Origin of the sequence: Spectribacter acetivorans (assembly GCF_031846305.1) — a bacterium.
Taxonomy (GTDB): Bacteria; Pseudomonadota; Gammaproteobacteria; order Nevskiales; family Salinisphaeraceae; genus Spectribacter; species Spectribacter acetivorans.
Genome location: NZ_JAVRHY010000012.1, coordinates 1 through 56,067, shown reverse-complemented (window position 1 = coordinate 56,067; position 56,067 = coordinate 1). Strand labels below are relative to the sequence as shown.

At 66.5% G+C, this 56,067-nt stretch carries 59 protein-coding genes (1 of these 59 only partly in view); 15 read left to right on the top strand and 44 right to left on the bottom strand.

What is annotated here, in order from left to right:
• The 5 genes from RM531_RS12380 to bioB all read right to left on the bottom strand — a co-directional run.
• Nucleotides 1-279: the 5' portion of a DUF2244 domain-containing protein gene (locus RM531_RS12380; protein WP_311659649.1), read on the bottom strand. Its footprint begins 204 nt before the window's first position; 279 of the gene's 483 nt are visible here — the first part of the coding sequence; its start codon is at nt 277-279; its stop codon lies beyond the left edge, outside the window.
• A 115-nt stretch (nt 280-394) separates the two neighbouring features.
• Nucleotides 395-1,066: a dethiobiotin synthase gene (gene bioD / locus RM531_RS12375; protein ID WP_311659648.1), complete on the bottom strand. Its 672-nt coding sequence runs from the start codon at nt 1,064-1,066 to the stop codon at nt 395-397.
• A complete protein-coding gene (locus RM531_RS12370) occupies nt 1,063-1,821 on the bottom strand; it encodes an alpha/beta fold hydrolase (RefSeq protein ID WP_311659646.1) in 759 nt (252 codons plus the stop codon). Before RM531_RS12370 ends, bioD begins: the two co-directional genes overlap by 4 nt.
• Nucleotides 1,818-3,068: an 8-amino-7-oxononanoate synthase gene (bioF, locus tag RM531_RS12365; protein ID WP_311659645.1), complete on the bottom strand. Its 1,251-nt coding sequence runs from the start codon at nt 3,066-3,068 to the stop codon at nt 1,818-1,820. Before bioF ends, RM531_RS12370 begins: the two co-directional genes overlap by 4 nt.
• Nucleotides 3,065-4,105, bottom strand: a complete 1,041-nt coding sequence (gene bioB / locus RM531_RS12360; RefSeq protein WP_311659644.1) for a biotin synthase BioB — start codon at nt 4,103-4,105, stop codon at nt 3,065-3,067. Before bioB ends, bioF begins: the two co-directional genes overlap by 4 nt.
• A gap of 75 nt (nt 4,106-4,180) precedes the next feature.
• Between bioB and RM531_RS12355 the strand changes: the two genes are divergently transcribed.
• Nucleotides 4,181-4,900: a ComF family protein gene (locus tag RM531_RS12355; protein ID WP_311659643.1), complete on the top strand. Its 720-nt coding sequence runs from the start codon at nt 4,181-4,183 to the stop codon at nt 4,898-4,900.
• Nucleotides 4,901-4,960: 60 nt separating this feature from the next.
• The gene (gene corA / locus RM531_RS12350) at nt 4,961-6,037 is read left to right on the top strand and encodes a magnesium/cobalt transporter CorA (protein ID WP_311659642.1); all 1,077 of its coding nucleotides are present in this window, start codon (nt 4,961-4,963) and stop codon (nt 6,035-6,037) included.
• 7 nt (nt 6,038-6,044) lie between these two features.
• Here corA and recG read toward each other — a convergent pair whose 3' ends face one another.
• The 12 genes from recG to gorA all read right to left on the bottom strand — a co-directional run bounded on the left by recG (nt 6,045) and on the right by gorA (nt 18,455).
• Entirely contained in the window at nt 6,045-8,120 is a 2,076-nt protein-coding gene (gene recG / locus RM531_RS12345) for an ATP-dependent DNA helicase RecG (RefSeq protein ID WP_311659640.1), read from the bottom strand.
• Between the two features lies 1 nt (nt 8,121).
• The gene (locus RM531_RS12340; protein ID WP_311659639.1) at nt 8,122-8,508 is read right to left on the bottom strand and encodes a Rid family detoxifying hydrolase; all 387 of its coding nucleotides are present in this window, start codon (nt 8,506-8,508) and stop codon (nt 8,122-8,124) included.
• A complete protein-coding gene (locus RM531_RS12335; protein ID WP_432280513.1) occupies nt 8,505-9,407 on the bottom strand; it encodes a M28 family peptidase in 903 nt (300 codons plus the stop codon). The genes RM531_RS12340 and RM531_RS12335 overlap by 4 nt, the downstream gene beginning before the upstream one ends.
• A 32-nt stretch (nt 9,408-9,439) precedes the next feature.
• Nucleotides 9,440-11,611, bottom strand: coding sequence for a RelA/SpoT family protein (locus tag RM531_RS12330; RefSeq protein ID WP_349255443.1), 2,172 nt, complete (start codon nt 11,609-11,611; stop codon nt 9,440-9,442).
• Between the two features lie 161 nt (nt 11,612-11,772).
• On the bottom strand, nt 11,773-12,099 hold the full coding sequence (gene rpoZ, locus RM531_RS16095; protein WP_349255442.1) for a DNA-directed RNA polymerase subunit omega: 327 nt from the start codon (nt 12,097-12,099) through the stop codon (nt 11,773-11,775).
• Nucleotides 12,100-12,133: 34 nt separating this feature from the next.
• On the bottom strand, nt 12,134-12,742 hold the full coding sequence (gmk, locus tag RM531_RS12320) for a guanylate kinase (RefSeq protein WP_311659636.1): 609 nt from the start codon (nt 12,740-12,742) through the stop codon (nt 12,134-12,136).
• The gene (locus tag RM531_RS12315; RefSeq protein ID WP_311659635.1) at nt 12,743-13,618 is read right to left on the bottom strand and encodes a YicC/YloC family endoribonuclease; all 876 of its coding nucleotides are present in this window, start codon (nt 13,616-13,618) and stop codon (nt 12,743-12,745) included.
• Nucleotides 13,619-13,643: 25 nt separating this feature from the next.
• Nucleotides 13,644-14,399, bottom strand: a complete 756-nt coding sequence (gene gpmA, locus RM531_RS12310) for a 2,3-diphosphoglycerate-dependent phosphoglycerate mutase (RefSeq protein WP_311659634.1) — start codon at nt 14,397-14,399, stop codon at nt 13,644-13,646.
• Nucleotides 14,400-14,491: 92 nt separating this feature from the next.
• The gene (locus RM531_RS12305; RefSeq protein WP_311659633.1) at nt 14,492-15,460 is read right to left on the bottom strand and encodes a PA2778 family cysteine peptidase; all 969 of its coding nucleotides are present in this window, start codon (nt 15,458-15,460) and stop codon (nt 14,492-14,494) included.
• 23 nt (nt 15,461-15,483) lie between these two features.
• Entirely contained in the window at nt 15,484-15,870 is a 387-nt protein-coding gene (locus tag RM531_RS12300) for a PA2779 family protein (RefSeq protein WP_311659632.1), read from the bottom strand.
• A 61-nt stretch (nt 15,871-15,931) separates the two neighbouring features.
• Nucleotides 15,932-16,831, bottom strand: a complete 900-nt coding sequence (locus RM531_RS12295; RefSeq protein ID WP_311659630.1) for an alpha/beta hydrolase — start codon at nt 16,829-16,831, stop codon at nt 15,932-15,934.
• 283 nt (nt 16,832-17,114) lie between these two features.
• Nucleotides 17,115-18,455: a glutathione-disulfide reductase gene (gorA, locus tag RM531_RS12290; RefSeq protein WP_311659628.1), complete on the bottom strand. Its 1,341-nt coding sequence runs from the start codon at nt 18,453-18,455 to the stop codon at nt 17,115-17,117.
• 82 nt (nt 18,456-18,537) lie between these two features.
• On the opposite strand from gorA, the gene RM531_RS12285 reads away from it, so the two are divergent.
• The 5 genes from RM531_RS12285 (at nt 18,538) to xth (ending at nt 23,443) form a co-directional block, all read left to right on the top strand.
• Nucleotides 18,538-19,116, top strand: a complete 579-nt coding sequence (locus RM531_RS12285) for a LemA family protein (protein WP_311659626.1) — start codon at nt 18,538-18,540, stop codon at nt 19,114-19,116.
• A gap of 1 nt (nt 19,117) precedes the next feature.
• Complete coding sequence (locus RM531_RS12280) at nt 19,118-20,020, top strand: GIDE domain-containing protein (protein ID WP_311659625.1); 903 nt, start codon at nt 19,118-19,120, stop codon at nt 20,018-20,020.
• 92 nt (nt 20,021-20,112) lie between these two features.
• Nucleotides 20,113-22,176, top strand: coding sequence for a M3 family metallopeptidase (locus tag RM531_RS12275; RefSeq protein WP_311659624.1), 2,064 nt, complete (start codon nt 20,113-20,115; stop codon nt 22,174-22,176).
• A 64-nt stretch (nt 22,177-22,240) separates the two neighbouring features.
• Complete coding sequence (locus RM531_RS12270) at nt 22,241-22,591, top strand: endonuclease domain-containing protein (protein WP_311659623.1); 351 nt, start codon at nt 22,241-22,243, stop codon at nt 22,589-22,591.
• Nucleotides 22,592-22,672: 81 nt separating this feature from the next.
• Nucleotides 22,673-23,443 carry an exodeoxyribonuclease III gene (gene xth / locus RM531_RS12265; RefSeq protein WP_311659621.1) on the top strand — a complete coding sequence of 257 codons (771 nt, stop codon included), beginning with the start codon at nt 22,673-22,675 and terminating at the stop codon, nt 23,441-23,443.
• On the opposite strand, the gene RM531_RS12260 is transcribed toward xth, so the two are convergent.
• On the bottom strand, nt 23,440-24,384 hold the full coding sequence (locus tag RM531_RS12260) for a Gfo/Idh/MocA family protein (protein ID WP_311659619.1): 945 nt from the start codon (nt 24,382-24,384) through the stop codon (nt 23,440-23,442). The genes xth and RM531_RS12260 overlap by 4 nt on opposite strands.
• 276 nt (nt 24,385-24,660) lie before the next feature.
• Here RM531_RS12260 and RM531_RS12255 point away from each other — a divergent pair, with 276 nt between their 5' ends.
• Complete coding sequence (locus RM531_RS12255) at nt 24,661-24,927, top strand: DUF4212 domain-containing protein (protein ID WP_311654203.1); 267 nt, start codon at nt 24,661-24,663, stop codon at nt 24,925-24,927.
• Between the two features lie 7 nt (nt 24,928-24,934).
• Complete coding sequence (locus RM531_RS12250; protein WP_311659617.1) at nt 24,935-26,722, top strand: sodium:solute symporter family protein; 1,788 nt, start codon at nt 24,935-24,937, stop codon at nt 26,720-26,722.
• A gap of 63 nt (nt 26,723-26,785) precedes the next feature.
• Here the strand turns inward: RM531_RS12250 and RM531_RS12245 are convergent, their stop codons facing one another.
• The 17 genes from RM531_RS12245 to RM531_RS12165 form a co-directional block, all read right to left on the bottom strand.
• Nucleotides 26,786-26,995 (bottom strand): hypothetical protein, encoded by a 210-nt coding sequence (locus RM531_RS12245; protein WP_311659615.1) that lies wholly within the window; start codon nt 26,993-26,995, stop codon nt 26,786-26,788.
• Nucleotides 26,996-27,073: 78 nt separating this feature from the next.
• The gene (glmS, locus tag RM531_RS12240) at nt 27,074-28,909 is read right to left on the bottom strand and encodes a glutamine--fructose-6-phosphate transaminase (isomerizing) (protein WP_311659613.1); all 1,836 of its coding nucleotides are present in this window, start codon (nt 28,907-28,909) and stop codon (nt 27,074-27,076) included.
• Nucleotides 28,910-28,988: 79 nt separating this feature from the next.
• On the bottom strand, nt 28,989-30,350 hold the full coding sequence (gene glmU, locus RM531_RS12235) for a bifunctional UDP-N-acetylglucosamine diphosphorylase/glucosamine-1-phosphate N-acetyltransferase GlmU (RefSeq protein ID WP_311659612.1): 1,362 nt from the start codon (nt 30,348-30,350) through the stop codon (nt 28,989-28,991).
• Between the two features lie 102 nt (nt 30,351-30,452).
• Nucleotides 30,453-30,884, bottom strand: coding sequence for a F0F1 ATP synthase subunit epsilon (locus tag RM531_RS12230; protein WP_311659611.1), 432 nt, complete (start codon nt 30,882-30,884; stop codon nt 30,453-30,455).
• Nucleotides 30,885-30,945: 61 nt separating this feature from the next.
• Nucleotides 30,946-32,349, bottom strand: coding sequence for a F0F1 ATP synthase subunit beta (atpD, locus tag RM531_RS12225; protein WP_311659610.1), 1,404 nt, complete (start codon nt 32,347-32,349; stop codon nt 30,946-30,948).
• 61 nt (nt 32,350-32,410) lie between these two features.
• Complete coding sequence (gene atpG / locus RM531_RS12220) at nt 32,411-33,271, bottom strand: F0F1 ATP synthase subunit gamma (RefSeq protein ID WP_311659609.1); 861 nt, start codon at nt 33,269-33,271, stop codon at nt 32,411-32,413.
• Nucleotides 33,272-33,300: 29 nt separating this feature from the next.
• Nucleotides 33,301-34,842 (bottom strand): F0F1 ATP synthase subunit alpha, encoded by a 1,542-nt coding sequence (gene atpA, locus RM531_RS12215; protein ID WP_311659608.1) that lies wholly within the window; start codon nt 34,840-34,842, stop codon nt 33,301-33,303.
• Between the two features lie 64 nt (nt 34,843-34,906).
• Nucleotides 34,907-35,443, bottom strand: coding sequence for a F0F1 ATP synthase subunit delta (locus tag RM531_RS12210; protein ID WP_311659607.1), 537 nt, complete (start codon nt 35,441-35,443; stop codon nt 34,907-34,909).
• Entirely contained in the window at nt 35,443-35,916 is a 474-nt protein-coding gene (locus RM531_RS12205; RefSeq protein WP_311659606.1) for a F0F1 ATP synthase subunit B, read from the bottom strand. The genes RM531_RS12210 and RM531_RS12205 overlap by 1 nt, the downstream gene beginning before the upstream one ends.
• 68 nt (nt 35,917-35,984) lie before the next feature.
• Complete coding sequence (gene atpE / locus RM531_RS12200) at nt 35,985-36,239, bottom strand: F0F1 ATP synthase subunit C (protein WP_311659605.1); 255 nt, start codon at nt 36,237-36,239, stop codon at nt 35,985-35,987.
• 76 nt (nt 36,240-36,315) lie between these two features.
• Entirely contained in the window at nt 36,316-37,161 is an 846-nt protein-coding gene (atpB, locus tag RM531_RS12195) for a F0F1 ATP synthase subunit A (RefSeq protein ID WP_311659604.1), read from the bottom strand.
• 57 nt (nt 37,162-37,218) lie between these two features.
• On the bottom strand, nt 37,219-37,593 hold the full coding sequence (locus RM531_RS12190) for an ATP synthase subunit I (RefSeq protein ID WP_311659603.1): 375 nt from the start codon (nt 37,591-37,593) through the stop codon (nt 37,219-37,221).
• Nucleotides 37,594-37,734: 141 nt separating this feature from the next.
• On the bottom strand, nt 37,735-38,592 hold the full coding sequence (locus tag RM531_RS12185; protein ID WP_311659602.1) for a ParB/RepB/Spo0J family partition protein: 858 nt from the start codon (nt 38,590-38,592) through the stop codon (nt 37,735-37,737).
• Nucleotides 38,593-38,666: 74 nt separating this feature from the next.
• Complete coding sequence (locus RM531_RS12180) at nt 38,667-39,446, bottom strand: ParA family protein (RefSeq protein ID WP_311659601.1); 780 nt, start codon at nt 39,444-39,446, stop codon at nt 38,667-38,669.
• Nucleotides 39,447-39,517: 71 nt separating this feature from the next.
• The gene (gene rsmG / locus RM531_RS12175; protein WP_311659600.1) at nt 39,518-40,186 is read right to left on the bottom strand and encodes a 16S rRNA (guanine(527)-N(7))-methyltransferase RsmG; all 669 of its coding nucleotides are present in this window, start codon (nt 40,184-40,186) and stop codon (nt 39,518-39,520) included.
• A complete protein-coding gene (locus tag RM531_RS12170) occupies nt 40,183-41,424 on the bottom strand; it encodes a YncE family protein (protein ID WP_311659599.1) in 1,242 nt (413 codons plus the stop codon). Before RM531_RS12170 ends, rsmG begins: the two co-directional genes overlap by 4 nt.
• 34 nt (nt 41,425-41,458) lie before the next feature.
• Nucleotides 41,459-43,156 carry a glutamine--tRNA ligase/YqeY domain fusion protein gene (locus RM531_RS12165; RefSeq protein WP_311659598.1) on the bottom strand — a complete coding sequence of 566 codons (1,698 nt, stop codon included), beginning with the start codon at nt 43,154-43,156 and terminating at the stop codon, nt 41,459-41,461.
• 206 nt (nt 43,157-43,362) lie between these two features.
• Here RM531_RS12165 and RM531_RS12160 point away from each other — a divergent pair, with 206 nt between their 5' ends.
• Nucleotides 43,363-44,007, top strand: coding sequence for a hypothetical protein (locus tag RM531_RS12160; RefSeq protein ID WP_311659597.1), 645 nt, complete (start codon nt 43,363-43,365; stop codon nt 44,005-44,007).
• Between the two features lie 95 nt (nt 44,008-44,102).
• On the opposite strand, the gene RM531_RS12155 is transcribed toward RM531_RS12160, so the two are convergent.
• Together RM531_RS12155 and RM531_RS12150 are read right to left on the bottom strand one after the other, a co-directional pair.
• The gene (locus tag RM531_RS12155) at nt 44,103-45,593 is read right to left on the bottom strand and encodes a flavin-containing monooxygenase (RefSeq protein ID WP_311659596.1); all 1,491 of its coding nucleotides are present in this window, start codon (nt 45,591-45,593) and stop codon (nt 44,103-44,105) included.
• A gap of 129 nt (nt 45,594-45,722) precedes the next feature.
• Nucleotides 45,723-45,935, bottom strand: coding sequence for a hypothetical protein (locus tag RM531_RS12150; RefSeq protein WP_311659595.1), 213 nt, complete (start codon nt 45,933-45,935; stop codon nt 45,723-45,725).
• A gap of 83 nt (nt 45,936-46,018) precedes the next feature.
• On the opposite strand from RM531_RS12150, the gene RM531_RS12145 reads away from it, so the two are divergent.
• On the top strand, nt 46,019-46,246 hold the full coding sequence (locus RM531_RS12145; protein WP_311659594.1) for a hypothetical protein: 228 nt from the start codon (nt 46,019-46,021) through the stop codon (nt 46,244-46,246).
• Nucleotides 46,247-46,261: 15 nt separating this feature from the next.
• Here RM531_RS12145 and RM531_RS12140 read toward each other — a convergent pair whose 3' ends face one another.
• The 4 genes from RM531_RS12140 to RM531_RS12125 all read right to left on the bottom strand — a co-directional run bounded on the left by RM531_RS12140 (nt 46,262) and on the right by RM531_RS12125 (nt 50,215).
• Nucleotides 46,262-46,552 carry a hypothetical protein gene (locus tag RM531_RS12140; RefSeq protein ID WP_311659593.1) on the bottom strand — a complete coding sequence of 97 codons (291 nt, stop codon included), beginning with the start codon at nt 46,550-46,552 and terminating at the stop codon, nt 46,262-46,264.
• Nucleotides 46,553-46,554: 2 nt separating this feature from the next.
• The gene (locus tag RM531_RS12135; RefSeq protein ID WP_311659592.1) at nt 46,555-49,284 is read right to left on the bottom strand and encodes a DNA methyltransferase; all 2,730 of its coding nucleotides are present in this window, start codon (nt 49,282-49,284) and stop codon (nt 46,555-46,557) included.
• A 233-nt stretch (nt 49,285-49,517) separates the two neighbouring features.
• Nucleotides 49,518-49,919, bottom strand: a complete 402-nt coding sequence (locus RM531_RS12130) for a type II toxin-antitoxin system VapC family toxin (protein ID WP_311659591.1) — start codon at nt 49,917-49,919, stop codon at nt 49,518-49,520.
• On the bottom strand, nt 49,919-50,215 hold the full coding sequence (locus RM531_RS12125) for a hypothetical protein (RefSeq protein ID WP_311659590.1): 297 nt from the start codon (nt 50,213-50,215) through the stop codon (nt 49,919-49,921). Before RM531_RS12125 ends, RM531_RS12130 begins: the two co-directional genes overlap by 1 nt.
• A gap of 165 nt (nt 50,216-50,380) precedes the next feature.
• Between RM531_RS12125 and RM531_RS12120 the strand changes: the two genes are divergently transcribed.
• On the top strand, nt 50,381-51,934 hold the full coding sequence (locus tag RM531_RS12120; RefSeq protein WP_311659589.1) for an MmgE/PrpD family protein: 1,554 nt from the start codon (nt 50,381-50,383) through the stop codon (nt 51,932-51,934).
• A 165-nt stretch (nt 51,935-52,099) separates the two neighbouring features.
• Here RM531_RS12120 and RM531_RS12115 read toward each other — a convergent pair whose 3' ends face one another.
• From RM531_RS12115 to RM531_RS12105, 3 genes are all read right to left on the bottom strand, one after another.
• The gene (locus tag RM531_RS12115; RefSeq protein WP_311659588.1) at nt 52,100-52,543 is read right to left on the bottom strand and encodes a hypothetical protein; all 444 of its coding nucleotides are present in this window, start codon (nt 52,541-52,543) and stop codon (nt 52,100-52,102) included.
• A 65-nt stretch (nt 52,544-52,608) separates the two neighbouring features.
• Complete coding sequence (locus tag RM531_RS12110) at nt 52,609-53,028, bottom strand: HIT domain-containing protein (RefSeq protein ID WP_311659586.1); 420 nt, start codon at nt 53,026-53,028, stop codon at nt 52,609-52,611.
• On the bottom strand, nt 53,021-54,007 hold the full coding sequence (locus RM531_RS12105) for a YhdH/YhfP family quinone oxidoreductase (protein WP_311659585.1): 987 nt from the start codon (nt 54,005-54,007) through the stop codon (nt 53,021-53,023). The genes RM531_RS12110 and RM531_RS12105 overlap by 8 nt, the downstream gene beginning before the upstream one ends.
• Before the next feature lie 156 nt (nt 54,008-54,163).
• Between RM531_RS12105 and RM531_RS12100 the strand changes: the two genes are divergently transcribed.
• The 3 genes from RM531_RS12100 to RM531_RS12090 all read left to right on the top strand — a co-directional run bounded on the left by RM531_RS12100 (nt 54,164) and on the right by RM531_RS12090 (nt 56,050).
• A complete protein-coding gene (locus RM531_RS12100; protein ID WP_311659584.1) occupies nt 54,164-54,379 on the top strand; it encodes a dodecin in 216 nt (71 codons plus the stop codon).
• On the top strand, nt 54,376-55,026 hold the full coding sequence (gene pdxH, locus RM531_RS12095; protein WP_311659583.1) for a pyridoxamine 5'-phosphate oxidase: 651 nt from the start codon (nt 54,376-54,378) through the stop codon (nt 55,024-55,026). The genes RM531_RS12100 and pdxH overlap by 4 nt, the downstream gene beginning before the upstream one ends.
• 94 nt (nt 55,027-55,120) lie before the next feature.
• On the top strand, nt 55,121-56,050 hold the full coding sequence (locus RM531_RS12090; protein ID WP_311659582.1) for a L,D-transpeptidase family protein: 930 nt from the start codon (nt 55,121-55,123) through the stop codon (nt 56,048-56,050).
• The last annotated feature ends 17 nt before the right edge of the window (nt 56,051-56,067 follow it).

Genomic DNA, 56,067 nt, shown 5'->3' with positions numbered 1-56,067 from the left:
AAACTCCCAACGCCGTTCCGGCTGATGACGGCCGGCTTCCACCCGGATCACGTCATCTGCCACTGAAATCACTTCCCGGTATGCATTGTCCCGCATACCCCACCAGAGCCCTGCCGCCAGCGCCGCCATTTCCAGGCCGGCGAACGGCAGCACCATCCAGAAGCCCTGCCACGCCAGAATGCCGGCGATGCCGAACGACACCATGCACATCCCTGCGAAGAACACGTACGCGTGCTCGACGCTAAGCGAGGCATTGGGACGGATGACCAGGCGCGACATGGCGATGATTGCTTATGGCGAGCAGGCTGCCCCGATAGTGGAACCAACCGGATTCTAGCCAGCCCGCCGGGGACTGGCAAACCCGGGACTCACTACGGGTTCGTTTCGGTTACTGTCAGCTACGCCAGATCATGGTCAGCGGTTGCACGGCGGCGTCCGGATCGGCGCCGGGCCGAATCAACGCATGGACCGCGCTTTCGGGCATTCGCGCGCACAGACTGGCCACATTGTCCTGCCAGCGTGGCTGTGCCGGCGGCAGGACGTTGGCCACCCAGCCGACCAGTTGGGTGCGTCGCGCGATGGCCTCGGCCGACAGCAGCGCATGATTCAGGCAGCCCAGCCGCATCCCCACCACCAGCAGCACCGGCCAGCCGTGACCGGCCACCCAGTCCGCGGTATCCAGCGCGGGGGTCAGCGGCACCCGCCAGCCGCCGGCCCCCTCGACCACCACCAGATCCGCGCTGGCGGCCAGGCGGGCATGAGCAGCGTCCAGCACCGCTGGATCAATCATCAGCCCGCTATCCGCCGCCGCCAGATGCGGCGCTACCGGCTCGGCCAGGGCCACCGGATTGACGTCGTCATACTCGAAGCCGCCGCCCGCCGCTTCCATCAGCGCCAGGGCATCCTCGTTTCGCAGACCCTCGGCGGTGCGCTCGCAGCCTGCCGATACCGGCTTGAACGGCGCCACCCGCAGGCCGGCGGCCCGTAGCGCCCGGATCAGCGCGGCAGCCACGTAGGTCTTGCCGATCTCTGTATCGGTGCCGGTCACGAACAGGCTCGGCGTCATGTAGCGCCCTCGGTCGCCGGTGCCAGATCCGCCACGAACGACGCCACGCGGTCGGCGAACTCCCGCTCGTGCGACAGGAACGGCGCATGGGCGGCCCGGGCGACCCGCCAGAGCTGGGCCCGCGGCAGCTGGTCGACCATCCAGGCCATGGCATCGGGATGCGCCATGCGATCGCGTTCGCCGGCCACTGCCAGCACCGGCAAGTCCAGACCGGCCAGCGCCGGCCGCAGATCCGCCTCGTGCAGCAGATCCAGGCCCGCCTCCAGTCCCGGCAGGCCCGGCGGACGCGCCAGCAATTCGTTGCGCAACTGTCGCACCAGGTGGCGGGCGCCGGGCTCGGCCAGCACCTGCAGCATCAGGAATTCCTGCAGCGTACTCGCGAAGTCCGCGGCCAGGCCGCGCCGCGTCTCGGCCAGCGCCGACGGCTTCATGCCCCAGGACCAGTCGCCACCACGCACGAACCGCGGCAGACAACCGACCAGGATCAGGCCTCGTACCCGATCGGGATGACGGCGCGCCGCGTTCAGACAGACCAGACCGCCCAGCGACCAGCCCAGCAGGACCCCGGGCCCGGTCATCCGCTCGACCAGATCATCGGTCCAGTTGTTCAGCCCCACCACCCGCGCTTCGCGGCCGCCGTGACCTGGCAGATCCAGCGCCTGCACGTCCAGGCGCCCGGCCAGACGGGACTGCAGCGGGTCCCAGACGCGGGCGGACACACCCCAGCCCGGCAGGCAGGTCAACCCGGGCGTCACGCCACCGGTTCCGGCGGGCGCACACAATCCGCCAGGGCCGCCAGCAGGCCGTCCACCTGTTGAGCGTCGTGGGCCGCAGTGAGCGTCACACGCAGCCGCGCGGTGCCTTCCGGGACCGTGGGCGGGCGAATCGCCGACACCAGATACCCCCGTTCCAGCAACGCACGGCTGGCCGCCAGGGCATCGGCATCGCTGCCCAGCACCAGCGGCTGAATGGGTGTAAGCGGGGTTTCGAGTGGCGAGTTTCGAGTTGCGGGCGAGGCACCGGCAGCGTCACGGATGCCACCGTCGACCACGATGCCGAGCTGCTCGCAGCCACGGCGGAAACGGGCGATCAGTTCGAACAGGTGCGCGCGGCGCCAGTCATCCTCGCGCAGGCGCCGCAGACCCGCAGAAGCGGCCGCCGCCACCGCCGGCGGCGGCGCGGTGGAAAAGACCAGCGTGCGCGCCCGCTGGATCAGGTACTCGATCAGCGCCTCGTCGCCGGCCACGAACGCCCCGGCCGCGCCCACTGACTTGCCGAGTGTGGCGACGTATACGTCGGGACTCGGGACTCGGGACTCGGGAACCGGGTACGGCGGCGCGCAGGCCCCGCGCCCGCCGCCGAGCACGCCGAAGCCGTGGGCGTCGTCCACCATGGTCCAGGCGTCATGCCGGGCGGCGGCGGTCATCAACGCCGGCAGCGGCGCCAGGTCGCCGTCCATGGAGAAGACACTATCGGTGACCAGCAGCCGGTGGCCGGACCCGGCTGCACCTAGCTGCTCATCGGCGGCCCCGGGGTCGGCGTGGGCATAAACTCGCTTGGTGGCGCCGGACAGGCGGGCCCCGTCGATCAGCGAAGCATGGTTGAGTGCATCCGCCACAATGGTGTCGCCCCGCCCCACCAGCGCGTCGATAATGCCGACATTGGCCGCAAACCCGGTGGCGAACAGCAGCGCGCGGGGCCGGCCCAGGTAATCGGCCAGCTGTTCCTCCAGTTCGGCGTGGGCCCGGTTGTGGCCGCTGATCAGCTGCGACGCCCCGCTGCCGCTGCCGGTCTGCCGGGCAGCAGCGGCCATCGCCTCAGCCACGCCGGGATCGGCGGCCAGACCCAGATAGTCATTGCTGCAGAAATTTAGGCAACGGCGGCCGTCGACTTCGATGCGCACGCCATGGGAACCCGCCACCACGCGCCGATGGCGATAACGCTGGCGGTCTTCCAGCGCCGCCAGCTCACGCGCCAGATGCGCGCCCAGCGAGGGGGTCACTGCCCGGCGGCGGCCTGCGGGGCGGCGTCGGCGCAGGGCCTGGCGGCGTCCTCCGGCAATTCCGTGTAACGCGGCTGCGGCTCCGGATACATGCCGAGCTTGTCCAGCAGCGCCAGGTCCTTGCGGTGCTGCGGATTGGCGGTGGTCAGCAGCTGATCGCCATAGAAGATGGAATTGGCGCCAGCCAGGAAACACAGCGCCTGGGTGGATTCGCTCATGGCCTCGCGCCCGGCGGACAGGCGCACATAGGAGGCCGGCATCAGGATGCGCGCCACCGCAATGGTGCGCACGAAATCCAGTTCGTCGATCGGCTCCACGCCGTACAGCGGTGTACCGGGCACCTGCACCAGATTGTTGATGGGTACGCTCTGCGGGTGTTCCGGCAGATTGGCCAGTGTCTTCAGGAACTCCACCCGGTCCTCGGGTTCCTCGCCCATGCCCACGATGCCGCCGCAGCAGACCTTTACTCCGGCGTCACGCACGGCTTCGAGCGTTTCGAAGCGGGTCTCGTAGCTGCGCGTGGTGATCACTTCCTCGTAATAGCGTTTGGAGGAATCGATGTTGTGGTTGTAGTAGTCCAGCCCGGCATCGGCCAGCCGCTCGGCCTGCTGCGCCTTGAGCATGCCAGCGGTGACGCAGGTTTCCATACCTTCGGCCTTGACCGCCTGCACCATCTCGATCACCCGGTCCAGGTCCTTGTCCTTGGGCCGGCGCCAGGCCGCGCCCATGCAGAAGCGCGTGGCGCCGGCGGCCTTCGCGCGCCGGGCGGCGTCCACCACCTGTTCCAGCGGCATCAGTTCCTCGCGCTCGAGGCCGGTCTGGTAGCGGATGCTCTGCGGACAGTAGGCGCAGTCCTCCGGACAGGCGCCGGTCTTCACCGACAGCAGCGTGGACAGCTGCACGGCATTGGCATCGAACTGGGTGCGGTGCACACTCTGAGCGCGATGCAGCAACTCGCTGAACGGCAGCTCGAACAAGGCGGCGATTTCCGCCGACGTCCAGTCGTGACGCGGCGTGTGGGTAATCGAATCGGTCATGCGGGCAATCGCGGGTTGGCGTGATAACGACGCGACGATTGCCGATCGCCGGATAACTGTCAACCTGGGGCGCCCATGTGGGTAAACAGCTGGTTACAATGCGCACAGTCCCTGGCCTATCCGACCCACTGCCTGTTGTGTGGCGCACCGGGCCAGCCGGCGCGCGATCTCTGCCCGGGCTGCGACCGCGATCTGCCCCGTCTCGGCGACCTGTGCACCACCTGCGCCCTACCGTTGCCCGGAGCTACCGCCACCCGCTGCGCCCGATGCCTGCAGGCGCCGCCGCCCCAGGCCGCCGCGGTGGCGGCGCTGGACTATATCGCGCCGGTTGACTGGTTGGTGACGCGGCTCAAGTTCAACCGGCAGCTCAGCCACGGACAGCTGCTGGCGGCCCTGCTCGCCGAACGCCTCGCAGCAACGGGCACTGGGGTGGACATGCTGGTGCCGGTGCCGCTGCATCCGCGGCGACGGCGCGAGCGCGGCTTCAATCAGGCGGCCGAAATCGCCGCCGGCCTGCGGCGTCGTCTCCGGTTACCGGTGCGGCCCGATCTGGCCATGCGCCGCCGGGATACCGGCCACCAGGCCGACCTGCCCGCCCGCGAGCGGGCCGCCAACATGCGCGGGGCATTCCGGGTCCCGGCCGCGGCAGCCGGCTGCCGTGTGGCGATCATCGATGATGTCATCACCACCGGTCATACCGTGGCCGAGCTGGCCGGTACCCTGGTCGCGGCTGGTGCCGAACGGGTGGAAGTCTGGGCGCCGGCCCGGGCACCGGCACCACGGGGCCGGCAGTAGCCGACCGCCCCGCACGGCGCTAGGCTGGCGGCTGTTTTCAGGACCTTCGCCGGAGTCGCCATGCTGCGCTATCTGCTGCCCGAGAATCTGCTCCCCGGTTCCCGCCCCGGGGCCCTGGCCCGCGACACCGAGGTCATTCGCCAGCATCCGTTGGTGATCCGGCATTTGTCGTACGATCCGGCGGGCGCGACCGAGGCGGACTACCAGAACTTCGACCAGTGTCCGGACATCACCACCTCGACGCGGCTGGACTGGCTGCATTTCCAGGGCGACGTCCCGCCCTCGGTGCTGGCCCGCCTGCGGGATTCCTTCGGCCTGCATCCGCTGGCGGTCGAGGACGTGCAGAACGTCGGCCAGCGGCCCAAGCTGGAGATATTCGACGACTGCCTGTTCGTCACCATGGCCCTGCCGCGCCGGGACGACAACGGGCTGCACTTCGAGCAGATCAGCGTGTTTGCTTCACCGCAACTGGTGCTGAGTTTTCACGCCGGCGGCGAGGATCTCACCGCGCCCATCCGTCAACGCATTCAGGCCGGCAAGGGTCGCATCCGTCACGCCGGTGCCGACTACCTGATGTATGCCCTGATCGACCTGGTCGTGGATTTCGACTTCCCGCTGCTGGAAACCTATGCCGACGAACTCGATGCGCTGGAGGAGGACATCTTCAACCGGCCGCGACAGAATCCGGTCAGCAGCATTCATCGCATCAAGAGCGATCTGATCGGCCTGCGCAAGGTGCTCTGGCACCAGTCGGTGATGCTCGCGGATATCGTGCGCGCCGAACACCCGCTGCTGGCGGCGGACAACCTGCCCTACTACCGCGACGCCGAAGACCACGCGCGCCGTGTCAACGACCTGCTGGACGGCTACCGGGATGCCTGCGGCAGCCTGCTGGACACGCATCTGTCGCTGTCGTCGGCCCGGCTCAACGACACCATGAAGGTGCTCACGGTGATCTCCACCATCTTCATCCCGCTGTCGTTCGTGGCCGGCCTCTACGGGATGAACTTCGACACCGATCTGCCGGGCAACATGCCGGAGCTGTCCCTGCCCTATGCCTATCCCGTATTGCTGGGCGGCATGCTCACGCTGGCGGTGGGCATGCTGATCCTGTTCCGGCGACGCGGCTGGTTGTGAGACCCGCCTACACCGACGCGTAGTCGCTGCCGCCGTCGAGCCAGCGCTCGGCGAGCAACGCCACCGACCGCGGATGCGCCGTCAGCAGCCGGTCGGCCGCCGCCTGGGCGGCGGGCGCCAGATCGGCATCGCGCATGACATCGGCCATGCGGAAATTCACGGCGCCGGTCTGACGCGTGCCCAGCACCTCGCCGGGGCCGCGCAGTTCGAGATCCTCGCGGGCGATGACGAAGCCGTCGGTAGTGGCCCGCAGGGCCGACAGCCGCCGCCGGGCCAGCTCGCCCAGCGGCGGCTGGTACAGCAGCACGCAGTGGCTTTCCGTACGTCCGCGGCCGACCCGCCCGCGCAACTGGTGCAGCTGGGCCAGGCCCAGCCGCTCGGCGTTCTCGATCACCATCAGCGAGGCATTGGGTACATCCACACCCACCTCGATCACCGTGGTGGCCACCAGCAGATCGATCTCGCCGGCCGAGAATGCCCGCATCACGGTTTCCTTGTCGGCGGATTTCATCCGGCCGTGGGCCAGCCCCACGCGACAGTCGGGCAGCGCCTGGGTGAGTTCCTCGGCGGTGGCCTCGGCGGCGCGGGCCTGCACCTGCTCGGTTTCCTCGATCAGCGTGCACACCCAGTAGGCCTGGCGCCCGCCCGCGCAGGCGGCGGCGATGCGATCCACGACGGCGTCGCGCCGGGTGGCGGGCACCGCGGCCGTGGTCACCGGGGTGCGGCCGGGCGGCAGTTCGTCGATGATCGAGGTATCCAGGTCGGCATAGGCACTCATGGCCAGGGTGCGGGGAATCGGCGTGGCGGTCATGATCAGTTGATGCGGGGTGAGCGAACCGGCCTCGCCCTGATCGCGCAGGGCCAGCCGCTGGTGCACGCCGAAGCGGTGCTGCTCATCCACCACGGTCAGCCCCAGGCGGCCGAATCCCAGGCCGGACTGGAACAGGGCATGCGTGCCCACGGCCACCAGCGGTTCCGACCCGGCCAGCGCGGCCCGGGTCGCGTCCTCGGTGCGGCCGCCGATCACCGACCGCACCGGCAGGCCGAGGGGGTCCAGCCACCCGGCAAGGGTGGCGGCATGCTGCTCGGCCAGCAGTTCGGTCGGGGCCATGAACGCGGTCTGCCAGCCGGCCTCGGCGGCCGCCACGGCGGCAGCGGCGGCGATCAGGGTCTTGCCCGAGCCCACATCGCCCTGCACCAGCCGCAGCATGGGCTCGCCGCCGGCGATATCGGTCAGCACGTCGTCCAGCACCCGCCGCTGGGCCGCGGTGGGCTCGAAGCCCAGTTGCTGCAGGAACTGCCGCAGCAGCCCGCCCGAGGGCACCAGCCGCGGCGCCTTGCGCTGGCGAATGCGGCGCCGCCGTTCCCGCAGGCCGGCCTGGTGCGCCACCATTTCCTCGAACGCCAGCCGTCGCACCGCCGGGTGCCTGCCTTCCAGCAACGCGGGGAGGTCGGCATCCGCCGGCGGGCGGTGCAGAACCCGCAGCGCCTCGGCCAGGGGTGGCAACTGCTGATCCGCGCGAATTTCATCCGGCAGCGACTCGGGCAGAAAACCCGATTCGTCCAGCCGCGCCAGCAGCGGTTCGATCAGCCCCCGCAGGCGGGCCTGGGTCAACCCCGCGGTGGTGGGATACACCGGCGTCAGGCGATCGGTCGGGGCCTGCCCGTCAGCCGGGCCCGACAGTACCCGGGTTTCCGGATGCACCATTTCCAGGCCGCCCGGCGCCGCCCGGACCTCCCCGAACGCCTGCAGCCACACGCCGGGCACCAGGCGGTTGGTCTGGCCGGCCCCGAAATGAAAGAAACGCAGGCGCACCCGATGCGCCCCGTCGGCCAGCACCACATTGAGACTGCGGCGGCGCCCGTGGCGGATTTCCGCATGCTCCACACAACCCACCACCAGCGAGGAACCGCCGGGCCGCAGCGCCGCCAGCGCCACCACCCGCGTGCGGTCCTCGTAGCGCAGCGGGGCGTGGAGCAGCAGGTCCACCACCCGCTCGACGCCGAGCTGCGACAGCTTCGCCGCCAGTCCGGAACCGACGCCGGGCAGCGCGGTGACCGGATCGCTGGCGGCGGCCGGCACGTCAGTCGGCCACCACCAGGATGGCGTCGGCCTCCACCCGGGCCCCCTTGGGCAGCGACGCCACCCCGACTGCGGCCCGCGCCGGGAAAGGCTCGGCGAAGGTTTCCGCCATCACCTCGTTGACGGCGCCGAAGTCGCCCATATCCACCAGATAGATATGGAGCTTGATCACGTCCGCCAGGGTAGCCCCGCCGGCCTCGGCCACCGCGGCGATGTTGGCGAACACCCGGCGGATCTGCCCGGGCATGTCCTCCTCGACCAGCGCCTGGGTATCGGGGTCGAGCGGAATCTGGCCGGACACGTACAACGTGTTGCCGGCGCGCACGCCCTGGGAGTAGGCGCCGATGGCCTGGGGCGCGCGGTCGGTCTGGATAACGTGGCGGGTCATGGTGACGATGATTCCTCTATCTGGGTGAGTGAACGTACCGCCGCGGCCAGGGCCGGCACCAGCGCGGCCATGCGCTGGTAGTTGAGCGTGCCCGGAATGTCGAAGCGGGTGTGATAGTTGGGATTCCGATAATAGGCGGTGTCGGTGACCATCGCCGCCGGCCAGCCGTGCGGCCAGTAGTTTCGGTGATCGGAGTTGTCCAGCCCCGGGAAATCCAGCGGGCTGGCCAGATAATGCACCGGCACTTCGCCGCCCGTGCGCATCGCGGCCTGAACCTGCTGCATCAGCGGCCGGTCCTGCCAGCGTCCGATCAGGCCCACGAAATTGCCGGTGGTGGGATACCACCAACCCAGCCCCGGCACCGGAAAACGCTGTGTGCCGGGCAGATCCCGGAAATAGCCGAGCATTTCCAGCGCCAGCATGGCGCGTACCTCAACGCCGGCGGCGGACAATTCGTCGGCATGGTGGCCGCTGCCCATCGCGTCCAGCGAAAAGGCGGGCTGCTCCTCCAGGGTGTAGGCCACCAGCTCCAGCCCCACCGCCGGCTCGTAACCGCGCAGCGCCCGGGCCAGTTCGATCAGGATCGCCACGCCGCTGGCGTTGTCGTCGGCACCGGGCAGATCACCGTGCACGTCGTAATGCGCCCCCACGACAACCCGGGGTGCGTCGGCCGGTCCGCGCCGCGCGACGATATTGCGATAGGTGTTGCCGCGCACCTCGAACGGCTGTTCCCGCGTGGTCCAGCCGGCCTGCGCGAGTTCCTCGGCGATGTAGGCGGCCGCGCGGTCCAGACTGTCCGGATGGTCGAAACTGCGCGGCGGATCCAGCGACGCCAGGAACTCCACGTGCCCGGCCAGGGTGGCCGGCTCGGCGGCTGCGGCATCGGTCACGGGAATCATCGCCACCAGCGCGGCGGCCGTCGCCCACGCCCTCACGCGCGGGCGACGCGCTCGACCACCGACAGGCGGCGCAGCCGGCGGATCAGGCGGGCCAGCTGGCCGCGGTCGGTCACGGCGACCAGGAAACGGATGCTCGAAATCGAACCGCTGCGCTCCGGCGACTGCACGCTTTCGATGTTGCAGCCGGCGTCCGCCAGCTTGGACGTCAGCTTGGCCAGAACGCCCCGTTCATTGCGCGCCTGGATGCGCAGTTCCACCGGGTACTCGCCGGTCACCGACCCCGACCAGGTGAGTTCCACCCGGTCGGACGGGCGGACCTTCTTGGCGCTGAACTTGCAGCCGAAGCGGTGGACCACCAGACCGCGGCCGACGCTGACCAGCCCGTGGATCGCGTCCCCGGGCACCGGGTGGCAGCACTTGCCGAACTCCACCACCAGTCCTTCCGTGCCCTCCACTGCCAGCGGCTCGCTGCGGCGGCGCTCGCGCTGGGCCGCGCTGGGCGGCAGGAAATGGCGCGCCACCAGCGGCGCCAGCCGTTCGCCCAGCCCGATGCTGGCGTACAGCGACTCCATGTCAGGTTCCTCCATCTCGGCCAGACCGTGCTCGCGGTCCTCCCGACCGAGACGGCGCAGCGACAGGCCCAGTTCTCGCAGCGCCTTGTCCAGCAACCGCTGGCCCAGCCGCGCGGCCTTGTCCTCGCGCTGGTTCTTGAGGTGGTTACGCACCCCGCTGCGGGCCTTGGCGGTCCGCAGGAAGTGCAGCCACGCGGCGTTGGGCCGCGCGTGCTTGGCGGTGATCACGTGCACCACCTGCCCGGATTCCAGCTGACTGTTGAGCGGCGCCAGTTGACCGTCCACCCGCGCCGCCACGCAATGGTCGCCCAGCTCCGTGTGCACGGCGTAGGCGAAATCCACGCAGGTGCCGCCCTTGGGCAGCCGGATAATCTCGCCCTTGGGGGTAAAGACATAGACCTCGTCCGGGACCAGGTCGACCCGCAGATTGTCCAGAAACAGCGAGGAATCCGGATCACCGGCGTGATATTCCAGCAGCGTACCCAGCCATTCGCTGGCCTCGGCATCCATGGCGGTCATGCGGGCCGGGCCGTCCTTGCCCAGCTTGTACTGCCAGTGCGCAGCGATACCGCTTTCCGCGATGTGGTGCATCTCGCGGGTGCGAATCTGCACCTCGAACTTGACCCCGCCGCGGGCCATGAGCGTGGTGTGCAGCGACTGATAGCCGTTGACCTTGGGATTGGCGATGAAGTCGTTGAACTGCTCGGTGATCGGCCGGTAGCAGTGATGCACGATGCCCAGCGAGCGGTAGCAGGCGTCGACCTCGTCGACAATCACGCGAAACCCGTAGAGATCGACCACATCGAGAAAGCGCCGGTGCTTTTCGCGCATCTTTCGGTAGATGCTGTACAGGTTCTTGCGCCGCCCGATGACGTTGGCCTCGATGCCCTCGCGGGCCAGCGCGCTGGCCAGGGTTTCCTCGATTTCCCGCACCAGGCTCTTGCGATCGCCCACGATCGACGCCGAGGCCCGTTTGAGCACTTCGTAGCGTTTCGGGTGCAGGGCTTCGAACCCCAGCTCCTCGAGTTCCTGGCGCAGCGAATTGATGCCCAGCCGGCGGGCGATGGGGGCGTAGATATCCAGCGTCTCGCGCGCCACGCGCCGACGCTGCACCGGCGTCATCGAGCCTAGCGTGCGCATGTTGTGGAGCCGGTCGGCCAGCTTGACCAGGATTACCCGCAGGTCGCGGGTCATCGCCAGAATCAGTTTGCGGAAGTTTTCCGCCTGGGCCTCGGCGCGGGAACGGAACTGAGCCTTGTCCAGCTTGCTCACGCCGTCCACCAGCAGCGCCACTTCCTCGCCGAACGAGCGGGCGATCTGCTCGCGGGCGGTATCGGTGTCCTCGATCACGTCGTGCAGCAGCGCCGCGGACAGCGTGGTCGCGTCCATGCGCATCTCGGCCAGGATTCGCGCGACCGCCAGCGGGTGATAGATGTAGGGCTCGCCGGACTTGCGGAACTGGCCCCGGTGCTGCTGTTCGCCGTAGGCATGAGCCCGGCGCACCATGCCGATCTGTTCCGGCGTCATGTAGGTGCGCAGCAGCTCGATCAGCGTATCAATGCCGTATTCACGCGACACACGCGACGTGTGCAGCGCCGTGCTGATGCGATGAATGCCGGTCGATATCACCATGGTCCGATTGGCCCGCCGGGGCTGTCCCTGCCCGAAGCCACCAGACTACTGCCAAACCGCCCGACGTGTCAGCAGCCGGCCGGGCGGGGCGCGAAAACGAAAACGCCGTGCATGAGCACGGCGTTGATTATTCCTGCATGTGCGGCAGACGCCGCCGAGCTTCAGACCTCGCCGTCGTCCTCGGCCGGCTTGACCTTGGCGGCGGGTTTGAGATCCTCGTCCTCTTCCGCCAGTTCTTCGGCGGGCGGGGCCGGCGGACCGTCCTGGCTGGTGGGCACCGGCGGCAGGTCAGCCTCTTCCAGAATGCTCCGGTCGACCAGACCCTCGGCGATTTCACGCAGCGCCACGACGGTGCTCTTGTCGTCTTCCCAGCCGACCTGGGCGTTCGCCCCGCGCGCCAGCTGTCGCGCGCGCTTGGAGGCCACCAGCGTCAGGTCGAACTGGTTGCCCAGCCGGGCCATGCAATCTTCTACAGTGACTCGCGCCATGGATATTCGATACTCGTTTGATTAGCCCGCCAGTTTAAGCAATACCGCCGCGTGATGCCAGCACCGAAAGGAAAACGCCGGTGAGTTCCTCCACCGCGGCGGCGAAATCATCGTTGGTCACGTGGTGATCGTATTCATGAGCGTGGGCCAGCTCCTCGTCGGCCTCGGCCATGCGGCGGGCGATCGTGGCTTCGTCGTCCAGCGCCCGGTTGCGCAGCCGCCGTTCCAGCTCGTCACGCGACGGCGGCTTGATGAAGATGGTGGTGACATCCGGGCTGGCTGCCCGCACCTGCCGCGCGCCCTGCCAGTCGATATCCAGCACCACGTCAAGGCCCGCATCCAGACGACGCTCGGTTTCGGCCCGGCCGGTGCCGTAGCGCCGGTCGAACACCCGGGCATGTTCGAGGAACGCGCCGGACTCGATCATGGCGACGAAGCGGGCTTCGTCCACGAAATGGTAATCAACCCCATCCGTTTCCCCGGCCCGCGGGGCCCGGGTGGTGTAGGACACGGAAAAACAGACCTCGCGGCCATGCCCGGCCAGGCGCTCGATCACGGCATGGGTCAGGCTGGTCTTGCCCGCGCCGGAGGGGGCCGAGATGACGAACAGCCGGCCCCGGGATGTGTCGGCGGAATCGGTCATTTATTCGATGTTCTGGACCTGTTCGCGCATCTGTTCGATGAGCACCTTCATTTCCACCGCACAGCGGGTGATTTCCGCGTCCTGCGACTTCGATGACAGCGTATTGGCCTCGCGATTGAACTCCTGCATCAGGAAATCCAGCCGCCGACCGACCGGTTCGTCACGCGCCAGGGCCTCCTCAAAGGCCTCGACGTGACTGAGCAGACGCGACATTTCCTCGTCCACGTCCATCCGCTGGGCCACGATCGCCAGCTCCTGCTCCATGCGGCCGGGGTCGGCTTCGTCGGCCAGTTCATCCAGGCGCGCCCGCAGCCGACCCAGCCAGGCATCGCGGACTTCCGGCAATCGTTGCCGCACGGTGGCCACCAGATCACTGACCCCGGCGGCGCGCTCGCGCAGCATGGCATCCAGCCGCGCACCCTCGTCGGCACGGCTTTCCTGCAGGGCCGCCACCGCGGCGTCCAGCGCCTCACCGGCCGCGGCCTGCAGCGTGTCGGTATCCGGCGCCATCTCCCGCAGCACGCCCGGCCAGGCCAGGGCCCGCAACGGGTCGACCGGCCCGGCATTGTCGAGCGCCGACGCCGCCTGCCGGGCGCCATCCGCCAGCGCCGCCAGCCGCTCGGCGTCGATCTCCAGACCGCCGCTGGCGGTTTCCAGGCGCAGGCGCAGCTGACATTCCACCTTGCCGCGGCCCAGGCGATCGCTGACCTTCTGCCGGAACGCCGATTCCAGCGCGCGAACCTCCTCGGGCAAACGCAGCGTGACGTCCAGATAACGGTGATTAACCGACCGCAGTTCCCAGGCCAACTGACCCCAGTCGCCAGACCGCTCGACCCGGGCGAAGCCGGTCATGCTGCGGATCACGACGCGACCCACTGGCAAGGCATGCGGTGCGGGTGGATCATCCCTTGCCCCCGCCGGCCTGATTGGCCACCGCCGCGGCGGCCGCGGCCGCCTTGTCGGCATCGCCGAGATAACCCGACTCGATCACCCGCAGGCGGTCGTCCAGGCGGTAGCGCAGCGGTACGCCGGTGGGAATGTTCAGTTGAGTGATCTCGTCGTCGGGCACATCATCGAGGTACTTCACCAGCGCCCGCAGACTGTTGCCGTGGGCCGCCACCAGCAACGTGCGACCCTGCTTGAGGGCCGGCGCCAGGGCGTCGTGCCAGTAGGGCAGCACGCGTTTGAGCGTGAGCTTCAGGGATTCGGTGGCCGGCAGCACCCGATCGTCGAGGAAGTCGTAACGCGGATCGCGGCAGGGATCGTCATCGCGGTCCGGCTCGATCGGCGGCGGCGGGATGTCATAGCTGCGCCGCCAGACGTGGACCTGGTCCTCGCCGTGCCTTGCCGCCGTCTCGGCCTTGTCGAGCCCGGTCAGCGCCCCGTAGTGCCGCTCGTTCAGGCGCCAGTGGCGGGTCACCGGCACCCAGGGCTGATCCATGTCGCCCAGCGCCAGCCAGAGCGTGCGGATGGCGCGGCTGAGCATCGAGGTGTGCGCCTCGTCGAATCGCAGACCCTCGGCCGCCAGCAGCCGGCCGGCCTCGCGGGCCTCCGCCTCGCCCTGCTCTGTCAGCGGCACATCCACCCAGCCGGTGAAGCGATTTTCGAGATTCCACTGGCTCTGGCCGTGGCGCAACAGGACGAGTGTGCTCGACATAGGAGGGCAAACCCCGTGATCACGACAGCGAAACGGGCGCGGATTCTAGCATGGGGCCTGCTCCCGAGCCTGGCGAACCTCTTTCTCCCGTATCAGGGCGCGGGACAGGTGCCGTTGCGGTCAATGGTCATGTCACGGATTGCTGCTCGGGTCTTTCGTGCAACCTTCTGCATGTTGCCATCGCTGGCTTGCACTGCCTGTTCGGCGTGCACAAGCGCCTGTTCACGACAGCCGCTCGCCGCCAGCACTTCCGCCAGGTTGTTGTGGGCGGGCGCGGCGTCGGGGAAGCGCTTGAGCATCATGCGATAAGCCTGTGCCGCGCCGGACAGATCCCCCAGCTGATAGGACGCATTGCCCAGCCCCAGCCAGGCCGCGGGCTGATCGGGCCAGCGTCGGGTGGCGGCTTCATAGGCGCGACGGGCCATGTCGCCGTGATCGGATTGCTCCAGTGCTACCGCCGACCGCAGGAAACGGGCCGGATCGTCGCCGGCGGGCAGCTTGCCGGGCTCGAGCAGCACCATCGCCCAACGCTCGGCCTTGCCCCAGTCATCCAGGAAATCGGCGGTCGCCACGCGTTTCGCCCGGTCGGTGCCGGTATGCAGCACCATCACGTCGTCCGCCGGGTCGAAGCCGATCACCACGGCGTAATGCCAGATCGGATAGATATTCCAGCCGAGATTTTCCAGCACCAGCACCGGGCGGCCATCGCGGAGTTCGGCCAGCAGGCTATCCAGGTCCGGCGGGGTGATGTGGGGCATGCGGCCCTGGCGTCTGGCGGTGGCGGCCATCTCCGCCTGCAGGCTGCCTTCGAGTTCCGGTATCCAGACCTCGTCGACCAGCTCGGCCGGCGTGCTTTCGACGCCGCTGGTCTGCAGCATCATCGCCAGCGCGGCCGGGCCGCACTGGTAGCGTTCCTGGGCAAAGAAGGGGGTGTCGGACAGCAGGACCGGTGCGGCATCCGCCCCCACCCGGTCGACCAGCACCGGGCCGCGCGCGGCGCAGCCAATCAGGCCGAGCACGGCCAGCAGAAGAATAAACCGCCCGCGGCCCGACCGGGCCACGGACAATGCGTCAGGCAACGCGGTCAGATACGGCTGAAGATGTTGGTCACGCCCACCAGTTCAAGCACCAGCAGCACCAGGAACACCACACCCAGCACCGCCAGGGCACTGCCCCCGGCCGGCAGGGATTCCAAGTTGCCCTGCATCTGGGCCAGTTCAGCGTCGGTCAGGCTGGCCACGCGGGCCTGAGCGGCGGCGGGATCAACACCCAGCTCGACCATCTGCTCCGCAACGCGCTCCTGTCCCAGCAGGTCGCGGACTTCGGCCACGCGCTCGGCGCGATCGGCTTCATCCAGCATGGTGCCGGTGCCGATCATGTCCGCCTGGGCCACGGGCACGAAGGCCAGCGATACCAGGTGGGCGAACACGGCCAGCCAGGCAAAGAACGGCTTGCGTCCCGATTTGGTCATGATGCGATCTCCATTTGCGTCAGTTAGCGTGATGGTAGTGTCCGCAGTCCCCTGCCGCATTCTAGCGCGTTTCCGGCGATGGGCCGACCGTGGCCACGGTTTCGTCCACGAAGGCCGCGATTCGGTCGAGCTGCGGCGCGAACCAGCGCAGCGGCAGCGCCAGGTTGCCGATCAGGCGGATATGGCCGATGCCGGGATACAGTTCCAGCGCGACCTGTCCGCCCGCCGCATGGACCTTTTCCGCGAGAATCTCGCTGTCCTCGGCATGGACGGTGACATCGTCCGCCCCGTGCATGAGCAGCATCGGCGGCTCATTGCCGTCGACGAAGTTCACCGGCTGGGATGCCGGCCAGGCGTCTTCCGGGCCGAAGGTTTCCTTCAGATCCTCCGCGGTAATCGGCAGGAACTCGTAGGGGCCGGCCAGCCCGATCATGCCGGCCAGCCAGTCCGGCGAGCCGCCCACGACTTGCAGGTAGCGTTCGTCGGTGGCCAGCATCGCGGCGATATGGGCGCCGGCCGAGTGCCCCATCAGGAACAGCCGGCCCGGATCGCCGCCGTAGTCGGCCGCGTGTTCGCGGGCCCAGGCGGTGGCCCGGGCGCCATCCTCGACGAAGTCGGGAAAGCGCACTTCGGGATACAGGCGATAGTCCGGCACCACGGCAACGTAGCCGCGCGAGGTCAGCGCCTGAGCCACGAACCTGAACCCGGCCCGCTCGCCGCTGCTCCAGCGCCCGCCGTAGAAGAACACCACCACGGGCCGGTCGGGCGCGTCGTTCTCCGGCTCGTACACATCGAGCTGCTGGCGCGGCAGGTCGCCGTAGGTCTGCCCGGCATGGAGCTCGTAACCGCCCGTGGATGCCAGGGTGTTGACCAGTTGCTGGCCGCTGCAGGCGGCGGTCAGGGCGGTGAGCAGGCTCACCGCGAGCACGCGGGCAACAAGCCCGGCTCGAAATAAAGGCATGACATTGTCCGGTTAGGGCCTGTTAACGCTACCGAGATCGCCGCGACGCAGGCCATTTTTTCGCAAGACAAGGCGGCGCGAGCGCGGTGTAGCCCTGCTACATAAGCGAGCGGCAACGCCGGATTGCGGAAAAATGGCCCGCGTCCCTTCGGGTTGCGCCCAAAATGCGCCGATGCGGCGTTGCTCGTCGTTCATTTGGTCACCACCAAACTTCTCTCCTCGCGCCTTGCCTCGCCGCATTTTGGGACAGCAACGCGGCGATCGGCGGTAGTGTTAACAGGCCCTAGGTCATCGTGACCATTTCTTCCGCGGCGGTGGGGTGAATCGCCACGGTGTTGTCGAAATCCGCCTTGGTCGCACCCATCCGGACCGCCACCGCGAACCCCTGCAGCATCTCGTCGGCGCCCTCGCCGATCACGTGCACACCGACTACCTGCTCCTCGGTGCCGGCGCAGACCAGCCGCATGCGGGTGACCGGTTTACGGTCCACCACGCCGTAGCAGAGGTTCACGAACTGGCTGTCGTAGGCCCGCACGGTGTCGAAGTGTTCCCGGGCCTGGGCCTCGGTCAGCCCCACGGTACCGATGGGCGGATGCGAGAAAGTGACGGTGGGGATGTTGTCGTAATCCAGATGCCGGTCCGGCTGGCCGCCGAACAGCCGGTCCGACAGCCGGCGGCCGGCGGCAATGGCTACCGGGGTCAATTCGGCCTGCCCGGTGACATCGCCCAGCGCGTAAATGCCGTCCACCCGGGTGTTCTGATACGCATCGACGGGCACGGTGCCGTCGCTGTGCGACTCGATGCCCACCCGGTCGAGCCCGATACCGTGGGTGTTGGGCACCCGGCCGATAGCCCAGATCAGGGTGTCGTAGGTCCCCTGCCCGCCCTGCTTGAAGCACGCACGCACGGCGTCGCCGTCCTCTTCCAGGGATTCCACGTCGGTATTGGTAACCACCTCGACGCCGTCGGCCTGCATGCGCTCAAGCAGGGTTTCGCCCAGCATCGGCTCGAAGCCGCGCAGCACGCTTTCACGGCGGATTAGCAGCGATACCCGGCTGCCCAGCGCCGCCAGCATGCCGGCCAGCTCCACCGCGATATAGCCGGCCCCGACCACCGCCACCCGGTCGGGACGGTCGGTCAGTGCGAAAAAGCCGTCCGAATCCGTACCCAGCGCACAGCCCGGCAACTGGGGCCAGCGCGGCAGACCGCCGGTGGCGATCACCACGTGGTCGGCGGTGATCTCGTCGTCCCCGGCCCGCAGGCGGCCCGGGGCCAGCAGTTCGCCGCGCGCCGCGAATACCGTCACGCCATCCTTGTCGAGGTTGCTGGCATAGATACCGTTGAGCCGGCGGATGTAGGCCTCGCGCCGCTCCACCAGCCGGCCCCAGTCCAGGGTCGGCGGGGTCAGGTCGAAACCGTAGCCGGCCGCGTCCTCGAAGGCGTGGGCCATGTCCGCGGCGTGCCACATCACCTTCTTGGGCACGCAGCCCACGTTGACGCAGGTGCCGCCCAGTTCGCCGGCCTCGATCAGGGCGACGCGCGCGCCATGCTGGGCGGCCCGTCGGGCCGTGGCGATGCCGCCGCTGCCGCCGCCAAGCACGGCGAGGTCGAAGTGCTGGGTCACATCTACTCCGGGTCGCGAATCGGATCGCATTGTAACCACAGCGCGCTACACTCCGGGGAAGCAACCGCAAGGGGACCGGCGCATGACCGATACGGTGATCTGGGCAGTGGTGGCGGGCGCGCTGATCGTGCTGGCCGTCTACGCCGTTGGCATCTACAATAACCTGGTGCGGCTCAAGCACGCCATGGCCAAGGCCTGGAGCAACATCGACGTGGTGCTCAAGCAGCGCCACGACGAACTGCCCAAGCTGGTGGAAACCTGCAAGCAGTACATGGGCTATGAGCAGGAAACGCTGGAACGCGTGATGCAGGCGCGCGCCGACGCCGAGCGCGCCCGCAGCGACGGCGACGTGCAGGGCGTGGGCAAGGCGGAAAACCAGATGCGGCTGGGGCTGGGCAACCTGTTCGCGGTGGCCGAGGCCTATCCCGAACTCAAGGCCAACGAGACCTTCGCCCAGCTGCAGGCGCGCATTACCGGGCTCGAGGAAACGATTGCCGACCGCCGCGAGTTCTATAACGAAAGCGTGAACCTCAACAACGTGCGCATCGAGCAGTTCCCGGACGTACTGGTGGCGCGGATGCTGGGCTTCGGTGCCGGCACGCTGCTGGAGTTCGACGCCGCCCAGCTCACCGACCCCGATATGGGCCAGCTGTTCGGCTGACGTGAGCCCGGACGGTGAGTTCTGGCTGGTCCTGGCCGGCTGCGGCGCGGTCGGTATCGGCCTGTTCGTGACCGCCGTCCGCCACTGGCGGCGGGCCCAGGCAATGACCGGCACGCCCACGTCCCGCATCCGCTCGGCGGCCCAGGGTTACGTCGAGCTGGAGGGTCGCGCCGCGCTGCTGGACGGCCCCGCCATCATCTGCCCGCTGACCGCCCACCGCTGCGTGTGGTGGCATTACCGCATCCAGAAGAAGGTGAAAAGCGGCCGCAACACCCGCTGGCGCACAATCGATTCCGGCACCAGCGATGATCTGTTCGCCCTGGACGACACCACCGGCCGCTGCGTGATCGATCCGGTGGGCGCCAAGGTCACGCCGGGACGTCGTTACACCTGGTACGGCAGCACACCGCGTCCCGCCCGCGGGCCCAACGCCGGGGCCGGCGGCTGGCTGGGGATGCTGACCGGCGGCCGCTACAAGTACGAGGAGCGGCTGATCGAGGTGGATTCGCCCTGTTACGTGATCGGGGCCTTCCGCACCCAGCGGCACGCAGGCAGTGAACGTGATGACGACATCCGCGCCATCATCACCGACTGGAAACAGGACCAGGCGCAGCTGTTGGCGCGCTTCGACGTGAACAACGACGGCCACATCGACGAACGCGAGTGGCAGGCTGCCCGCCGTGTGGCGGCCATGCAGGCCGACCGCCAGCGCCGGGACCGGGCCGCCGAACCCGGCCTCAACGTGATGGCCCGGCCAGATGATGGGCAGCCGTTCCTGCTGGCGGGCGTCGAGCAGGCGGGACTGGTTCGCCGTTACCAGTGGCAGGCCATGGGCTACGCGGCGGGTTTTCTGGTTGCGGTGGGGGTATTTGCCTGGCTGCTGGAAACCCGGGGGATCATCTGAGGTCCGACCCACACTGGCCCACCGGGGTGCAACTGTTTAGCCTTGGCATCCCGACAGACGACTTGCCCTTCTGCGACTGGATTCTCACACCCATGACCGATACCAACCCGCTACTGAACATGCTCGACGGCACCGGCCTGCCGCCGTTCGCCGACATCCGCCCCGAACATGCCGAGCCCGCCATCGACCAGTTGACAGCCGAAGCGCGTATCGCCGTCGAGCAGAGCGCGGCGGCCGCCGGGCACGCCGACTGGGATCACGTCGTGGCCCCGCTGGAGGCCGCCGAGGACCGGCTCAGCCGGGCGTTCGCGCCGGTGCGTCACCTGCATTCGGTGATGGATTCGCCCGACTGGCGCGCCGCCTTCGACGCCTGCCTGCCCAAGCTGACCGCCTTCCACACCGAACTGGGCCAGCATCGCGGGCTGTTCGAGGCGGTCAACGCGATTGCCGAAGGCGACGAATACGCACGACTGAACGACGCCCAGCGCAAGGTGGTGGATGACGCCCGGCGCAACTTCCGGCTGTCCGGCGTGGCGCTGGAGGGCGCCGACCGCGAGCGCTTCGCCGAGATTGCCCAGCGCCTGTCGAGCCTGTCCAACCGATTCCAGCAGAACCTGCTGGACGCCACCCAGGCCTGGAGCCGGCAGGTCACCAAAGCCGGCGAACTCGCCGGCCTGCCGCAGTCGGCCCTCGACCTGCTGGCCCAGAACGCCGCCAACAAAGAACTCGACGGCTGGCTGCTGACGCTGGATGCCCCCAGCTTCATGGCGGTGAACACCTACGCGGAAAATCGTGAGCTGCGGCGCGAGATCTACACCGCCTTTTCCACCCGAGCCTCGGACCAGGGGCCCCAGGCGGGCGAGTTCGACAACTCCGCCCTGATGGAGGAGATTCTCGCCCTGCGCCACGAACAGGCGCAGCTGCTCGGCTACGACAACTACGCCGCCTACTCGCTGGCCACCAAGATGGCGCGCGATGCCGACGAGGTGGAATCCTTCCTGCAGGACATGGCCCGTCGCACCCGCCCGCTGGCCGAGCGCGAGCTGGCGGAACTCACCGAATTCGCCCACGAGCGGAACGGCCTCGACAAGCTCGAAGCCTGGGACGTGGGCTACTACATGGACCAGCTGCGCCAGGCCCGCTACCAGCTATCGGCCGAGGATCTGCGGCCCTATTTCCCGGCCAGCCGCGTTATCGACGGCCTGTTCGGCGTGGTCGAACGGCTCTACGGCGTGCGCATCCAGGCCGAGCTCGGTGTCGATACGTGGCATGCGGACGTCACCGCCTACGCCATTCGCGATCCCGACGGCAACGATCGCGGCTATTTCTATCTCGACCCCTATGCCCGAGAAGGCAAGCGCGGCGGCGCCTGGATGGACGAGTGCCGGGTTCGACGACGGGTAGCGGACACGGTGCAACTGCCGGTGGCCTTCCTGACCTGCAACTTCACCCCGCCGGTGGACGGGGCCGATGCCCGGCTGACCCACGACGAGGTGCTCACGCTGTTCCACGAGTTCGGCCACGGCCTGCATCATCTGCTCACGCGCATCGACTACGCCGAGATCTCCGGGATCAACGGCGTGGAATGGGACGCGGTGGAACTGCCCAGCCAGTTCATGGAGAACTGGTGCTGGGAGCGCGAGGCGCTCGACCTGTTCGCCCGCCACGCCGATACCGGCAAGCCCCTGCCGGACGAGCTGTTCCAGCGCATGCAGGCGTCACGGCATTTCCTGGCCGGCTGGATGATGCTGCGCCAGGTGGAGTTCTCGCTGTTCGACCTGCGCCTGCATCGCGACATCGACCCGGCACACGGCATCGACGTGCAGGGCACGCTGGACGCGGTCCGTCGCGAGGTCTGTGTGCTGCAGCCGCCGGCGTTCAACCGCTTTGCCCACGGCTTCGGGCACATCTTCGCGGGCGGTTATGCCGCTGGCTACTACAGCTACAAGTGGGCCGAGGTCCTGTCCGCGGACGCCTTCGCCGCCTTCGAGGAAACCGACCTGTTCGACCGCGACACCGGGCGGCGCTTTCTCACCGAGATTCTCGAACGCGGCGGCAGCCGCCCGGCGCTGGACAGCTTCAAGGCCTTCCGCGGCCGCGAACCGGCCATCGAGCCGCTGTTGCGGCAGAACGGGCTGGTCGAGGATGCGGCTTGATCAGCGTTCCCCTCTCCCCGGGGAGAGGGGGTGAAAGAGGCCGCTCAGGTAGTCGCGTGGCCCCATGCGGAATAGCAGCGTTTCGCGCGCCCGGCAGTTGCGTCGCGACCAGACGGATGCCGAGCGCCATCTGTGGCGTCATCTCCGCAATCGCGGGGTCGCCAACTGCAAGTTTCGCCGACCACATCCCGTTACAGGTTACGTCGTGGATTTCGTCTGCCTCGAGGCACAGCTGATAATCGAGATCGACGGGGGCCAGCACGCCGAGGCCATCGCCGATGCCGACGCGCGTCGCACGCGTACTCTGGAAATCGAGGGTTACCGCATGCTGCGCTTCTGGAGCGATGAGGTGCTGACTCGAACTGACGACGTGCTCGCAACAATCCACGCCGCATTAACCAGCCCGAGCCGTTGACCATTCCCTCTCCCCTTGTGAAGGGGAGAGGGCCAGGGTGAGGGGTCACGGCAGCGCCGCAAGACTTTCAAGGAACACCACATGCAGATCGCCACCTGGAACGTGAACTCGCTGAACGTGCGCCTGCCGCATGTGCTGGCCTGGCTGGAAAACAACCCGGTGGACGCGCTGGCCCTGCAGGAAACCAAGCTCACCGACGCAAAATTCCCGGTGGATGCGCTCGCCGAGGCGGGCTATCGGAGCGTGTTCAGCGGCCAGCCCACCTATAACGGCGTGGCACTGCTGACCCGCAGCGAGCCGGCGGACCCCGTCGCCGGTATTCCCGATTTCAACGACGACCAGAAACGGGTTCTCGCGGCCACCGTGGACGGCGTGCGCATTGTCGACGTCTACTGCCCCAACGGCGGCGATCTGGACACCGACAAGTACGCCTACAAGCTGGACTGGTTCGCCCGCCTGCACGAATACCTGGCCGAGGAACTGGCCCGCCACGATCGACTCGTGCTGCTGGGCGACTTCAACGTGGCACCCCGCCCGGACGATACCCATGACCCGGACAAGTGGGAGGGGCGCATTCTCTGCTCACCGCCCGAGCGTGCCGCGCTGCAGTCGTTACTGGAACTCGGTCTGACCGACACCTGGCGGCTGTTCGACGATCGCGAGGGCCGTCGCCGTTTCACCTGGTGGGATTACCGCAATGGCGGCTGGGCGCGTAATGCGGGGCTTCGCATCGATCACATCCTGGCGAGCTCGGCGCTGGCCGCCGGCTGCACCGACTGCGCGGCGCATGTCGGCGAACGCGGCCGCAAGCGGCCGTCCGACCACGTGCCGGTGGTAGCCACCTTCGACTAGCGGTCCTCCGCCAGGGTGGCCTGCACCCGCTCCAGGGTTTCGATCACGGCCAGGGCACTCTCGCCGTCGGACAGCGGCGGCTTGCGATCGGCGATCCGGTCCAGAAAATGCTGAAGCTCCAGCCGCAATGGCTGGCCATCGCCGCGGTGGACGATCTCGCTGCCTTCATCCCGGTTGGCAAGATCCTCGTCGATCCACTTGCGGTGCAGCGTGACCGTCTGGGCCACTTCGTCGTAGACCAGCATGCCGCGAGAGCCGCGGATGATGGTGCGGCGAGTGGTTTCGGGCCACAGCCAGGATACGTGCAGGTTGCCACGCACCCCGCCGGCGAATTCCAGATGCACATGCACTTCGTCTTCCACCTGTAGCTGGAGCATGCGGTGCCCGCTGGCACGGATGCTCTGCGGCAGGCTGTCGATCAGATACAGCATGACCGCCACGTCATGCACGCCGATGTCCCACAGCACGTTCTCCACCGAGCGGGCCCGGCCGAGGGTCAGGCGCTCGTGGCGCACGCCGTAGAGCTCACCCAGCTTGCCGGCGGCCAGGTAATCCTTGATCCAGGTAATGGCCGGTTGATACAGCAGCAGATGCCCGGCCATGAGAATCCGGTCGTTTGCCGCCGCGTGCGCCACCAGCGCGCGGGTGCTGGCGCTGTCGTGGGTGACCGGCTTCTCGACATACACATCACAGCCCGCATCGATGGCGGCGGTGGCGATCTCGAAGTGCTCGCTGGTCGGGGTGGCGATGGCCACAGCGCGGCATTCGCCGTCGAGCAGCGCCCGGTAGTCGGTTTCCGTGCGCACGCCGGGATGCGATTCAGCGTACGCGGCAAGCCGTTCGGGGTTCGGGTCGCAGATCGCGCCCAGGGCGTTCAATTCGGCCAGATTCCGGATGATGTTCCCGCCCCAGGCGCCCGCGCCGACCACCGCAACTTGCATCGATTCTCCCTTGTCCGCCTCGAATCCGGCGACCTTGCTACCGGATTTACGGCCACTAGTGTGAAAAATTCCCGGCCAAAAGGCCAGCCGGCGACGGTGCCGGATGCGACCAAAGGCGCATTTGTGTCTCCGGCGTCATGCGTTATAAAACTGGTGCCGGAGGCCAGATGGGCGTCCGGGCACGCCTGTGGGCGTGGCAACCGATAACGATCCGGCCGGTCACTCCGAGGTGCCGCCACCGGAACAACCCGAACCTGTGCGCAAGGGGGACAGACCATGTCAACAAATGACCAAAGCGCCGCCGCGCAGTATTGGCGGGCCAATATTCGGCTCCTGTCCAAGCTGTTGGTGGTGTGGTTCCTGGTGTCGTACGTCGCCGGCATTTTCCTGGCCGACGTGCTCAACGCCATCAGCATTGGCGGCTATCCGCTGGGCTTCTGGTTTGCCCAGCAGGGCTCCATTTACGTGTTCGTCGGGCTGATCTTCTACTACGTCTACCGCATGAATCAGATCGACCGCGAATTCGGCGTCGAAGAGGAGTAAGGCCGACATGGATACACAAACCTGGATTTATCTCGTCGTCGGCGCAACCTTCGCCCTGTACGTGGGCATTGCGATCTGGGCACGGGCGGGCAGCACCGGCGAGTTCTACGTGGCCGGCGGCAGCATCAACCCGGTGGCCAACGGCATGGCCACGGCGGCGGATTGGATGTCGGCGGCCTCGTTCATCTCGATGGCGGGCCTGATCGCCTTTCTGGGCTATGACGCCTCGGCCTACCTGATGGGCTGGACCGGCGGCTATGTGCTGCTGGCGATGCTGCTGGCGCCCTATCTGCGTAAGTTCGGCAAGTTCACGGTGCCGGAATTCATCGGTGAGCGGTACTACTCGAAAACCGCGCGGCTGGTGGCGGTGGTCTGCCTGATCGTGGCCTCGATCACCTACGTCATCGGCCAGATGAAGGGCATCGGCGTGGCCTTCGGCCGCTTCCTGGAGGTGGAGTTCGCCACCGGGCTGTTCATCGGCATGGGCATCGTGTTCTTCTACGCGGTGCTCGGCGGCATGAAGGGCATTACCTATACCCAGATTGCCCAGTACTGCGTGCTGATCTTCGCCTACACGGTGCCGGCCATCTTCATCTCGCTGCAGCTCACCGGCGTGCCGTTGCCGCAGCTGGGCCTGGGCGCCACCATGAATGACGGTAGCGGCCTGTACATGCTGGAAAAGCTGGATCAGGTGGTGACCGATCTGGGCTTTGCGGCCTATTCGACCCTGAAAGGCTCCGAGCTGAATACGGCCCTGCTGACGCTGTCTCTGATGATCGGTACGGCCGGTCTGCCACACGTCATCATCCGCTTTTTCACCGTGCCCAAGGTGTCGGACGCCCGCCGCTCCGCCGGCTGGGCGCTGGTGTTCATCGCCATTCTCTACACCACCGCCCCGGGCGTGGGTGCGATGGCGCGTCTGAACCTGATGGATACCATCCAGACGGGTCCGGTGGGCGAGGAAAATGCCAACCTCGCCTATGAAGATCGCCCGGAATGGTTCCGCAACTGGGAAGCCACCGGGCTGCTCGAGTTCGAGGACAAGAACGACGACGGCCGGATCCAGTACTACGACGATACCAACGAGGAGTTCGCCCAGAAGGCGCGTTCCGAGTACGGCTGGGAAGGCAACGAGATGGTCACGGTGGACCGTGACATCATGGTGCTGGCCAACCCGGAGATCGCGAATCTGCCCGGCTGGGTGATCGCCCTGGTGGCGGCCGGCGGCCTGGCCGCGGCGCTGTCCACCGCGGCGGGTCTGCTGCTGGCTATCAGTTCCGCCATTTCCCATGACCTGCTCAAGGGCATGATCAAGCCCGATGTCAGCGAGAAGGGTGAGCTCATGGCCGGCCGCATCGCCATGGCGGCGGCGGTACTGGGGGCCGGGTATCTGGGACTCAATCCACCGGGTTTTGCAGCCCAGGTGGTAGCACTGGCATTCGGTCTGGCTGCGTCCTCGCTGTTCCCGGCCCTGATGATGGGCATCTTCAGCAAGGAAGTGAACCGGATCGGTGCCATCGCCGGCATGCTGGCGGGCCTAGGGGCCACACTCTTCTACATCTTCATGTACAAGGGCTGGTTCTTCGTCCCGGGTACCAACTGGCTGCCCAACAACGCCGACAACTGGATCTTCGGCATTCAACCCGAGTCGTTCGGCGCCATCGGCGCGATGATCAACTTCGCGGTTGCCATCATCCTGTCCAAGGTGACCGGCCGGCCGCCGGCACACATCCAGGACCTGGTGGAAAGCGTGCGGGTTCCGCGTGGTGCAAGTGCACCCAGCGCCTCGCACTGACACCGTCACGCGTTGAGGTGATCCCTGGCCCCGCCGGCGCTGCCGGCGGGGCTTTTTTGTGTACTAGTTCAAGATCATCGAGTCGATTAGCCGCCAGAGCAGGAACACGCCGTAGATCGCGATCAGCGCCACGCCAATTACCGTGATCGGCCGCGGACCCCGCTGCTCAGGCATCGGTTCGCCGCGAGCCCGGCGCAGCCGCATCTGGATCTGATACTTGATCAGCCAACCGCCCAGGGCGAGCAACACGATCAGCGCGAGCAGCTTGAACACGACGATCTCCCGATCCGACCACGGCAACATCAGGCGAATGCAGTGGCCCTCAAGCCACCCGGCAACCGCCCGTTCGAATTATTCCACCGTCACCGACTTTGCCAGATTGCGTGGCTGATCCACGTCCGTGCCCCGAGCCACCGCCACATGATAGGCCAGCAACTGTAGCGGCACGGTATAGACCAGTGGTGCCTGCAGCGCCTCGATATGTTCCGGCATGGTCACAACCTCGATGCCCGGTTCCGAGCGGATGCCGGTATCCGGATCAGCCAGCACGAACAGCTGGCCGCCGCGGGCGCGGACTTCCTGAAGGTTGGACTTGAGCTTTTCGATCAGCCGGTTGTTGGGGGCCACCGCCACCACGGGCATGTCCGCATCCACCAGCGCCAGCGGACCGTGCTTGAGTTCGCCGGCCGGGTAGGCCTCGGCGTGGATATAGGAGATTTCCTTGAGCTTGAGCGCGCCTTCAAGCGCCACCGGAAAGCTGGGGCCGCGCCCGAGGAACAGCGCATGATGCTTGTCGGCGAACCATTCGGCCCATTCGATCATGGCCGATTCCAGTTGCAGGGTCTTTTCCACCTGCGCGGGAACGTGCAACAGCTGCCGGGCATAGAGCTTTTCCATGCGCGCATCCAGCCGGTTGTGGCGGGCCACCAGCATGCCGAACAGCCCGAGAGCCGCCAGCTGCGTGGTGAAGGCCTTGGTCGAGGCCACGCCGATTTCCGGCCCGGCACGGGTCATCAGCACCAGATCGGATTCGCGTACCAGCGAGGATTCCGGGACGTTGCAGATCGCCGCGGTGGCGACGTAACCGCTGGTCTTCGCGAATCGCAGGGCGGCCAGGGTGTCCGCGGTTTCGCCGGACTGGGAGATCGCCAGGAACAGCGTGCCCGGCGGCACCACCGGATCGCGATAGCGGTATTCGCTGGCCACCTCCACGGTGCAGGGCACGCCGCCACCCTGCTCCAGGTAGTACCGCGCCACCAGACCGGCGTGATAACTGGTGCCGCAGGCGACAATGTGAACCGCGCGGACCTGCGGCAGCAATGCCGCGGCATCCGGGCCAAGTACCGCCTCCAGCGGCCGGCCGTGGGCGAATCGCTCCGACAGCGTATCGCCGAGTGCCTTGGGCTGCTCGAAGATCTCCTTGAGCATATAGTGCCGATAACCGCCCTTGTCCGCGGCGTCCGCCGACAGGGAGGACTCGACCACCGGGCGCGTCACGGGCGCCCCCTGCAGATCGATCACTTCGGCCGAATCCGCGGTCAGATCGACCAGGTCGCCTTCCTCCAGAAACACGAAGTGCCGCGTCACCGGCAGCAGGGCGGCGGCATCGGAGGCGACGAAGTGTTCGCCATCGCCCACACCCAGCACCAGCGGCGAGCCGCGCCGCGCCGCCACCAGGCGGGTGGGTTCGTCGGGTGTCACGGCAACGATGGCGTAGGCGCCTTCGAGCTCGCCCAGCGAGGTGCGCACGGCGGCACGCAGATCCAGACCGGCACGGAGATGGCTGTCGATCAGATGCGCAATGACCTCGGTATCGGTCTGCGACTCGAAGCCATAACCCTTGGCCTCCAGGGCCTGGCGCAGGGTCTCGTAATTCTCGATGATACCGTTGTGCACCACCGCCACGTTGTCGCCGGAGCGCTGCGGATGCGCGTTGGCCTCCGACACACCACCGTGGGTGGCCCAGCGCGTATGCGCCGCGCCGACGTGACCGCCGAATGGCTCGGCTTCCAGCCGGTCGGCCAGTGCTGCCACCTTGCCGACCGCCCGGGCGCTGACTAGCCGGGCATGCTCGTCCACCACAACCATGCCGGCGGAGTCATAGCCGCGATATTCCAGTCGTCGCAGCCCTTCGAGCAGCAACGGGACCACGTCACGCCGGGCGGCAGCGCCGACTATGCCGCACATGGGGAAGTCTCCTCGCCAGTCATGCCCTGCTTGATGCCGACGGACGCCGACAACGTTTCTGGTTTCATCAGCGCCCGCACTAGCCTTTCTCGGGCCGCTTCCACCCGGGCACGGTGATCTGCCGGGAGCGCGACACGGTCAGCTTGCCGGCCGGGGCATTCTTGGTGATGGTGGAACCGGCGCCGATCGTGGCGCCCGCCGCGACCACGACCGGCGCCACCAGCTGGCAGTCGGAGCCGATGAAGGCGCCATCTCCGATCACCGTCCGGTGCTTGGCGGCACCATCGTAATTGCACGTAATCACGCCGGCGCCGACGTTCACATCCTTGCCCAGATCCGCGTCGCCGACGTAGCTGAGATGATTGATCTTGCTGCCTGCACCCACCTGGACATTCTTGGTTTCCACGAAGTTGCCCACGCGGGCGCGCTCGGCAAGATCGGTATCCGGCCGCAGCCGGGCGAACGGGCCGATCTGGCAGCGATCGCCCACACGCGCGTGCTCGATAACCGTATGCGAGTGCACGGTGCAGCCGTCGCCCACCCGGCTGTTGCGGATAGTAGTGTAGGGCCCGATGTGCACGCCTTCACCCAGCACAACGTCGCCTTCGATCACCACGTCGATGTCGATCACGCAGTCGCGGCCGGCGTTCAGGCGACCACGCAGATCGAAGCGCTGCGGATCGCGCAGCGTCACTCCCTGGGCCATCACTTCGGCGGCCTGGCGCCGCTGCAGCAGCCGCTCGGCCAGGGCCAGGTCCTGCCGGTCGTTGATGCCCTGGACTTCCTCGGCCGAGCCACCCTGACCCGCGACGACCCGAACGCCATCGGCCGCCGCCAGTGCCACGATGTCCGTGAGGTAGTACTCGCCCTGGGTATTCTGGTCGTTGATGCGGGCCAGCCAGTCGCGCAGACGGGCGGCCGGCGCGCACAGCAGCCCCGTGTTGATTTCCCGGACATGACGCTGATCGACGGTGGCATCCCGGTGCTCGACGATGCCGACAACGCGATTACCGTCATCGCGAATGATGCGGCCATAGCCGGTGGGATCATCCAGGGTCACGGTGAGCAGGGACAGCGCATCAGCGCCCCCGGCTTCGGTAAGGGTCTGCAGGGTCTCGGCGCGGATCAGCGGCACGTCGCCATAAAGGACCAGCACGCGGGCATCGTCCGGGATGTCGCCAATCGCCTGGGCCACGGCGTGACCGGTGCCCAGCTGCTCGGCCTGGTGCACCCAGGCTACGTCCAGATAGCCAAGCGCGGACTGCACCTGCTCGGCCCCGTGGCCGTAAACAACATGAATCCGGGCCGGCGCCAGCTGTTGCGCGGTTTCCACGACGTGGGTGAGAAGCGGTCGATCGCCCAGTGGCTGCAGAACCTTGGGCAGCGCCGAACGCATGCGCGTCCCCTGGCCGGCAGCGAGAACCACGATGTGCAGGGCCATGGGCGACGGGCTCCGAGAGGTGGTGGAAACCCCTATTCTGTCAAAACCGCGGTCGCACTGCCCCGGGAACACCGGAACGGCGCGACCTGCCGGACGCGCGGATCAGCCCCGGGCGGTGCCCCGGAGCTGCTTGACCGCATGCAAACGGGCTGCGGCCTCGGCCAGTTCCGCCTGGGCGCGGGCGAGATCGACCTTGTCATGCGCCTGCGACAACGCCTCCTCGGCCCGCCGCTTGGCGGCTTCCGCGGCCGCCTCGTCGATGTCCTTGGCACGCTCGGCGGTGTCGGCCAGCACCGTCACCAGGTGCGGCTGTACCTCGAGAATGCCCCCGGAAACGAAGTAATGCGTGGTCTTGCCTTCCTCGTCCTCCACCCGGACCGGGCCGGCCTTGAGGCGCGTCAGCAGCGGGGCATGGCGCGGCGCAATACCGACCTCGCCCATCTCGGCCGGCGCATAGACCATTCGGGCGCCGCCCGAATGGATTTCGCCCTCGGCGCTGACGATATCGACTTTCAGATTCGTGTTCTCTGCCACGGTATGTCCCGATGCTGGTACGTCGATGGGGCCGGGGCGTTGAGCCCGCGGCCGGGGCCGCCTAGGCGGCCTCCTTCTTGTTCATCTCCTCGCCCTTGGCGACGGCTTCGTCGATGGTGCCGACCATGTAGAAGGCCTGCTCGGGCAGATGATCATACTCGCCATCGACAATGCCGCGGAAACCGCGGATGGTCTCGGCCAGCGGCACGTACTTGCCTTCGGTGCCGGTAAACACCTCGGCCACGAAGAACGGCTGCGACAGGTAGCGCTGAATCTTGCGGGCACGGGACACCGCGAGCTTGTCCTCTTCGGACAACTCGTCCATGCCCAAAATCGCGATGATGTCACGCAGCTCCTTGTAGCGCTGCAGCGTCTGCTGCACGGCGCGGGCGCAGTCGTAGTGCTCGTTGCCGATGACGTTCGGGTCGAGCTGACGCGAGGTCGAATCGAGCGGGTCCACCGCCGGGTAGATGCCCAGCTCGGCAATCGAGCGGGCCAGCACCACGGTGGCGTCCAGATGCGCGAAGGTGGTGGCCGGCGAGGGGTCGGTCAGATCGTCCGCCGGCACGTACACGGCCTGGATCGAGGTGATCGAACCCGTGGTGGTGGAGGTGATCCGCTCCTGCAGCAGGCCCATTTCCTCGGCCAGGGTCGGCTGGTAGCCCACCGCGGAGGGCATGCGGCCCAGCAGCGCGGACACCTCGGTGCCGGCCAGGGTGTAGCGGTAGATGTTGTCGATGAACAGCAGCACATCGCGGCCTTCATCACGGAAGAACTCGGCCATGGTCAGGCCGGTCAGCGCCACGCGCAGACGGTTGCCCGGTGGCTCGTTCATCTGGCCGTAGACAAGCGCCACCTTGTCCAGCACCTTCGACTCCTGCATCTCGTGGTAGAAGTCGTTGCCCTCACGGGTACGCTCGCCCACGCCGGCGAACACCGAGTAGCCGGCATGTTCGGCCGCGATGTTGCGGATCAGCTCCATCATGTTGACAGTCTTGCCCACGCCGGCGCCACCGAACAGGCCGACCTTACCGCCCTTGGCGAACGGGCACAGCAGGTCGATCACCTTGATGCCGGTTTCCAGCAGTTCCTGGCCGCCGGCCTGCTCTTCATAGGTCGGCGCAGTACGGTGGATCGGAGAGCGCTCGTCGGTGCCGATGGCGCCCTGGTTGTCGATCGGCTCGCCCAGCACGTCCATGATGCGTCCGAGCGTGGCCTGCCCCACCGGCACCGAAATCGGCTGGCCGGTATTGCGGGCCTCGGCGCCGCGCGCCAGACCGTCGGTGACGCCCATGGCGATGCAACGGACAACGCCGTCGCCCATCTGCTGCTGGACTTCCAGCACCAGGTTGCTGGCGTCGATGATGATCGCGTCATGAATGCTGGGCAGTGAATCGCGGTCGAATTCCACGTCCACCACCGCACCGATGATCTGTACGACCTTTCCGGTCTTGCCGTCACTCATGTCTTATGTCCTCAGGCTTAAGAAGCGCTTCTCAACTCGTATTTCGGATTCCGGGCGGTAATCAGGAGACCGCCGCCGCACCGGCCACGATCTCCGACAGTTCCTGCGTGATCGCGGCCTGGCGGGCCTTGTTGTACTCCAGTTCCAGCTGGTCGATGATCTCGCCGGCGTTGTCGCTGGCGGATTTCATCGCCACCATCCGGGCCGCCATCTCGCAGGCCACGTTCTCGACCACGCCCTGGTAGACCTGCGCCTCCACGTAGCGGGTGAGAATGTCACCCAGCAGCTCGCTGGCCTCGGGTTCGTAGATGTAGTCCCAGTAGTCCGGCAGTTCCTCGTCGGACACCGGCTCGATCGGTAGCAGCTGCCGGCCTTCCGGCCGCTGCGTCATGGTGTTCACGAAGTCGTTGCTCTGCACGAAGATGCGGTCGATCTTGCCGTCGCGGTAGGCATCGAGCATCACCTTGATGGTGCCGAGCATATCCTCCAGGTGCGGGTTGTCACCCAGGTTGGAGGTTTCCGCCTCGATCGAACCGATGCGGCGGAAGAAGCTGATCGCCTTGCGGCCGACCACCGCGATATCCACCTCGACACCCTTGTCCTGCCAGCCGCGCATCTGACCGAGCACGTGCCGGAACAGGTTGATGTTCAGGCCACCGCACAGGCCGCGGTCGGTGGAGATCACGATGAAACCCACGCGCTTGATCTCGCGCTCGGTCATGAACGGATGCTGATAATCCGGGTTGGCCCGCGCCAGATGCCCGATCGTCCGGCGAATTTTCTCGGCGTACGGGCGGGCGGCTTCCACCCGCTCCTGGGCACGCCGCATCTTGGACGCGGCGACCATCTCCATCGCCTTGGTGATCTTCTGCGTATTCTCGACGCTTCGGATCTTGCCCTTGACTTCCTTGGCACCTGCCATGGTTTATCCCTGTTTACCGGTGACTGGACTTACCAGGTGTGACTGCTCTTGAACGCAGTCACCGCGGCGTGCAGCTCGGACTGGATTTCGTCGGTGTAGTCGCCGGTCTCGTCGATCTTGTCGAGCAGCGCCTGCTGTTCCGATTGCATGTAGGTATGCAGCGCGGTTTCGAAATCCACCACCTTGTCGGTGGCCACGTCCTCGAGGAAGCCCTTTTCGGCCGCGAACAGCGACACCGCCATCAGCGATACGGAGTACGGCTTGTACTGGGCCTGCTTCATCAGCTCGGTCACGCGCTCGCCGTGCTCCAGCTGCTTGCGGGTGGCCTCGTCCAGATCGGACGCGAACTGGGCGAAGGCCGCCAGCTCGCGGTACTGGGCCAGCGCCAGACGAATGCCGCCACCCAGCTTCTTGATGATCTTGGTCTGAGCGGAACCGCCGACTCGGGACACGGACAGGCCGGCGTTAACTGCCGGGCGGATGCCCGAGTTGAACATGTCGGTTTCCAGATAGATCTGGCCGTCGGTGATCGAGATCACGTTGGTGGGCACGAACGCCGAGACGTCGCCGGCCTGGGTCTCGATGATCGGCAGCGCCGTCAGCGAACCGGTCTTGCCCTTGACCTTGCCGCCGGTGATCTCTTCGACGTAATCGGCGTTGATGCGCGCGGCGCGCTCCAGCAGCCGGGAATGCAGATAGAATACGTCGCCCGGGTAGGCCTCACGGCCCGGCGGACGGCGCAGCAGCAGGGACACCTGGCGATAGGCAACCGCCTGCTTGGACAGATCGTCGTAGATGATCAGGGCGTCCTCGCCCTTGTCCCGGAAGTATTCGCCCATGGCGCAACCGGAGTACGGCGCGATGTACTGCAGGGCCGGCGGAATCGAGGCACCGGCCGCCACCACGATGGTGTGGTCCATGGCGCCGTGTTCCTCGAGCTTGCGCACCACCTGGGCAATGGACGAGTTCTTCTGCCCGATTGCCACGTAGATGCACTTGATGCCGGAATTCTTCTGATTGATGATCGCGTCGATCGCGATCGCGGTCTTGCCGGTCTGGCGGTCGCCGATGATCAGCTCACGCTGGCCGCGGCCGATCGGGATCATCGCGTCGATCGACTTGAGGCCGGTCTGCACCGGCTGATCCACCGACTGGCGGGCAATAACACCCGGCGCCACCTTCTCGATCGGCTGCGTGCCTTCCGACTCGATCTCGCCCTTGCCGTCGATGGGACTACCCAGCGGGTCGACCACGCGACCCAGCAGGCCCTCGCCCACCGGCACTTCGAGAATGCGGCCGGTGGTCTTGACCGTATCGCCCTCGGAGATGTGCTTGTACTCGCCCATCAGCACGGCGCCGACCGAGTCGCGCTCCAGGTTCAGTGCCAGGCCGTAGGTGCCGCCGGGAAATTCGAGCATTTCCCCCTGCAGCGCGTCGGCCAACCCGTGAATGCGGGCGATGCCGTCGGCCAGACTGACCACGGTGCCCACATTGCGGGCTTCCGTGACGGACTCGAAATCGTTGATCCGCTGGCGGATCAGGTCTGAGATTTCGGACGGATTGAGTTGCATACCGGGTGTCCTCGTTGGTTCGCTGACGCGGGCCACCGGCCCGCGCGATCCTTCAGTGTTTAAGTTAGTGAGCCAGCGACTGTTCCAGACGTGCCAGCTGGGCACGCAGCGAACCGTCGATCACCAGATCGCCGGCTCGAATCACGGCGCCGCCGATCAGTTCGGCATCGGTTTCGGCCGTCAGGCTGACCTGCCGCGACAGACGCTGCTCCAGCGCCTTCGTCAGCGCCTGCTGCTGCGATTCGGAAATCTCGGCGGCCGCGGTCACGGTCACCTCCACGCGATTCTCGGCCTCGGCCCGCAATGCCGCGAACTGCTCGGCAATCGCGGGTAGCAGGGTCAACCGCCCCTTCTCCGAGAGCAACCGCACGAAGTTGCGCCCGGCGTCGTCGAGGCGATCACCCGCGATGCCGATGATGGCATCGGCCAGTTGATCGTCGTCGACCCGCGGGTTGCCCACCAGGCGCGACACGTCGGGATGCGCCGCGATGGCGGCCAGCGCCTGCAGCGCATCGCCCCATTCGGCCAGACGCCCGCCCTGGCTGGCCAGCTCGAAGACCGCCTCTGCATAGGGCCGGGCCAGTGTCCGGATTTCAGCCATTACTTAATGCCTGCCACGAGGTCGTCGATGATGTCGTTGTGGGCCTTGGCATCAATCTCGCGCTTGAGGATGCGCTCGGCACCCACCACCGCCAGCGAACCCACCTCGCGCCGAAGTTCTTCCTTGGCGTGAGCCACGGCCTGATCGATTTCGTCGCGGGCCGCCTGCTTGAGACGCTCGCCTTCCGCGCGGGCCTCGTCGCGGGAACGCTCGACGTTCTCATTGGCCTGCTTCTGCGCATTGGACAGGACTTCCTGCGCCTGTTCACGGGCTTCCTTGAGCGTCGCCTCGGCCTTGTCGGTGGCCTCCTCGAGCTCGCGGGCGCCACGCTCGGCGGCCGCCAGGCCGTCGCTGATGCGCTTCTGACGTTCGCGCATGGCGTCCATGAGCGGTGGCCAGATGTACTTCATCGTGAACCAGATGAAGATCCCGAAGACGATCATCTGGCCCAGCAGGGTGGCATTGATGCTCATGCCCGACTCCCTCTAGTGAATCGCGTGCGGATGGGGTACCGCATGACGGATGACAAACCGCGCAGTGATTACTGAATGGCCGCCAGGAACGGGTTGGCGAAGGTGAAGAACAGCGCGATACCCACGCCGATCATCGCCACCGCGTCGAGCAGGCCGGCGATCAGGAACATGCGGCCGGTCAGCATCGGGGCCATTTCCGGCTGGCGGGCAATGCCTTCCAGGAACTTGCCGCCCAGCAGGCCGAACCCGATCGCGGTACCCATGGCACCGAATCCGATCAGCAGACCCACGGCCACCGCGGTCAAACCAACAACAATCTCCATGACTTTCCTCCTGAAATAAGGGTCTAACGAGGCCCGTAACAGTTGCCGACCCAGTCAGCCGGCAACAACCAAAATGCTAGTGATGTTCGTGCGCCATACTCAGATACACGATCGTGAGCATGCCGAAGATGAATGCCTGCAGCGTAATGACCAGGATGTGGAAGATCGCCCAGGCGCCACCCAGCGCCACCTGCAGGGCGAACAGCGGCGCGGTCATCAGTTCCGCGCCCGCACCCAGGGTGAACAGCGCGATCAGAATGAAGATCAGCTCGCCGGCGTAGAGATTGCCGAACAGTCGCAGCGACAGCGAGATGGGCTTGGCGATCTCCTCGACCAGCTTGAGCATGAGGTTGAACGGCGCCAGCCACCAGCCGAAGGGGTGGGTGAGGAATTCCTTCACGTAGCCCCAGCCGCCCTTGATCTTGATCGAGTAGAAGATCACCAGGGCAAACACGGTCAGCGACATGCCGAACGTCACGTTCGGGTCGGTGGTGGGCACCACCTTGAGGTATTCGATGCCCACCCCGGCGGCCAGCATCGGCAGCAGGTCGACCGGAATGAGGTCCATGAAATTCATCAGGAAGACCCAGACGAAGATCGTCAGGGCCAGCGGCGCAACCAGCTTGCTGTCGCCGTGGAAGATGTCGCGAACCTGGGTGTCGGTGAAATCGACCACCATTTCCACGAAATTCTGCAGGCCGCCCGGTTCGGCGGCGGTAGCGCGGCGCGCCGCGGCCCGGAACAGCCACAGGAACAGGCCGCCCAGGGCGATGGCAAAGAACAGGCTGTCGACGTGCAGCACCCAGAAACCTTCCGCATGGGAATCGAACTGCATGCTCGACAGATCGAACTTGAGGTTGGTCAGGTGATGACCGATATAGGTGCCGACCGCGTTTCCGTCCCCGTTTTCGGCAGTTGCCATCGTTGTCTTCCCGTCCAGTTATCGACTGTCACGCGAACGTGACGGCTTCGGTCCTGTTCAGCGATTCACCGCCATGGCAAGCCAGTAACATGCCAGGCAGATCGCGTAGGTGCTGAGCAAGGCAAGAAACTGCGCGCCAAACCCCAGTACCCCGATCGTGAACAGGGTGATGGTCAGCGCCAGCTTGCCGGCTTCACCGATGTACAGCGACCGCACCACCCGTTTCGGGTCGGCGTCGGCCGGATGCCGCAATGTGATCCAGGCGAAGAACAGCCCGGGCACCACGGCCACAGCGGCCCCGTAAAGCGCCGCCCATCCATTCAATCCGCCGCGGGTCAGCTGCCAGCACAGGGCGGTGGTCGAGCCCACCATCACTTGTGCGGCAAAAACCCCCAGGGCGAGACGCATGCCACGCAGACGCAAGCGCTTCATAACAGTGGACCAACGCGTTGCCTGACAACCGTCGGCGCACACAAATCTCCCATGCCCCGCGCGGTGCGACGCGAGACTATAAAGAAGTCCCCCCAGCGGGTCAATTACGCCGACGGGATTGCGGAAAAAGCCGCATGGACCCTACTTGAGACGCTCAACCAGAGTTTTCAGCAATCCATCATCGGCGTAATCAATGACCAACTGCCCCCGCCCGGACCGGCCCGGGCGAATCGCCACCCGGGTGCCCAGCCGCTCGCCGAGTTCCTGCTCCAGCCGCTGCGTGGCCGCGGACTTGGCCGGTTTCGGCCGACGCCGGTCGGGCTTGCCCTGCGCCTGCACCAGGGCCTCGGTCTGGCGCACCGTCAGGCGGCGCGCCACCACCTGCTGCGCCAGCGCCAGCTGATCGTCCGTGGCCGCCCCCAGCAGCGCGCGGCCGTGCCCCATTTCCAGGCGGCCCTCGCGCAGCATCTGCTGGACGCCCTCGTCGAGCTCGTTCAGGCGCAGCAGGTTGGAAACCGAGGCCCGGGAACGCCCCACCGCCTCGGCGCACTGCGCGTGGGTCATGCCGCATTCCCGGATCAGCCGGGCCAGCGCGGCGGATTCTTCCAGCGGATTGAGATCCTCACGCTGGATGTTCTCGATCAGGGCGGCCGCCATGGCCACCTCGTCGGCCACCACCCGCACCACCGCGGGCACCGTCTCGCGGCCGGCCAGGCGCGCGGCCCGCCAGCGACGCTCCCCGGCCACGATCTCGTAGCCCTGCCCGTCCGGCCGGACCACCAGCGGCTGCAGCACGCCCTGAGTGCGAATCGACTGGGCCAGCGATTCCAGCGCGGCGTCGTCCATGTCCACACGCGGCTGAAACCGTCCGGGGTGCAGTTCGTCCAGGTCCAGTTCGTGCAGCTCGCCGGCATCGGCCGCGGCGGCGGCATCCGGTTCGAAATCGCCACTCAGCAAGGCATCGAGTCCACGTCCCAGTCCGCGCTTTCTAGCGGCCATGATTGGCTCCGTCGATAGGTGAGGCCGGCAGCGGGACGTCGTCCGCGACAGGCATTGGCGCGATGCCGCGCATTCTAGGCCCCTGCCGCGGCACGACCGGACCGCCCCAGCACTTCCAGCGCCAGTGCCCGGTAGGCCCGCGCGCCGCTGGCGCCGGCGTCGTAATCAATGGCCGGCAGCCCGTGGCTGGGCGCCTCGGCCAGACGCACGTTGCGCGGGATGATGGTGTCGTACACCTGCCCGGAAAAGTGCGTCAGCAACTGATCCGAGACCTCGCCGGACAGCCGGTTGCGCGGATCGTACATGGTGCGCAGCAGCCCGGCGATGGCAAGGTCGGGATTGATCACCGCCCGCACCTTGTCGACCGTATCCAGCAGCGCCGACAGCCCCTCGAGCGCGTAATACTCGCACTGCATGGGAATCAGCAGCCCGTTGCAGGCGGACAGCGCGTTGACGGTGAGCATGGACAGCGCCGGCGGGCAATCGATGATGACGTAATCGAATTCGGGCGAACCGTCCGCCAGCGCCTCGCGCAGGGCCAGTTCCCCGTTGCGGCGCTTGCGCAGCCCCACTTCGGCCGCGGTCATGTCGCCGTTGGCCGGCAGCAGGCTCAGACGGCCGTCGAGCACCGGGCGCACGACGTCGGCCAGCCGCTGCTCGCCCAGCAGGACGTCGCATGCCGTCACGCTCAGATCGGCCCGGGTCAGACCCAAACCCATGGTGGCGTTGCCCTGGGCATCCATGTCCACCAGCAGTACGCGCTGATCGGCTTCCGCCAGGCACGCGGCCAGATTGATGGACGTGGTGGTCTTGCCCACGCCTCCCTTCTGGTTGGCAACGGCGAGAATGCGCATGCGAGCAGCACCGGACCCGGTCGAAACAGGCCGCAAGAATAAAGCCCCGGGCGGAGCGATACCAGACGGGGTTAGAGCAGCCCCGGCTCCACCACCACCAGATGACGGGCGGCATCCAGGCCCGGGACGCTCAATTCGTGGGTGGCCGCCACCCGGAAACCATCCGGCAGCTCATCCAGTTCCGGCGCCGGATCGCGCCCCTTCATCAGCAGCACCTGCCCCGCCGGCCCGCACAAGTGTCCCAGGCTTTTCAGCGCCAGGGGGGCCGCGGCAAAGGCGCGGCAGATGACGGTGTCGAAACTCGCCGGCGGGTACCAGCTTTCCACCCGTTGCTGAACCACCTCGACGTTATCCAGCCCCAGCACCCGCACCACGTGGCGCAGGAATGCCGCTTTCTTGCGGTTGGACTCCACCAGCACCACGGCCTTGCCCGGCCGGGCCAGCGCGATCGGGATGCCGGGCAGGCCCGGGCCGGTGCCCACGTCCGCGAAACGCTGGCCGGCCAGGTAGGGCACTACCGACAGGCTGTCCAGCAGGTGGCGCACCACCATGTTCGAGGGCTCGCGTACGGCGGTTAGATTGTAGGTGCGATTCCAGGATTCCAGGTGCTTGAGATAGTCGATCATCGCCTGCCGCGACTCGGCCGACGTGCGCACCTTCAGCGTCCGTGCCCCGCGGGTGAGCGTATCCAGACAGGCCTGCCAGTCCACGCTGGCGCCGGCACGGCGCGGGGCGGTCACGGCGCGGTCTCGTCCAGCCGCAGCCGGCCGGTGCGCACCCGCTGGGGGTGATCGCCCACCGGCACGCTGGCGACTTCCTCAGCGGATTCGAACGAAATCACCGACACCCGATCCTGCTGGCTCACCGACACGTAACAGTGTTGGCCGTCCGCGCTCTCGGTGGCCCAGTAGGGCTTGGCGTCGAGCGGATGCTCCGCCAGTTCGATAAGGGTCGGTTCCAGCGTCTCGCGGTCCACGATCGCGGCATAGCCATCCATGGTGCCCGCCACGCACAGCTTGCTGCCCGCGGGATTCATGGCGAGGCCGTGGTGGGCCGAATTGAGCTGGTAGTCCCAGGTCGACATAGCCTCGGTTTCCGCCGGCACCGGCAGCTTGGCCACCCGGGTGACCCGATCCTCGGTCAGGTCGTATTCGACGAAGCCGTGCAGAAACGAAATCTGCATGTAGACGAAGCGCTCGTCGGGATGCACGGCCATGGGCCGCACCGCCGAATCCACCCAGGGCATGCCGAACTCGGCCAGCTTCTCGCCCATGTCCACCCGCTCGAGTACCTCGAAGCTGTCGGCATCCACCACCTGGAACCAGCGGTCGCCCTTGAGCCAGTCCAGCCAGCCGGCGGTGGTGGGCACGAACACCTTGCCGATGCTGGCGTGGTAGATGCGCTCGCCGTCCTCGGAATAGCTGTTCTCGTGCGGCTGATCGCCGGAGTCGAAGCCGCCCGTGATCTCGCCGGTTTCGGTGTCGATGGCATGCACCCGGTTGGCCATGGAGGCCGACACCAGGAAGGTCTTGCCGTCCGGCGAGATAGCGGCGTGATCGGACCGGGCGCCTTCGACCGGAGTACGCCAGACGATCTCCCCGCTGGCCACATCAATGGCCACCACATCGGCAAAGCTCGGCCGCGACACGAACAGTCGGCGGCCGTCGTTGGAGGTGAACATGTCGTCCACCAGCTGATCGTTGCCCTCGCCGATCACGTGGCGGATGAACTGGAACTGCACCCAGCGCCAGGGATTGCCGCGGATCTCTTCCATCCGCTGCTCGCGGTCGGGTACCACGTTGATCTCGGTGATCACCTCGAAGGTGTCCGGGTCGAACACGGTGGCGGTGCCGTCCCAGTTATTGCCGGCGATCACCACGTCGCGCAGCTCGGCGGCACCCGCGGCGCCTGCCGCCAGTCCGGCGGCCATCGCCAGGACCCGCCCGAGGCGGTTCAGCAAGGTCGCGTGTGAAGGCATGGTTTGTCCCCCTCGACGAAACCGGTGTGGATGCTCACGCCCCGGCCGCCTCGATCCTGGCCCAGGTGTCCCGCAATGCCACGCTGCGATTGAACACCGGCGCGTCCGGTGTGTGGTCATGGCGGTCGGCCACGAAATAGCCGACCCGCTCGAACTGGAACATGGCCTCGGGCTCGGCATCGGCCGCGCCCGGCTCGATCCAGCAGTCCTCGTATACCGTGAGCGAATCCGGATTGATCTGGTCGCGGAAATCTGTATCGCCGCGGCCCGGGGTTTCGTGGGCGAACAGCCGGTCGTACAACCGCACGGTGGCGCGTCTGCCGTGGCTGACCGATACCCAGTGGATCACGCCCTTGGGCTTGACGCCGTCGGCCGGGTCGCTGCCCAGCGTGTCCGGATCATAGCTGCAATGCACTTCGGTGATGCGGCCGTCCGTGTCCTTGATGACATCATCCGCCGTCAGCACGTAGCCGTTGCGCAGCCGCACCTTCTTGCCCAGCACCAGCCGCTTGTACTTCTTGTTGGCCTCCTCGCGGAAATCCTCTCGCTCGATCCATACCTCGCGGGTGAAGGGCAGCTGGCGGTCGGCGAAGCCCTCGCGCTGCGGATGACCGGCCGCGGTGAGCATTTCCACATGATCGTCCGGCAGGTTGGTGATCACCAGTTTCAGCGGGTCGATCACGCACATGGCGCGGGGGGCGTTCTCGTTGAGGTCGTCGCGCAGGGCGTGTTCCACCATCGCCATGTCCACCACGCCGTCGGCACGCGACACCCCCACCATCTCGCAGAAGCGGCGGATCGACGTCGGGGTGTAACCACGCCGGCGGATGCCGCAGAGCGTGGGCATGCGCGGATCGTCCCAGCCATCGACGAAACCCTCGTCCACCAGCAGTTTGAGACGCCGCTTGCTGGTGACGGTGTAGTTGATGTTCAGCCGGCTGAATTCGTACTGGCGCGGGCGCGAGGGCACCGGCAGGCGCTCGATCAGCCAGTCGTAGAGCGGGCGGTGGTCCTCGAACTCCAGCGTGCAGATGGAGTGGGTCACCCCCTCGATGGCGTCGGACTGGCCATGGGCGAAATCATAGGACGGGTAGATGCACCAGGCGTCCCCGGTCTGGTGGTGTGCGGCCCGGCGGATGCGGTACAGCACCGGATCGCGCAGATTCATGTTGCCGGCAGCCATGTCGATCTTCGCCCGCAGCACGCAGGCACCGTCGGCGAACTCGCCGGCCCGCATGCGGCGAAAAAGGTCCAGGTTCTCCGCCACGTCGCGGTCGCGGAACGGGCTGTTCACGCCGGGCTCGGTCAGCGTGCCGCGGCTGGCGCTGGCCTGCTCGGCAGACTGGTCGTCCACGTAGGCCAGGCCGGCCTCGATCAGATGCTCGGCGTAGCCGTACAGCTCGTCGAAGTAGTCCGAGGCATAGCGGACGTGGCCGGCCCACTCATAGCCCAGCCACTGGACGTCGTCCTGGATGGCCTGGACGTACTCGGGATTCTCGGCGCCCGGGTTGGTGTCGTCGAAGCGCAGATGGCAGCGCCCGCCGAATGTCTCCGCCAGACCGAAATTCAGCCAGATGGACTTGGCGTGGCCGATATGCAGATAACCGTTGGGTTCCGGCGGGAACCGGGTCACCACCTCGCCCTGGTGCTCGCCGGACGCAATCTGCTCGGCAATCAGGTTGCGCAGGAAGTTGTTGGCGGCCTTGCGGTCCGGCGCGTCGGAATCGGTCATAGGGTTGGCGGCCAGGGCGCCGGCCGGCATGCGGCGACGGCGAAAATCATGCGAGCCGGCATTATAGACGCCTGCATCCACCCGGCGACAGTCGCCAGACCCGTCACACCGGCGATCACGCCGCACCATTGCATACTCGTGACGTTCCCGAACGTACGCAACGATGCGACACTTGGACGACAAAATCACTGACACAGGAGAGAGCCATGAAACGCCACGCCTATCGCGTGCTCACCGCCACGCTGCTGGCCGGATTCGCCGGCGCCGGTTCCGCCCAGAATCTGGATGCCCTGACCAGCGCCCTCGGCGGCTTCGCCGGCGACCCGGCATCGCTCGGTCCACAGACACTGGTGCAATCGTTCAACAACATTGACGACGCCGCCAACGCCCTGGTCACGGGCCAGGATGTCCGTGGCGGCGGATTGCGTGCCGCCGCGCTGGCCGCCGTGGACCCGGACAGTCCGCAGACGGGCAATGTCACGCAGATGTTCAACAACGGCAACGCCGCCTTCCAGGGATTCGCCATTCAGCTGGCCGACGGCACGCCGACGCTGCCGCTGGCCCAGAGCTATCGGGCCCTGACCAATACCGGTTACAGCCTGCTGTTGCCGGTTTACCAGCAGATGGACGGGCCGGCGCAGCAGCTGGCCGCGGCAGGCAGCCCACTGACCACGCCGCTGAGCCAGGCCATTGCCAGTACCACGTTCGACCTGACGCTGAATGCCCCCGAACTGGGCCTGCCGACGGGCGGCGCCGCACCAGTGCCCGGCGATCTGCCGATTGGGGCCTTCGGGCCGGAGTCGCTGACCATGCTGCTGGGTGAGCTGCCGCTGTCCGGCCTGCCGATGTAACCAAAACCGGACGTCGGCCGGCGTACTGGCACCGGCCGCCGGCGCCAACTCAACAACCCCCGCTCAGGCGGGGGTTGTATTCAACCGGCACCCAATCAGGCCGCGCGCGGGGCCTTCACCCGATGATCCGCGGCCCGCTCGAATTCCAGGTAGCCGTCGTCGACCGGGTCCTTGCAGAGGATCGGGCGATCGGTCTTGTAATCCTGGGTCATGCGCCACGGTGCCTTGGTGCCCTGGCGCGGCAGCTTGTGGGCGACCCGCTGGATGTAGCCGGACTGCAGCGCGTCCAGCGCGGAGCCTTCCTCGCGGCAGTCCTCGTGGTCACGCGGCACCGCGATGTCCACGCCCTGCTCGTCCATGTGCTTGAGCAGCCGGCACAGATACTGACCGACGATATCCACCTTCAACGTCCACGAGGCATTGATGTAGCCGAAGATGATGGCGGCGTTGGGCACGCCCTCCAGCATGGTGGCCTTGTAGAGCACGCGCTCGGAGATATCCACGGCCTCGCCGTCCACAGCCAGACTCATGTCACCGAGCAGGCGCACATCCAGCCCGGTGGCCGAAATGATGATGTCGGCCTCCAGCTCCTGCCCCGATTTCAGGCGGATGCCGTTCTCGGTGAAACTGTCGATGTGGTCGGTGACCACCTCGGCCTGACCGCGCCGCAGCACCTTGAACAGGTCACCGCTGGGCACCGCGCACATGCGCTCGTCCCAGGGGTTGTAGTCGGGCTCGAAGTGACGCATGTCGAAGTCGGGCCCCAGCGCGCGGCGGGCGCCACGCTGCAACAGCCACTTCATGAAGCCGGGGAAACGCTGCGAGGTGTTGTAGATCACCCGCTGCATGGCCACGTTGCGCGCCCTGGTCATGCGGTAGACCAGATCATCCGGCAGCACCTTGTAGAGGGCTTCGGAAATCTTGTCCACGGCCGGCAGGGAAATGATGTAGCCGGGCGAACGCTGCAGCATGGTCACCTTCTCGGCCTCGCCCGCCATCGCGGGCACCAGCGTTACCGCGGTGGCGCCACTGCCGATCACCACCACCTTCTTGCCGGCGTAGTCGAGATTCTCCGGCCAGTGCTGCGGATGGATCACCGTGCCCTTGAACTTGTCCTCGCCCGGGAAGTCCGGCTTGTGGCCCTCGTCGTAGCGGTAGTAGCCGGTGGCCCCCATCAGAAAGCTGCCGGTAAAGGTTTCGGTTTCGCCGGTGGCCTCGCGCACCGCGGTGACCGTCCAGCAGGCGTCAGCGCTGGACCACTCGGCGGATTCCACCTTCAGCCCGAAATTGATGTGGCGATGGACGTCATGCTCGTCCGCGGTGGCCCGCACGTAACTCTTGATCGACGGCCCGTCAGCCAGGATTTTCGGCTCTTTCCAGGGGCGGAACTCGAAGCCGAAGGTGTACATGTCCGAATCCGAACGAATGCCGGGATAGCGGAACAGGTCCCAGGTACCGCCGATGTCGTCGCGGCGCTCCAGAATCGCGAAGCTCTTGTCCGGGCAGCCGCGCTGCAGGTGACAGGCGGTGCCGATGCCGGAAACGCCGGCGCCAATGATCAGAACGTCCACATGCGGGTTGGCCATGACTGCTTACCGTGCGGTTAACCAGACCGGCACATTAGCATCATCCGCGTCATCCGGAAACACGTCTTGCCGGTTGTGGCACAACAGGCCGCCGGCCAGCATTTCCGGCCGACGCCTGTTCGCGGTCACCTACTCGTCGTCGGTATCGATGGAGATCGAGGTATCTCCGCCACCGTCCTTGTTCTCGTAGGACACCCCACCGTTTTCCGTATCGATGCTCAGGCTGGTGGAGTCACCTTCCTCCGGAGCGGCGCTGCCGCCGCCTGACGAGGCCTCATCATCACCCTGGGAGCAGGCGGCCAGGAACCACGCCGCCAGCAGCGTCGTCAGGATATATCGCATAGAGACTTTCCCCTTTTTGGAATGAGCTGGAGCCCCCCCCCTCTCGCCTACAGCTTATCGCAGAAGTCGCCCATAACGTCGGCATGTCCCCGGACTGCGCCGTGCTCGAGCATGGCCGGCCGCCACCCCTGCACAAACTGCAGCGCGCCGCCTGGTATCAGGCCCTGTACGCCAGACTCACGCCCAAGACCCGGCAACGGGACCTGCGGCAGTTGCGCGAGCAGGCGCTGATCAAGCAGGACGATCACAACCGGCTATGGCCGGGATTCGTGGACCCGGCCGACAACAGCATTGACGAATCGACGGGCTGAACACCCGGGTGCTCGTTACGACGATTTCAGACGGCAGCCAAGCTGCTGCTGCATTCCCGCCCGGACCAGCAGCACCTCGTAGCCGCGCGGCGACCGCAGGTAGCGGCGGCCGGCCGCGGTCAGCCGATGGTCGATCAGATCGGCCGTGCTGGCGATCCCCCTAAGCACGAGCAGACCCGCCTGCACCAGATCGTCGTGCGTCCATCCGGCGGCTTCCAGCCAGTCCTCGAGCGGCTGCTCGCCCTGTTCGATACATCGCTCGATGTAGCGCGCCCGGCCCTCGAAGAACTCGGGCGCGAGGCACACGATCAGGCCCGGCCCTTGTCCGCCGGTGGCAGACTGGTGAGCTTGGCGTATTCCTCGAACAGAAACGCCACCCGGTCGGCGTCGCCCTTGAATTTCCGCTTGCTGTAGGCGGCATCCACCGCCCGGTCCAGCGCGCGATGGGCCTTGAGCAGGGCCGGCGGCATGGTCAGCGGGTCGTAGAGATCGGCCAGGGTCGCGTCCGGAAACTGTTCGCGGGCGTCGAGCACGCCCTGGGCGGCGGTATGCACCGCCTGGCGTTTGTTGGCGGAGACATTCTGCGGCCAGGGAAAGTTGTTGTAGACGATGTCTTTGGAGTAGCGGAAGTCACTTTTCAGGCGGCCGCAGGTGTAGCGGACCCAAGCCATGTGCATGCCCGAATGAATCACCCCAAACTCAAACTGTTCCACGTCCGGAATAATCTTGACCAGATTGCTGCAAATTACATCTGGCCCTGCAAAACCAATCGGAATATAGGGGCGACGCTCCGACGAAACCTCCGGAACTATCAGGTAATTGGACTCTGGAAAGTTCTCCACATGAAACCGCGTGGGCGTATCCGCCAGCCGGCGAGTAGGCGCACTCTTGCTGGCAAGCCGGGATTCGCGCACGGCCTCGATGCGTTCGCGACACGCCGGCAGGCGCGCCAGCTCCGACGGCGAACAGTCGCCCAGCCACAGACACCAGCGTTCGATGCCCTGCAGAAACTCGCGTGAACCGATCCAGCGCTTGAAGTAAGCCGCGGCCGCCGGCTCCCGTTCCAGAAACGCCGCCTTCTCCTCGGGCGTGAAAAGATAGTGCCCGCCATCGATAGGCTTGTTGCCGATGCCGATTGCCGGGACATCGCAGATCGGTGAGCGGCGCCGGGGCAGGCAGACATCCGGCGCATCGGCCAGATAGGGATTGACGTTCGTCGCATCCCGCGCTTGCGGCGGCCCGGCGATGTCGTCGTATTCGTAGATCACCTTGCCGGGCCTGTCGCCGATGCCAAAGCCCACGATGACGCAATGCACGGCGGCCTTGCCGCGGGCCTCATTGTTCCAGCGGAAGGTGGTGTGGGCGAAGTCGATCTTCAGGTCCCGAGCGAACAGCGGCGGCCAGAGCAGGCCGGGTTGCTCGCCCTGGCTGATGGAATTGGTGGAGACGAACGCGCAGCGAACGTCCGTGCCCTGAATCAGATCCGCCGCCTTGAAATACCAGCCGGTCACGTAATCCAGCAGGCCGATGTTCCGGGTCTCGCCGGAGACGTCGGCCAACTCCTGCCGGTTGGCCTTGCTCATGAACTTGGCGCCGATGAAGGGCGGATTCCCGAGGATGTAACTGAGTCGCACCTTCGGCACTACGTCCTCCCAGTCCATCCGCAACGCATTGCCGTGATGGATATGCGGTGTGGAAGTCAGTGGAATGCGGGCGAAGTACATACCGAATTCCTCGCCCACCCTGACGTTCATCTGGTGGTCGGTCAGCCACAGGGCAACCTCGGCAATGCGGGCGGGGAATTCCTCGATCTCGATGCCGTAGAACTGGTCGACGTCGATGTGGATCAGGCCGTGGACGTCCAGCGACAGCTGGCCTGACTGCCGCGAGGCGCGCAGCACGTCCAGCTCCAGTTCCCGCAGGTGGCGGTAGGTGACCACCAGGAAGTTGCCGCAGCCGCAGGCCGGGTCCAGGAAGGTGAGGGTGCGCAGCTTCTTGTGGAATTCGAACAGCTTGTTGCGGTTGTGTTTCACCCGCTCGAACTCGGCCCGCAGCTCGTCCAGGAACAGCGGCTTGATCAGCTTTTCGATGTTCTGTTCGCTGGTGTAGTGGGCACCGAGGTTGCGCCGGGCGTCGCTGTCCATGATCGACTGGAACATGGCGCCGAACACCGCCGGGCTGATCTGCGACCAGTCCAGCGCGCAGGCTTCCAGCAAGGCGTCGCGCATGGCCGAGTCAAAGGCGGCGATGGGCAGTGTCTCCTCGAACAGGCGGCCGTTGACGTAGGGGAAGGCGGCGAGCTGCTCGTCCAGCGAGCCGGATCGCCGGTCATGCGCGGTGTTGAGCACCTGGAAGGCGTGGGTGAGTGCGGCGCCCAGGTCGCTGCCGTCCTCGGCCGTGCGTTCCTCCAGCCACAGCCGGAAGGCCTGGGCCGGCTGGAAGATGCCGGTGTCCTCCGCGAACAGGCAGAACAGCAGGCGCACCAGCAGCATTTCCAGCTTGTGGCCGTCGTAGCCGCTGGCCTTGAGGGCGTCGTGCAGCCGGCCCATGCGCTCGGCGGCCTTGACGTTGACCGGGTCCTCGGCGCGCAGCACCTGCGGCTTGTAGCCGGCGATGAAGCCGAAGCGCTTGATCTGGCTGGGCAGATCCTTGAGAGCGAACTCGTGGTCGGTATTGTCCTCGAGGTCGTGCAAGCGGATGGTGGCGAAATCCGAGACCACCACGTAGCGGGGCAGGTCGCGGTCCTTGAGTTCGGCAAAGTAGTCCAGCGCCTGGATGAACGCGGAATCCAGATCCTTGCCCAGGGATTTGTGCTCGGCAATCAGGGTGCCGGGCCAGAAGCAGTCGATGAACCCGGCCTTGTCACCCAGTTTCCGGACATGCTTTTCGAATGTGGCCACGCGCCGCCGATCGACGCCGAAGACCTGGAAGAACTCGTTCCAGAAGGTCTGGGCCTCGCCGCGCTCGTAGGACTCGTCCGCCCAGTCGTGGGCGAAGGTGGTGGCGCGGTCGCGGATTTCGTTCCAACTCAGGGGCATTGGTTATCCAGGCGTCGACGAAATCCGCCGCCGATTCCGCTTGCCGGCGATCCCGCTGCGCGGGAACCCTCGCCGGAGGCCGAACAGCGGCATTTCGTTCCAACTAAGAGGCATCAGCTACCCCGGGAGTCGACGAAATCCGCCACCGATTCCGCTTGCCGGCGATCCCGCTGCGCGGAAACCCTCGGTCGGTGCGGGGCAGCAGCTTTTCGTTCCGGGAGAGGGGCACCTGATTATTCGATAATTTCCGTGCGTAAGCCCAGGACCTTATCAAAGCACCGATCATTGGTAACGAACAGCACCTCGCCGGCCAGACTCAAGGCGCTCGCAGCCTGGAAGGCATCCGGTGTCTTGAGGTTATACGCCGCGCGGACTCTCGCAGCTTCCAGGATCACGGCCTTGTTCACCGGCACTTGCAACAGATCCTTGCGCGAGAAAAAGCGGTCATAGGCCGCGAGCACGGCGGCATTCTGCTCACGCAGGGGTTTGATCCGGCATTCCAGAAGACTCAGTTCACTGACAGCATGTCCGGAAAACCGGCTGTCCAGTTCCAGCAGGCGGGCAGAAAGTCTAGATGCCCAGGGCTCGATATTGTCGACGAAATAGATAACCGCACAGGCATCCCAGAACAGCATCAGTCGTCATTCCAACTGGCGCGTTCCTCGGCGATGTAGGCATCAATCTCCGCCTTAGTCATGGTGCCCTGCCAGGGACGATTTTCGAGCAACTCCCGAATGGTGCCGGGTTCGGCGCGTTGGCCTGGCTGCCCCCCTGCAGGTGCTGCGGTCATTTCCAACTGCCGATTTTTCCGGCCTGAAGCGAAACCCAGACGCTGCAATACGTACTCGCGCAGGCTCAAACCCTGCAGCGAGGCCTGGGCCTTGATCTGCTGATGCAGGCTATCTGGAATTTCGACGCTTAAACGGCTCATGGTTTTCCGCATTGATTATGCACAAATGTACTTTAGCACATGGCACCTCGCCAGCATTTAACATTGCGCCTGTCCTTATATTCCCGCCAGCGATCGTTTAATATTCCGCCCCCGCGGAGGTGACCTCTCCCACGTTTCACCCGATTGACCAGAGGAATTCCTTGCATGACCGCCACGATTCACAGCGTTCAGGTAGAAAAGTCCAGCGGCGAACTCGCCCGCGAGCAGCAACTGGCCTGGAAGCTGGCCGAGCTGGCCACCCGGGCCAAGGACGCCCCGCAGGACGCCGAGGCCGTGGCGATGGCCAAGAACCGGATTATCGACAACGCGGCGATTGCGCTGGGTGCGGCGAATGAAACGGCGGTCAAGGTGGCACGTGCGGACGCGATGGGTGCCAAGGGCACCGGCAAGGCCACGATTTGGGGCCTGAAGGAGCACTACGCACCGGTACCAGCTGCCTTCGCCAACGCCGTGGCGGTGCGCTTCCTGGACAACGACGACTGCTATCTGGCGGCCGAATATTCCCACCCGGACGACAACATTTCCCCGATCATCGCGGTGGGCCAGCACCTTGGCGTGTCCGGCGCCGACATCCTGCGCGGCATCGTGGTGGCCTACGAGGTGCACGTGGCGCTGGTTGGCACCGGCGACGGCACCGGCATCTGCCTGCACAAGCACAAGGTCGACCACATGACGCATATCGCCGCGGGCACCGCGGCGGGCATCTCCTCCATGCTGGGGTTGACCACCGAGCAGGCCTACCACGCCATCAACTTCGCGGTGCACAACGCCATTTCCTCGCGCCAGTCGCGCAAGGGCGACATCGGCGCGCAGAAGGAATTCGTGCCCGGTTTCTCGGCGGAAATCTCCATCAAGGCGGTCAACCACGCCCTGCACGGCCTCAAGGGGCCGAACCCGGTCTACGAGGGCGTGGACAGCATCATCCGCCGCTTTCTCAACGGCCGAGATGACGAAAACGCCGTGTACAAGGTGGAACTGGCCGAACCGGGGGTCGATGCGCTGCGAAACATCATGAAGACGTATCCCAAGCAGCACGCGTTCGAGTACCAGGGTCAGGCCATCATCGACCTGGCGCTGCAGTTGCGCGACCGGCTACCGAAGAAGGGCGACGGCGTGGACCTTGACCAGATCAAGAAGATCGTGCTGGAAACCAGCCATCACACCCACCACGTGATCGGCACCGACGCGCAGGACCCGCAGAAGATCGACCCGGATTCACCGCGGGGCACGCTGGATCACAGCATCATGTTCGCCATCGCCCGCTGCATCCAGACCGGCGAGTTCCACAAGGACCGCGCCTACCAGATGACCCCGGCCGAGAAGGACGAGATGCGCAAGCTGATGGCCCGCATCGAAACCCAGTTCGACCAGCGCTGGGAAGACCTGTACCACGACCAGGACCCGAACGTGCAGGCCTACGGTGGCCGCATGATCGTGACTCTGGCCGATGGCAGCGAAGTGGCCGACGAAAAGACCCGCGCCAATGCCCACCCCGGCGGCGACACCCCCTGGCAGCGCCCGGACTACGAGGCCAAGCTGGCGGATTACACCAGGGACCTGGTCAGCAATGCCGAGCGTGCCCGCTTCATCGAGGCGGTCAACGGCATGGACTCGCTCTCGGGCGATGAACTGGCCACGATCAACCTGGTTGTGGATGCCGGCAGCCTGGAAGCGCCCGACACACGCGGGATTTACTAGGGCTTTTCCTGACCGCGGCCAAGAGTCGCTGGCATTGCGCCAGCGTCCCTTGGCCACCGGTCGCCTCACAGTCGGCCCGTGCGTCTACGGCCTACCCACCGGGGCGGAATCCTGTCGGAAAACCCGTGCTGAGTAATGGACGGCATCACGCGGCCGAGGCGTGATTCAGCCCCACCAGGCCGCGAGCACGCCGCTGAACAGAACCAAAAAACCGCCGACCTCTCCCACCGCCAGCAGGGCCATGAACAGCGTCATCTGCCACGCGGGCATCTCCCGCTTGCCGAGGCGATGCGGGCGTGCCAGCTGATTGTCCGTATCCCGTAAAAAGCCGTGGATGCAGTACATCAGAATGGCGGCGGCGTAGAACACCACGTTGCCGATCACGCCGGCCAGATTCCAGATCTCCGGCCACACGCTGCGTGCCGCGAAGAACGCCAGCAGCAGCGCGGCAAAGCTGTACAGCAACGCCGCGCGGTGGGCGATGTTCACGTAGTACGGCGCCTCGGCGTTCGGGCTGGCCATGATGGCGCGCCATTTCCAGATGCCGGTGAGCAGGCCGGCGGTAAAGAACACGCCGGCGGAGAGGATGGCGAGTTGTTCGGCTGTCATGGGACTCCTCCATTTTTGTTCTGATTATTGCCGATGGCTGCCGAAATTACCGCCCTGATGCCGGTTCACGATGACAGCGCCTCCCGCAGCGACTTAACAAGTGCGTCACGCACCCGCATGTCACGGGTCTCGGCCTGCCCAACACCCCAGACTGGCCCGGGCCAGACGGCGTCGTCCGTGCGCCGTGCAATTACGTGCATGTGCAGTTGCGGCACCTGATTTCCCAGCGCGGCAACATTCAGCTTGTCGCCGCCGGTTGCCCGCATCAGGATTTCGCCGACCCGGGTGACCTCCTGCCACAGCGTGGCCTGGTCATCCGCAACCAGGTCATAGATTTCCCGCAGGCCGGGACGCATCGGGACCAGAATCAGCCACGGATACCGGGCATCATCCATCAGCAGGACTCGCGACAAAGCCAGATCGACGACTGGCGACGTATCCGCCGCCAGTCGCGGATGCAATGCGAAGTCGTCGGTGTCAGCCACGCAGATCGACGACGGTGCGGCCGGTGATCTCGCCGGCGATGATGGCCTGGCAGGCCTCTGCCACCTGATCGAGGGTGACGGTCTGGGTGACGATGTCGGCCAGTTGCGCCGGCTTGTGTTCGCCGGCCAGATCGGCCCAGATGGCCAGGCGCCGATCCATCGGGCATTCCACCGAGTGAATGCCCTGCAGCCCCACGCCACGCAGGATGAACGGCAGCACGGTGGTTTCCAGCTTGACCCCGCCGGCCAGACCGATGGCAGCCACGTTGCCGTAGGGCACGATCTGCTTGATCAGCCGCGCGAGCAGCTCACCGCCGACGCTGTCCACGCCGCCGCCCCAGCCGGGTTTCGACATGGGCTTGCCGTCGTCGGGGATGTCATCGGGCGAGATCACCTCGGCCGCCCCCAGCCCGCGCAGATACTCGCCGGCCGAGTCGGTCTTGCGGGTCACGGCCTTGACCTCGAAGCCCCGGGCGGCCAGCAGGCTGATGGCAAACGAGCCCACGCCGCCGGTGGCGCCGGTCACGGCAATCGGGCCCATGTCCGGCGTCTGGTGGTTCTCCACCAACCGACGCACGGCATAACCGGCGGTGAACCCGGCCGTGCCCAGCGCCATGGTCTCGAACAGGGTCAGCCCCTCCGGGCGCGGCACCACGCAATCCGCGGGCACCCGCACCTGCTCGGCGAAGCCGCCGTCGCGCTTTTCGCTCAGGAAATAGCCGGTGACCACCACTTCGTCCCCGGGCTGGAAACGGTCATCCTCGGACTGCTCCACTACCCCGGCCACGTCGATGCCGCCGTTGAGCGGGTAGCGGTGCAGGATCTTGCCCTTGCCGGTGACCGCCAGCGCATCCTTGTAGTTGATGCTGGAGTAGTGGGAACGAATGACGACATTGCCCTCGGTGAGCTCGTCAACGCTGACATCCTGCAGCGCGGCGCGAGTGCCGTCGTCGGTCCGGTCGATTCTGATTGCACGCATGAATTTCTCCCGCTTGAAAGCGGGCTAGGCTAGCATGGCCGCCGGCCGATTCGACCCGCCCGTTGGGGTCCGGCAAACCCGCGGGCGGGGCGTTGCGCAAGCAACCATCCAGGCCCTAGGCTGAAACCCCATCCCGACCATCACGGAGTGGCTGCCATGAGTGGACACGTCTACAAGATCACCGAGCTCGTCGGTTCCTCGCCGAACAGCATCCAGGAAGCGGTGGAGAACGCCGTGCACGAAGCGGCGCAGAGTCTGCGTCACATCCGCTGGTTCGAAGTCACGGATACCCGCGGCCACGTGGAGGACGGCGTCGTCGCCCACTGGCAGGTAACGGTAAAGCTGGGCTTCACCATGGAAGCCGGCGCGTGACCGACAACCCCGGTGAAAGCGGCTGGCATGCCGAGCTCGACCAGGATGATCTGACCGAAGATCGGGTTCCCGCGGACCCCATGGCGCTGTTTGCCGCCTGGTACGAGCAGGCTTGCGCGGCCGATCTGTTCGACCCGACCGCCATGACCCTGGCCACCGCCGATCCGCTGGGCAAGCCGTCCGCGCGCACGGTGCTGCTCAAGGGGTTCGACGACGATGGCTTCCGCTTCTACACCAATTACGACAGCCGAAAGGGCCGCGAAATCAACGCCAATCCGCATGCGGCGCTGGTGTTCTGGTGGGATCGGCTGGAACGCCAGGTGCGCATCGAGGGCGAGATTGCCCCGCTGCCGCCCGCCGACTCGGACAGCTATTTCGCCTCGCGCCCCCGCGGCAGCCGTATCGGTGCGCATGCCTCACCGCAAAGCCGCGTGATTGCCAACCGCCAGATGCTGGAGCGAGCCTACGAACAAACGGAACAACAGTTCGGCGATGACCGAGCGGTGCCGCGGCCCGCGCACTGGGGCGGCTACAACCTCAGCCCGCGGGCGATCGAGTTCTGGCAGGGCCGGCGCAACCGGCTCCACGACCGGATCGTCTATCGGCACAGCGACGGGCGCTGGCGGATTCAGCGTCTGGCGCCCTGATTGCTGCTATCATTCTGGGTTGAGGGGGTCGGCTGAAATGCCGGCCTTTTTTGTGTCCAACGCCCGGACCGGGCTGCACGCGGGAATGTCGTCGATGCGTCGATTCTGGCTATTGATCACCGCCCTGCTGGCGTCCACCGCCGCACAGGCCGCCGTCTACCCGGCGCCATCGGACGACAGCGATCTCATCGGCAAGACCATCACCGTCGAGGCCCGGGAAGCGGATACCTTCGTCGCCCTTGCCCGCCGCCACAACGTGGGTTATCGAGAACTCCGGCTGGCCAACCCGGACGTCGATCCCTGGTTGCCGGGCGCCGGCACGCCGGTGACCCTGCCCACGCGCTACATACTGCCCGACGCTGATCGGCGCGGGCTGGTGCTCAACATCGCCGAAATGCGGCTTTACTACTTCCCCCCGGCCGGTAGCCAGTACCACGGCAAGGTCATCACCTACCCGCTGGGCATCGGCCGCGAGGGCTGGGATACCCCGCTGGGCCGCACCACCATCACGCGCACCGCGGCGGACCCGACCTGGACCCCGCCCGAGTCCATCCGCGAAGAACACGCCGAGGCCGGCGACCCCCTGCCCCGCGTGGTGCCGCCGGGGCCGGATAATCCGCTGGGGCGGCATGCGCTGTATCTGGGTTTTCCCGCCTATCTGCTGCACGGCACCAACAAGCCGGCGGGCATCGGGCTGCGCGTGTCGCACGGCTGCATCCGCCTGTACCCGGAAGACATCGCGGCGCTTTATTCCATGATCGATCCGGGTACGCCCGTCACCATCGTCAACCAGCCGTACAAGACCGGCTGGCACGCCGGCGAACTCTACCTGGAGGCGCATCCGCCCGATGCTGACGGCAAGGGCCGGGTGGACAGCTACACACCGCTGGTCCAGTCCGTCATCAACGCCACCCGGAACCGGCCCGACACGCCAATCGACTGGGAACTGGCCGAGTCAGCCGGGACACGGCAGCACGGCATGCCCGAGGCAATCGGCGGCACCCGGCTGACGGCCAGCGACTGACGCGCATCGTCGCCCCA

Coding starts and splice junctions, on each gene's coding strand:
- bioD (WP_311659648.1), bottom strand. CDS start 1,066: ATGACGCCGAGCCTGTTCGTGACCGGCACCGATACAGAGATCGGCAAG.
- bioB (WP_311659644.1), bottom strand. CDS start 4,105: ATGACCGATTCGATTACCCACACGCCGCGTCACGACTGGACGTCGGCG.
- RM531_RS12355 (WP_311659643.1), top strand. CDS start 4,181: ATGTGGGTAAACAGCTGGTTACAATGCGCACAGTCCCTGGCCTATCCG.
- corA (WP_311659642.1), top strand. CDS start 4,961: ATGCTGCGCTATCTGCTGCCCGAGAATCTGCTCCCCGGTTCCCGCCCC.
- RM531_RS12340 (WP_311659639.1), bottom strand. CDS start 8,508: ATGACCCGCCACGTTATCCAGACCGACCGCGCGCCCCAGGCCATCGGC.
- RM531_RS12335 (WP_432280513.1), bottom strand. CDS start 9,407: ATGATTCCCGTGACCGATGCCGCAGCCGCCGAGCCGGCCACCCTGGCC.
- RM531_RS12330 (WP_349255443.1), bottom strand. CDS start 11,611: ATGGTGATATCGACCGGCATTCATCGCATCAGCACGGCGCTGCACACG.
- rpoZ (WP_349255442.1), bottom strand. CDS start 12,099: ATGGCGCGAGTCACTGTAGAAGATTGCATGGCCCGGCTGGGCAACCAG.
- gmk (WP_311659636.1), bottom strand. CDS start 12,742: ATGACCGATTCCGCCGACACATCCCGGGGCCGGCTGTTCGTCATCTCG.
- gpmA (WP_311659634.1), bottom strand. CDS start 14,399: ATGTCGAGCACACTCGTCCTGTTGCGCCACGGCCAGAGCCAGTGGAAT.
- RM531_RS12300 (WP_311659632.1), bottom strand. CDS start 15,870: ATGACCAAATCGGGACGCAAGCCGTTCTTTGCCTGGCTGGCCGTGTTC.
- RM531_RS12295 (WP_311659630.1), bottom strand. CDS start 16,831: ATGCCTTTATTTCGAGCCGGGCTTGTTGCCCGCGTGCTCGCGGTGAGC.
- RM531_RS12285 (WP_311659626.1), top strand. CDS start 18,538: ATGACCGATACGGTGATCTGGGCAGTGGTGGCGGGCGCGCTGATCGTG.
- RM531_RS12275 (WP_311659624.1), top strand. CDS start 20,113: ATGACCGATACCAACCCGCTACTGAACATGCTCGACGGCACCGGCCTG.
- RM531_RS12270 (WP_311659623.1), top strand. CDS start 22,241: ATGCGGAATAGCAGCGTTTCGCGCGCCCGGCAGTTGCGTCGCGACCAG.
- xth (WP_311659621.1), top strand. CDS start 22,673: ATGCAGATCGCCACCTGGAACGTGAACTCGCTGAACGTGCGCCTGCCG.
- RM531_RS12260 (WP_311659619.1), bottom strand. CDS start 24,384: ATGCAAGTTGCGGTGGTCGGCGCGGGCGCCTGGGGCGGGAACATCATC.
- RM531_RS12255 (WP_311654203.1), top strand. CDS start 24,661: ATGTCAACAAATGACCAAAGCGCCGCCGCGCAGTATTGGCGGGCCAAT.
- RM531_RS12250 (WP_311659617.1), top strand. CDS start 24,935: ATGGATACACAAACCTGGATTTATCTCGTCGTCGGCGCAACCTTCGCC.
- glmS (WP_311659613.1), bottom strand. CDS start 28,909: ATGTGCGGCATAGTCGGCGCTGCCGCCCGGCGTGACGTGGTCCCGTTG.
- glmU (WP_311659612.1), bottom strand. CDS start 30,350: ATGGCCCTGCACATCGTGGTTCTCGCTGCCGGCCAGGGGACGCGCATG.
- atpD (WP_311659610.1), bottom strand. CDS start 32,349: ATGAGTGACGGCAAGACCGGAAAGGTCGTACAGATCATCGGTGCGGTG.
- atpG (WP_311659609.1), bottom strand. CDS start 33,271: ATGGCAGGTGCCAAGGAAGTCAAGGGCAAGATCCGAAGCGTCGAGAAT.
- atpA (WP_311659608.1), bottom strand. CDS start 34,842: ATGCAACTCAATCCGTCCGAAATCTCAGACCTGATCCGCCAGCGGATC.
- RM531_RS12210 (WP_311659607.1), bottom strand. CDS start 35,443: ATGGCTGAAATCCGGACACTGGCCCGGCCCTATGCAGAGGCGGTCTTC.
- RM531_RS12205 (WP_311659606.1), bottom strand. CDS start 35,916: ATGAGCATCAATGCCACCCTGCTGGGCCAGATGATCGTCTTCGGGATC.
- atpE (WP_311659605.1), bottom strand. CDS start 36,239: ATGGAGATTGTTGTTGGTTTGACCGCGGTGGCCGTGGGTCTGCTGATC.
- atpB (WP_311659604.1), bottom strand. CDS start 37,161: ATGGCAACTGCCGAAAACGGGGACGGAAACGCGGTCGGCACCTATATC.
- RM531_RS12190 (WP_311659603.1), bottom strand. CDS start 37,593: ATGAAGCGCTTGCGTCTGCGTGGCATGCGTCTCGCCCTGGGGGTTTTT.
- RM531_RS12185 (WP_311659602.1), bottom strand. CDS start 38,592: ATGGCCGCTAGAAAGCGCGGACTGGGACGTGGACTCGATGCCTTGCTG.
- RM531_RS12180 (WP_311659601.1), bottom strand. CDS start 39,446: ATGCGCATTCTCGCCGTTGCCAACCAGAAGGGAGGCGTGGGCAAGACC.
- RM531_RS12170 (WP_311659599.1), bottom strand. CDS start 41,424: ATGCCTTCACACGCGACCTTGCTGAACCGCCTCGGGCGGGTCCTGGCG.
- RM531_RS12165 (WP_311659598.1), bottom strand. CDS start 43,156: ATGACCGATTCCGACGCGCCGGACCGCAAGGCCGCCAACAACTTCCTG.
- RM531_RS12160 (WP_311659597.1), top strand. CDS start 43,363: ATGAAACGCCACGCCTATCGCGTGCTCACCGCCACGCTGCTGGCCGGA.
- RM531_RS12155 (WP_311659596.1), bottom strand. CDS start 45,593: ATGGCCAACCCGCATGTGGACGTTCTGATCATTGGCGCCGGCGTTTCC.
- RM531_RS12150 (WP_311659595.1), bottom strand. CDS start 45,935: ATGCGATATATCCTGACGACGCTGCTGGCGGCGTGGTTCCTGGCCGCC.
- RM531_RS12145 (WP_311659594.1), top strand. CDS start 46,019: ATGTCCCCGGACTGCGCCGTGCTCGAGCATGGCCGGCCGCCACCCCTG.
- RM531_RS12135 (WP_311659592.1), bottom strand. CDS start 49,284: ATGCCCCTGAGTTGGAACGAAATCCGCGACCGCGCCACCACCTTCGCC.
- RM531_RS12130 (WP_311659591.1), bottom strand. CDS start 49,919: ATGCTGTTCTGGGATGCCTGTGCGGTTATCTATTTCGTCGACAATATC.
- RM531_RS12125 (WP_311659590.1), bottom strand. CDS start 50,215: ATGAGCCGTTTAAGCGTCGAAATTCCAGATAGCCTGCATCAGCAGATC.
- RM531_RS12120 (WP_311659589.1), top strand. CDS start 50,381: ATGACCGCCACGATTCACAGCGTTCAGGTAGAAAAGTCCAGCGGCGAA.
- RM531_RS12115 (WP_311659588.1), bottom strand. CDS start 52,543: ATGACAGCCGAACAACTCGCCATCCTCTCCGCCGGCGTGTTCTTTACC.
- RM531_RS12105 (WP_311659585.1), bottom strand. CDS start 54,007: ATGCGTGCAATCAGAATCGACCGGACCGACGACGGCACTCGCGCCGCG.
- RM531_RS12100 (WP_311659584.1), top strand. CDS start 54,164: ATGAGTGGACACGTCTACAAGATCACCGAGCTCGTCGGTTCCTCGCCG.
- RM531_RS12090 (WP_311659582.1), top strand. CDS start 55,121: ATGCGTCGATTCTGGCTATTGATCACCGCCCTGCTGGCGTCCACCGCC.